Genomic DNA, 53,957 nt, shown 5'->3' on the forward strand with positions numbered 1-53,957 from the left:
ACAAGATGCAGGGCCTGCTCGACGCCGTGCTGGCGGTCGGCGCGGGCCTGGAGCTCGACTCGACCCTGCAACGCATCGTGCAGGCCGCCGTGGAGCTCGTCGGGGCCCGCTACGGCGCGTTGGGAGTCCTCGGCCAGCGGGACAACCTCTCGCAGTTCGTCTACGTCGGCATCGACCAGGAGACGCGCTCCCACATGGGCCACCTGCCGGAGGGCAAGGGGCTGCTCGGCCTGCTGATCGAGGACCCGAGGGCGATCAGGCTGCACGACATCGCCGAGCACTCCGCGTCGGTGGGCTTTCCTCCGAACCACCCGCCGATGCACAGCTTCCTGGGCGTTCCGGTGCGCGTGCGCGACGAGGTGTTCGGCAACCTCTACATGACCGAGAAGAAGGGTGACGTCGACTTCACCGCCGACGACGAGGTCGTGCTCGCCGCACTGGCCGCGGCGGCCGGTGTCGCGATCGAGAACGCCCGCCTGTTCGAACGGTCCCGGCTGCGCGAACGGTGGCTGGAGGCGACCGCCGAGATCAACTCGCAGCTCCTCGGGGGAGCGTCGGCCGACTACGCCCTGCAGCTCATCGCCCAGCGGTCGCTGGAACTCGCGGCCGCGAACAGCACGATGGTCCTGCTCGCGGACGGACCGCAACGGCGGCTGCGCGCGGTCGCCACGGCCGGCGCGCACCTCGTCGGCGACGAGATCGACCCGGCGGGCACGGTGCTGGGCGAGGTGCTGGAGTCGGACGTGCCCGTGCTGGTCGAGGACCTGGAAGGGGTGTTCGGCGGCGACGGTGCCGAACCGGGCGCGTGCGTGGTCGTGCCGATGCGCGCGGGCACGACGGTCACCGGCCTGCTGGTCACGGTGCGGGACAAGGGCGCCGCCCCGTTCGGGCCGGACCTCATGCCGCTGCTCGCCTCGCTGGCCGACCAGGCGGTGGTCGCGCTGGAGTTCGCCGAGAACCAGAAGGCCCGCCGGCAGGTCGACGTGCTGGAGGACCGCGACCGCATCGCCCGTGACCTGCACGACCACGTCATCCAGCGGCTGTTCGCGACGGGCATGAGCCTGCAGGGCGCCCTGATGTGGGTGAACCACCCGGAAGCGAAGAAGCGCGTGCAGAAGGCGGTCACCAGCCTGGACGAGACCGTGCTGGAGATCCGCACGTCGATCTTCGACCTCCAGGCCGCCGACGACGACACCGGGCTGCGGCGCCGCCTGCTGAACGTGGTCGCCGGACTCACCGAGGAGACGCCGGTCTCACCCGCGGTCCGGATGAGCGGCACGATCGACAACCTGGTGCCCGACCACATCGGAGACCACGCCGAGGCGGTGGTCCGGGAGCTCGTCAGCAACGCGCTGAGACACGCGCACGCCACGGAGATGACGCTGACCGTGGAGGCGGGTGACGCCCTGGTGATCAGCATGGTGGACAACGGAGTGGGCATGCCCCCGCACGTCGCGCGCAGCGGACTGCGCAACCTGGAGCAGCGCGCGGCCGGCTACGGCGGCACGTGCGCGGTCGCGGACGAACCGGGCGGGGGCACCCGCGTCACGTGGCAGGTGCCGCTCGACTGAGCCCCTGCCTGCCGCACCGCACCGTCACGAGCGCTTCACGTCGCCGGACCGCACGGGCTGCCGCAGCGCACGGTCGCGAGCGCACTTCACGTCGCCGGACCGCACGCGGGGCGCTTTCGTGCGCTACGACTGCACGAAAGCGCCCCGCGTGCGCCAAGGGAACGTGAAGCGGGTTCGGGCGGGGGCGGCTTCCGGTCGCCTGCCCGGGCACCGCCTCCGCGGCCGTCACCGAACGAACCCGCGGAACCGGGCCTAGCCGTCCTCGCGGGGCACGGGCTTGGTCGCGAGCTTCGACGCGAGCACCGCCGCCTGCGTCCTGCGCTCCAGGCCGAGCTTCGCGAGCAGGTGCGAGACGTAGTTCTTCACCGTCTTCTCGGCGAGGAACATCTTGTCCGCGATCTGCTTGTTCGTCAGGCCCTCGCCGATCAGGTCGAGCACGGTGCGCTCCTGCTCGGTGAGCATGCGCACCGGGTCGCCGTTCTCGCGTTCGCGGCGGATCCGGTTCAGCAGGGCGGCCGTGGACCGCGCGTCCAGCAGCGAACCGCCGGCCGCCACGGTCTTCACGGCGGTGGTGAGGTCGCTGCCGACGATCCGCTTGAGCACGAAGCCCGAGGCGCCCGCCATGATCGCGTCGAACAACGCCTCGTCGTCGGTGAACGACGTGAGCATGAGGCACTTGAGGTCGGGCAGCCGGGACATGAGCTCGCGGCACAGCTCGATGCCGTTGCCGTCGGGCAGCCGCACGTCGAGCACCGCCACGTCCGGTGCCACGGCGGGCACCCGCGTGAGGGCCTCGGTGACCGAGGAGGCCTCGCCGACGACCTCCAGGTCGTCCTGAGCGCTCAGCAGCTCCCTGATCCCGACGCGGACCACCTCGTGGTCGTCCACCAGGAACACTCGTGCGGCCACCTGGACCACCTCTCGTTCGACGACGCCTGTCTGCACGATCTCCCACCCGGACGGCCGCACACAGGGACCAAAGACTCTGATCAGCGCGAGCGCAACGTCCTGCGGACGCGCTCGAACTCCTCGGTGTCGATCTCGCCCCTGGCCAGCCGCTCCTGGAGCAGCCGCACGGCCGTCCCGTCGTGCCGGCGCAGCACCACCACGACGATCAGGAGCAGGCCGCCCCAGAACACGATCATGCCGAGGGTCATCAGGGCGACGCCACCCCAGCCCATCGGGCCGCCGCCGTAGTACGGGTACATCATCGGGCGCTCCTCACCAGTCCGGCCGCCCGGGTGACGCCCTCGATGTCGTCCGTGACCGCGTCCAGGAGCTTGTGCGCGAGATCGGTCAGCGCGCGCGACGTGGCCAGTTCGTCACCGATCTCCGGGACGTTGCCGTCGGCCGGGTTGAGCCGCGCGGTGCCGATGCCGACCAGGTGCGTGTCGTCCGCGGTGTGCAGGCGCGCCTCGGCCCTCGTGCGGGACTCGTGCTCGTCGATGCGGATCTCGACCGCCCACTTCTTGACGGTGCCCATGGAACTCTCCTCGTCTCGGGCCTCCAGCGTGGGCCGGGGCGCCGCACCCGTCGCAGAGTCGAACGGCCCGCGCGGGGTGAGACCCTCCGCCCTGTCGCCGTGGCCGTCGCCCGCCGGATCGTCGAGGCATGCGCTGGAGTCCCGCCGAGGCGGCGGAAATCGTGGAAGCGGCCAGGAAGGCACCCGTGCACTGCGAGAGCAAGCCGTGGGTGCTGGAGCTACACGGGCGGTCGGTGTACCTGTACGAGGTCGCGCGCAGATCGGCGCACGACCCGCTGGGCCTCGACCGCCTGCTGACGTGCGGTGCCGCGCTGGAACACGTCGTGCTGGCCGTCCGTGCGAACGGGTGGCACGCGAAGGTCGTGTTCCCGCACGACCACGCGAACCCGGACCTCGTCGCCGTCGTGAAGGCGGACCGCCGGGAGCCGCCGTCCCCGCAGGAGCTGAGCCACCTGCGGGCCATGACGCTCGGCGACGGCACCGCGGACGGTGCGGCGCGGGACCTCGTCACGGCGAACCACTGGGCCGGCACCGAACTGCACCCCGTCGACGACGGCACGCTCGTCGTGGTGACCGTCGGCGACGGACGCGCGGACCACGTGCGCGGCGGTGGCGCGTTGCAGGCCGCGGTGCTCGCGGCCAGGGCCGCCGGGGTGCGGGTCAGGCCGGTCGTGCACCTGCTGCACCGCCAGGAGTGGCGCGCGGGTCTCGTCGAACGGCACGAGCTGGCGGGCTACCCCCAGGCGGTGCTGGTCGTCGGTGCCAAGGACCCGGACGGGGCGGGACCAACGACCGCGTCCTCCGGCCTGACGCGCTCCTAGCTTCGAGAACGGAGGAAGGAGGAGCGCCATGCGTGCTCGCGACATCATGACCAGTCCGGCCATCACGGTGACACCGGAGGTGCCCGTGCGCGGCGCCGCGGCGTTGCTCGTGTCGCACGGCTTCACCGCACTGCCCGTCGTCGACGACGACAAGAACCTCATCGGCATCGTCACCGAGGCCGACCTGCTGCGCAACGGCTACGTCGACGAGACCCGCGGCAGCACCGTGGGCGACGTGATGACCACGCCCGCGGTCGCGATGGACGCCGCGGCCAAGGCCGAGGTCGTGGCCCGCTCGATGGTCGACGACCACGTCCGCTGCGTCCCGATCGTGGACGGCGCGAAGGTGCTCGGCGTGGTCACGCGCCGGGACCTGGTGCGCGCGATCGCGAGGACGGACACGACCGTGGCCGCCGAGGTCCAGCACGTGCTCGACATCTACGGCGGAGGTCGCAAGTGGACGGTCGTGGTCCAGGACGGTGAGGCCACCGTGGACGCGGGTGTTCCCGACGAGGAGACCGAGCGCGTGCTGACCGCGCTCGCCGGTTCCGTGCACGGCGTTCTGCGCGTGAAGGTCCTGACAGGAGGAGAGCGATGAAGGCACCCTCGGCACCGGTCGTCGTCGGCGTGGACGGCTCGGCGTCCGCACTGGCCGCGGTCAGGTGGGCCGCCGACGACTGCGCCCGGCACCACACGCCCCTGCGCCTCGTGCACGGGTACCCGTTGCCCGTCAGGGGCTATCCCGAGATCATCCTGACAGCCGCCGAGATCCGGAAGGCGATCGAGGACCAGGCCAGGGGCTGGCTCGAGGAGGCTGTCGCGGCGGCGCGCGCCGTGGCACCCGAGGTCGAGGTGACGACCGAGGTCGTCAACGCGGGCGCGGTCCCGCTGCTGATCGAGGAGTCGCGCGCGGCGCGGCTGATGGTGCTCGGCTCGCAGGGGCTCGGCAACGTGACGGGCCTGCTGATCGGCTCCACCGCCCTCGCGCTGGCCTCGCACGGCAAGTGCCCGCTGGTCGTCGCCCGCGGCACCGAGGTGCCCGGCGGACCGGTCGTGGTCGGCGTCGACGGCTCTCCGACGAGCGAGGCCGCGCTGGCGTTCGCCTTCGAGGCCGCGTCGATGCGGGACGCACCGCTGACGGCGATCATGTGCTGGCAGGACTTCATGGTGGAGAGCGCGTACAGCGCGTCGCGGTTCACCGTGGACTGGGGCCAGGTCGAGGCGGAGGAGCAGCGGCTCCTCGCGCAACGGCTGGCCGGGTGGGAGGAGAAGTACCCGGACGTCGCGGTGCACCGGGTGGTGGTGCGCGACCGTCCCGTGCGTGCGCTGATGCGCTACGGCGCGGAGGCGCGGCTCGTGGTCGTGGGCAGCCACGGGCACGGCGGGTTCGCCGGCATGCTGCTCGGGTCGACGAGCCAGGCGCTCGTCTACAACGCGCCGTGTCCGCTGGCGATCGTGCGGCCTGCCTGAGGTCGTTCCGCCGCGGGTCGTGGGGTCCTTGCGCCGCAGGGACCCCACGACCGCGTCGCGGTCACTTCACCGCGTGCGGAGGGATGACCACCACGGGGCATTGCGCGTGCCGCAGGCACTTCGCCGCCACCCCGCCCAGCACGGCCTGCGCCAGCGCGCCCCGCCCGTGCGTCCCGATCACGAGCAGCTCGGCGTGCCGCGACGCCTCGGCGAGGTGCTCGGCCGCGTCACCGGCGACCACGGTCTCGGCGACGTCCGGCGCACCGGGCACGTCCGCGCGCGCCTGCTCGACGGCGGCGTGCAGCTCCCGTGCGGGATGCTGCTGTGGTCGTTCGCCGTACGGGTGCAGGCCCATCGAGGTGGCAGGTGCGAATGCCTGTTCCCGGTGGTACGCGAGCACCGCCTCGACCCGTGCGCCGAAGCGCGCCGACTCCCGCAACGCCCACCGCAGTGCGGCTTCCGATCCCGCGGAACCGTCCACGCCCACCAGGATCACAGGTGTCCTCATCGTCTTCTCCCATCGTTCACAACGAGGGTCGCGGCCGTGTGGATCCGTCGGCAGGGACCAACGTCATGAGGCGGCTGAGCCGATGCGCACTGCTCCGCCAGGGCGCGAGGGCGAACGCTCTGACGAGGTACCGAGCGGAGGTCGTGACATGAACGCGAAGACGGGTGACTGGCTGGTCGTCAAAGGACCGGTGCTCGACCACGGCGGCCGGCGGGGGCTGATCGTCGAGGTGCGCCACGAGGACGGCACGCCGCCGTACGTCGTGCGCTGGCTCGACAACGGGCACGAGGCGCTGGTGTTCCCCGGACCGGACGCGCACGTCGTCACGGCGGAGGACGAGGCCGCACGTCTGCGCGTGGGCTGAGCGGTGGGTCTCACCGCGGCGCTGGTCCACCTGGCGACGGCGCTCGCCATCGGGTTGTTGCTGGGGCTGGAGCGCGAGCACGACAACGCGCGCGACTCCAGCAGGCCGGCGGGATCCCGGACGTTCCCCCTGATCGCGCTGGCCGGTGCGGTGAGCGCGGCGCTCGGGCCGGTCGCGCTCGGTGTCGCTCTGGGCGCGGTGGCGGTGCTCGTGATCGCCTGGTACCTGCGGTCCGGTGAACCGGGTGCCACCACGGAGATCGCGGCGATCACGGCGTTCCTGCTGGGTGCGCTCGCGTGGCAACGGCCCGAGCTCGCGGTGCCCGTGGGCGTCGTGGTCGCGGTGTTGCTGGCCGCCAAGCGGCCGCTGCACCGCTTCGCCCGCAAGGTGGTGAGCGACCAGGACGTGCGGGACGCGATGATCCTGTTCGTCGTCGCCTTCGTGGTGCTGCCACTGCTGCCCAACCGGCCGCTCGGGCCGTACGGCGTGCTGAACCCCGCGCGGGTGTGGTGGCTCGTCGTCGCGGTCACGGTGCTCGGGTGGGCCGGCTACGTCGCGGCGCGGGCCTTCGGGCAGCGCTGGGGACTGCTGGTGACCGGGTTCGCGGGCGGGTTCGTGTCCGGGTCCGCCACCACGGCGGTGCTGGGGCACCGGTACCGCGAGGCGGGGGCCGCGGCCATGCCGGGCGCGGTGGCGGTCAACCTCGCCACGCTCGTGCAGATGGTGGCGGTGACGGCGGTGGCGAGCCCTCCGGTCGCCTTGCGGCTGCTGCCCGCGGCCGGTGCCGGGGCCGTCGTGCTGCTCGCCGAGGTGGCCTGGCTGGTCTGGCACCACGGACCCGCTCAGGACGAGGACGCGGTCACCGGCAGGCCGATGTCGGTCAAGGCCGCGTTGTCGCTCGCCGCCGTTCTGGTGCTGTTCCTCGTGCTGACCCGGGCGGCGGCCGAGTGGCTGGGCGGCGGGGGAGTGGTCGCCGCCGGTGCCGTGGGCGGGCTGGCCGACGCGCACGCCGCCGCCATCGCGGCCGCTTCCCTGGCACCGCAGTCGATTTCCGTGCACACGGCGGTGGTGGCGTGCGGGGCGGCGCTGGCGACCAACACCGTGGTGAAGCTGGTGCTCGCCACGGCCACCGGTGGACCGGGGTTCGCGTGGCGGCTCGCTGCCTGGCTCGCTCCCGCCGTGGCGGCGGTGGCGTTGGGCATGACCTGGTAGGACGAAGGTCCCGCGCCGCGCGGGACCGCGGCCACTCACCGGCGGCGGCCTCCGCGACGAGGCTGAAGTGCATGAGCGAGAACGAATCCCGGCCCGTGGTGGTCGGCGTGGACGGATCCGCCGCCGCCCGCACGGCCCTGAGCTGGGCCGTGGAGGACGCGAAGCGGCGGGGGTGCCGGGTGGACGCGGTGTCCGCGTGGCGCCCGGACACGGGCATGGTCATCGGGACGTTGCCCGCCGAGCTCGGCATGCGGATGACCCCGGAGAGCGCCGAAGCGGCCCAGCGGGCCGTGCTCGACGAGGCCGTGCAGGGGTTCGAGGGCGTCGAGATCCGCCGGGTCCTCGTCGAGGGCGACCCGAAGACGGTGCTGACCGACGCCTCCAGGGACGCGGAGCTGCTCGTCGTCGGCAGCCGCGGCGCGGGTGCCCTGGCCGAGGTGGTGCTCGGCTCGGTCAGCTCCTACTGCGTGCACCACGCCGCGTGCCCGGTGGTCGTGCTCCGCGAGCCGAAGCCCGAACGTGAGCACGAGCTGTCGCGCACCGCCGCTCCGCTGACCCCCGGTCCTCTGCTGTGAGACGAGCCCGCCCAGTTCCGCTGTGAGAGGACCGACATGGATCTGCAACTGGCACCGGCGCAGGCACTCCTGCCCGACGGCACGGTCGTCGAGGTGCGCGAGCTGGGACCGGGCGACGTCGTGGCGTTGCTGGACCTGCACCGCTCGCTGCCGACCGAGGACCGGTACCTGAGGTTCTTCAGCACCTCGCCGCGGCAGCTCGAGGACTTCGTGCAGCGGATGGTGTCCCCGGACGAACCGCACCACGTCGTGGTGGGGGCGCTGCGCGGCGGCAGGCTTCTCGGTGCCGCCAGCTACGTCGTCACCGGGGAGTCCGACCGTGCGGAGGTCGCGCTGGTCGTCTCGCACGCCGAACAGGCCCACGGGGTCGGCACGCTCCTGCTCGAACACCTCGTCTCGCTGGCACGCCGGCGCGGCCTGAGCCGGTTCACGGCGGAGGTGCTCGCCATCAACTTCCGGATGCTGCGCGTCTTCACCGACATGGGTCTGGTGTGGACGGTCGTGTCCGACGGCGACGTGGTCCACGTGGACCTGGGGCTCGCACCCGGCGAGCGCTACCTCGACGCGGTGGCGAAACGGGAACAGGTCGGCGAGGTCGCCAGCCTCGCGCACGTGCTGCGGCCCGGTTCGATCGCCGTGGTGGGCGCCGGCCGGTCGCCGGACTCGGTGGGACACGCCGTGCTGCGCAACCTGGTCGAGGGCGGCTTCACCGGTGACCTGTACGCGGTCAACCCGCACGCCCGCTCCGTCGCGAAGGTCGACTGCCACCCGTCGGTCGCGCAACTGCCTGAGGCACCGGAACTCGCCGTGCTGTGCGTCCCGGCGAAGGCGGTGCCCGCGGTCGCCGATGAGTGCGGGCGCCGCGGGGTGCGTGCTCTGGTCGTCATCTCGTCCGATGTGGACGCCGATGAACTGATGAAACCCGTTCGTGCACATGGGATGCGGCTCGTCGGGCCGAACTGCCTCGGCGTCGCGACCACCTCTCCCGGCGTGCGGATGAACGCGACGTTCACCGCCGAGGCCGCGCTCCCGGGCCACGTCGGCCTGGTCACCCAGTCCGGCGGCGTCGCGATCGCCGTGCAGGAGGAGCTGCGGCGCCTGGGCCTCGGCCTGTCGAACCTCGTCTCCACCGGCGACAAGCTCGACATCAGCAGCAACGACCTGCTGATGTGGTGGGGGCAGGACGCGGAGACCCGGATCATCGCGCTGTACCTCGAGTCGTTCGGCAACCCGCGCAAGTTCGCCCGGCTGGCGCGCGAGATCGCCGGCCGCAAGCCGGTGCTCGCGATCCGGTCCGCGAGCAGCGAGGCGGGGCAACGCGCCGCGGCCTCGCACACCGCCGCGACCGCGACGCCTTCGGTGACCAGGGACGCGTTGTTCCGGCAGGCGGGCGTGATCGCCGTCGACGGCGTGCCCGGTCTCGTGGACGCGGTGATGGCGCTGAGCCTGCAACCCGTTCCCGGAGGCCGGTCGGTGGCCGTGCTGAGCAACGCGGGCGGCCTGGGCGTGCTGGCGGCGGACGCCTGCGTGCGCGAGGGCCTGCGCGTGGCCGAGCTGTCCGACGCGACCGTGAAGGCGTTGCGCGAACTCCTGCCGGCCGCGGCCAGCGTGCGCAACCCCGTCGACACGACGGCGGTGCTCGGCGAGGAGGCGTTCGCCCGGTGCCTGGACCTGATCGGTGCGGACCCGGCGGTCGACGCCGTCATCACCGTGACCGTGCCGACCGCGCTCGGCGACCCCACCGGCGGAGTGCACGGCGTCCTGGGCAAACCCGTGCTCGCCGTGCGCACCGGGCAGACCGAGCGCCTGCCGGACGGCGTGCCCTGCTACGCGGAACCGGCCAGGGCGGCGGCGGTGCTGGCGAGGCTGGCCGAACGCGCCGAGTGGCTCGCGCGGCCGAGGGAGTTCGCCGATCTCGGCGGGGTCGACCTGGAGACGGCCGAGGGCGTGGTGGCGCGCAACGCCGAGGGCTGGCTGCCGCCGGACGAGGTGGTGCGCCTGCTCAAGGCGTTCGGCCTGCCCGTCCTCGGCGGAACCCTCGTCACCACCGCAGAGCACGCCGTCGCCGCCCAACAGGCCCACGGGGCACCCGTCGCCCTGAAGGCGCTGGCCGACGACCTGCTGCACAAGAGCAGGGGAGGTGGTGTCGTGCTCGGCGTCGCGGACGGGGGCGCGGTGGCCGAGGCGTTCCGCGGGTTCCAGGAGCGCTTCGGTGACCGGTTGCGCGGGGTGTTCGTGCAGCCGATGGCGTCCGGTGGCAGGGAATTGCTGGTCGGCGTCGCGTCCGACGAGAAGTTCGGCCCGCTGCTCGTGACCGGTCTCGGCGGGGTGGACACCGACGTGGTCGACGACCGCGCCGCCGCCCTCGCGCCACTGTCCACAGCGGACGCCGACGCCCTGGTCCACGGGTTCCGCGCGGCGGGCAAGGTGCTCGCCGAGACCGACGCGGCCGCGGTGCGCGACGTGCTGGCGCGCGTCGCCGAACTGGCCGCGGCGTTGCCCGAGGTCGTGGAGCTCGACATCAACCCGCTCGTCGTGACCGATGAGGGCTGCCTCGTCGTCGACGCGAGGGTGCGGGTCGCTCAGGCCAGGCGACCGGACCCGTTCCTGCGCCAGCTCACCACACCCTGACCCCTGAACACGGAGGGAAGATCCATGAGCACGACCTCGGTGCCGGCCGTTCCGGAGACCGCTCCCGTGACGGACCGGGAACTCGCGGAGGTGACCCGGTGAAGGCGGGCGACGTGGTGACGCGCACAGCGGTGACCGTCGGCCCGCTCGACTACGCGCGGTACGCGGAGGGCCTGATGGACGACCACGGCCTCACGGTGTTGCCGGTCGTCGACGGATCCGGCTTCCGCGGCGTGGTGACAAAGCCCGCCTGCGCCGAGGCCGCCGCACGGTACGTGAGTCCCCGGGTCCAGCAGGCCGTGTCGCAGCCCCGGCTGACCGCGGGGCCCGGGATGGACGCCGACACGCTCTTCACCGCGATGGACCTCTACGAGGTGACCTCCGTGCCGGTGCTCGACGACGGCCGCCTGCTCGGCGTGGTCACCAGGGAGGACGTGCTGCACGCCCTCAGCCACGACGACCCCCACCTGCGAGTCGGTCGTGCCGGTCACCGCGGCTGAGCGCGCCGGGGTCGCGCACCACGGCCTGCCGGTGCCCGAGGTCCTGGTGCTCGCCGAGACGGATCAGCATGCCGGTCTGACGACGGAGCAGTGGCGCCACCGCCTCGCCGAGGTCGGGCCGAACGAGCTGCCCCCGAGGCCGGGGCGGAGCTGGGCGGTGCGGTTGCTCCTGCAGCTGCACCACCCGCTCATCTACGTCCTGCTCGTCGCGGCCACGATCACCGCGGCGCTCGGCGAGGTCGTGGACGCCTCCGTGGTGTTCGGCGTGGTCGTGATCAACGCGGTCGTCGGCTTCGTCCAGGAGGCCCGCGCGGAGAAGGCGTTGGACGCGCTGGTGGCGATGGTGCGGACCGAGGTGACCGTGGTCCGCGACGGCGTGTCGGCGCGGGTGCCGTCGGGAGACCTCGTGCCCGGCGATGTCGTGCTGCTGGAGGCGGGCGACCAGGTGGGCGCGGACCTGCGCCTCGTCGGCGCCCGCGAGCTGCGCGTCGACGAGTCGGCGCTGACCGGCGAGTCGGTGCCGTCGGACAAGAATCCGCTCGTGCTGCCACCGGAGACGGCGCTGGCGGACCGCGCGAACATGGCCTACTCCGGCACGCTGGTGACGTCCGGCAGCGGGCGCGGGGTCGTGGTGGGCACGGCCGGCGAGACCGAGATCGGCCGGGTGCACCGGCTGGTCGGGTCGACCCGGACCGTGCAGACGCCGTTGACCCGCAAGCTCGCGCACTTCAGCCAGGTGCTGACGGTCGTCATCCTCGGCCTCGCCGTGTTCAGCGTCGTGGTCGGCGTCCTGCGCGGCGAGCCGTTCGCGGACATGGTCACCGCCGCCGTGGCGCTCGCGGTCGGCGCGATCCCCGAAGGACTTCCCGCCGCCGTCACGGTCACGCTCGCGATCGGAGTCGCGCGGATGGCCCGCCGCAACGCCATCATCCGGCGGCTGCCCGCCGTCGAGACGCTCGGCAGCACCACGGTGATCTGCACCGACAAGACCGGCACGCTGACCGCGAACGCGATGACGGTCAACGTGGTGCTGGCGGCGGGCACGCGGTACGAGGTGTCCGGGATCGGGTACGCGCCGGAGGGTTCGTTCAGCCCCGGTGTGAGTCCCGCTCTGCGCGAGTGCCTGCTCGCCGCGCTGGCGTGCAACGACGCGCGGGTCGTCGAGCAGGACGGGACGTGGGTGCCCGTCGGGGATCCGACCGAGGCCGCGCTGGTGGTCGCCGCGCGCAAGGCCGGCCTCGGCGAACAGGACGTGTCCTCGCGCACCGACGTCCTGCCGTTCAGCTCGGAGCGGATGTTCATGGCCACCCGGCACGCGAACGGCGTGATCTACGTGAAGGGTGCCGCCGAACGCCTGGACGACCTCGCCGGGCTGGCACACGGACACCTGGCGGAGGACCTCGCCGCCGCCGGGCTGAGGGTGCTCGCGATCGGCCGTGCGACCGGCGGAGAACTCACCGAGGAGGGACTGCGCGGCAGGGTGGAGCTGCTCGGCCTCGTGGCGATGCACGACCCCGCCCGGCCCGAGGCGATCGAGGCGGTGCGGGCCTGCCAGGCGGCGGGCGTCGAGGTCAAGATGATCACTGGCGACCACCCGTCCACCGCACGGGCGATCGCCGCCGAGTTCGGCATCTCCGACGTGCACGCCCGCGTGGCCCCGGAGGAGAAGCTGAGGCTCGTCACGAGGTACCAGGAGGCCGGCGAGGTCGTCGCCATGACCGGCGACGGGGTGAACGACGCCCCGGCACTGCGCCGTGCCGACATCGGTGTGGCGATGGGCCGCGGCGGCACCGAGGTCGCGAAGCAGGCGGCCGACATGGTGCTGACCGACGACAACTTCGCCTCGATCCGCGCCGCGGTCGAGGAAGGGCGCGCGGTCTTCGACAACCTGCGCAAGTTCATCATCTGGACGTTGCCCACCAACATGGCCGAGGGCCTGGTGATCCTCACGGCGGTCCTGCTCGGCGCGGCACTGCCGATCCTGCCGGTGCAGATCCTGTGGATCAACATGACCACGGCGGTCGCGTTGGGACTGACGCTGGCGTTCGAACCGCGCGAACCCGGTGTGATGGAGCGGCCACCGCTGCCGCCTTCGCTGCCGTTGCTCACCCGCAGCCTGGTCGGCCGGATCCTGTTCGTGTCGGCGGTGCTGCTGGCGTGCTCGTTCGGCGCGTTCCGCTGGCAGCTCGCGGACGGCGCGACGCTGGAGGTGGCGCGCACGGTCGCGGTCAACGTGTTCGTCGGCGCCCAGATCGCCTACCTCGCCAACTGCCGGTCGCTGGAACGGCTCCGGCCGCGCACCGGACCGAACAGGTGGCTGCTCGTGGGCGTGGCGCTGACCGTGGGCCTGCAACTGCTGCTGACCTACGCGCCCGTGATGAACTCGCTGTTCCACACCGCCCCGCTCGGCTGGCGGCCGTGGCTCGTGGTGGTCGTGCTGAGCGCGGCCTCCTACGTCCTGGTGGAGCTGGACAAGTGGCGGCACCGCAGGATGAGGGGCAACCCGTGAAGCGGGAGCTGTACGAACGCGAGCTGCTCCGGCTGCAGACCGAACTCGTGAAACTGCAGGAGTGGGTGCGCGAGTCCGGTGCCCGGCTGGTGGTGGTGTTCGAGGGCCGCGACGCCGCGGGCAAGGGCTCGGCGATCAAGCGGATCACCGAGCACCTCAACCCGCGCGTGGCCCGGATCGTGGCCCTGCCGGCGCCGAGCCCGCGCGAGCGGACCCAGTGGTACTTCCAGCGCTACGTGGAGCACCTGCCGTCGGCGGGGGAGATCGTGCTGCTGGACCGCAGCTGGTACAACCGCGCCGGCGTCGAGCACGTGATGGGCTACTGCACGCCGGAGGAGCACCGGGTGTTCCTCCGGCAGTGCCCCGTGTTCGAGCGGATGCTCGTCGAGGACGGCGTCCTGCTGCGCAAGTACTGGTTCTCGGTCAGCGACGACGAGCAGGAGCGACGCTTCCGCAAGCGGCTCACGGACCCGTTGAAACGCTGGAAGCTCTCGCCGATGGACCTCGAGTCCCTGACCCGCTGGGAGGACTACTCCCGCGCCAAGGACGAGATGATGGTCCACACCGACATCGCCGAATCCCCCTGGTACAGCGTCGAAGGCGATGACAAGCGGCGGGCCAGGATCAACATGATCGCGCACCTGCTCGGCACGATCGACCACCACGAGGTGTCCGCACCGGAGATCACGCTCCCCGAACGCCCGCGGTCGACGGGCTACCGGCGCACCGACCGCGCGCTCCAGCACGAGGTGCCGGACCACGCCGCAGGACTCCGCGCCTGACCTGTGCGGTCAGCGGCGTGGTCATGGGTTCTTCCCGGCTTCGGAGTTCTTCTCGGACTCCTGCCGGCCGTCGTCGGCGAACACCGCACGGAGACCTCGATCCGGGCGAGCCCACGGGCTCATCCGCGTCGAGACGTTGGTCCCTGGGGACCGTCGCCGGGAGACGGAAACCTTGGTGGCGGAGGTGGGAACCATGCCCGCGAAACCGCTGATCAGACTCGCTCGTCAGGCCTTTCCGCACCGCAACGAGCTCGCCACGGCGGGCGACCGGGTCGAGGGCGCGGTGCTGGCCTTCGGCCTCGCCGTGTCGCTGCTCGCCGTGCCCGTCGCGGGCGCGGTGGGGTCCGAGGTGTACGCGACGGACCGGACCAGGGTGGCCGTCGAGCAGGCCGGCAGGCATCAGGTGGACGCCTTCCTGGTCGAGGACGCACCGCCCGTGATCGGCCCCGGAGAGCGCGGGGGTGTGGTGGAGACGACGTGGGCCCGCGCCCGGTGGCGGCTGCCGGACGGGAGCGCCCGCGAGGGCGCGGTGCAGGCGCGCTTCGACGCACCCGCGGGCTCGAAGGTGCCGATCTGGGTCGACGAGAACGGTGGTGTGTCCACCGCTCCGCTCACCGCCGAGGGCGCGGGTATCAACGCCGTGATCCTCGGACTGCTGCTGTGGGCCGCGGTGACCGGTGCGATGGCCCTGCTGCACCTGGTGACGAGCTGGACGCACAGGCGGGTTCGTGCTCGGCGATGGGCGGCCGAATGGCGCCGCGTCGCCCCGGAGTGGACGGGAAGGTGACGGAGATGTCCGTGCCGATCGGGCATTCGAACGTGGTCGTGGTCGGACTGGACGGGTCCGACTCCGCGCTGCGGGCCGTGACCTGGGCAGCCGCGGAAGCCGCGCGGAGGGGCGCCGTGCTGCGCCTCGTGCACGCCGAGATGCCGTTGCCCGCCGGCGCGCTCGACCTGACGGGCATGGTGCGTGCCGCGCTGCACGACGAGGCGATGACGTGGGTGCGCAAGGCCGTCACGGAGGCGAACGGGATCGCGCCGGACGTCGAGGTCGAGGTGCGGGTCGAGGTGGGCACGGCGGCGTGGCTGCTGGAGCAGGAGTCGGCGTCCGCCGCCCTCGTCGTCGTGGGTTCACGAGGGCTCGGCGGGTTCACCGGGCTGCTGCTGGGTTCGGTCGCGGTGGCGTTGTCGTGCCACGCGATGTGCCCTGTCGTGGTCGTGCGTGGAACCGATCCCGTTCCCGACGGGCCGGTCGTCGTCGGCGTCAACGGATCGCCGCAGAACTGGCACGTGGTCGACAGGGCGTTCGCGGAGGCCGAGGTGCGGGGCACCTCGCTCGTCGCCGTGCACGCCTGGCACCTGCCGCTGCGCCACGCCCGCCTCGCCGAGGCCGTGGGCGTGGGGTGGCGGTCACTCGACGTGACCAGGGACGCCGTCGTGCGGCAGCGCCTGGAGTCGTGCGCGGACCGGCACCCCTCGGTGCTCGTCGAACGCCACGTCGTGCACGGATCGGCGGCGGGCCGGCTGCTGGACTTCGCCAGGGGCGCGGCGCTGCTCGTGGTCGGCTCGCGCGGTACCGGTGGCCTGCGGGCGACGCTGCTGGGGTCGACCAGCCAGGCCGTCCTGCACCACGCGCCGTGCCCGGTGCTGCTGGTGCGGCCCACGCTGGCCGAGCAGGTGGAGGGAGCCCGGCACGACGGGTGAGCTGGTCCGGACGTGCGAAGAGGGCGCCGCGATCGCGGCGCCCTCTGTCGTGGCCGTCACCGCAGCCAGGGGTTCGACTGCACCAGCGGCAGGGCGGCCCACCAGCGGGCGAGGCCCCAGACGGCGCCGGAGGCGGTCGCCGCCAGCACGACCAGGACCACCGCGTAGACGACGTGGTAGTCGATGACCGGGTTGGTCGACATGGTGGCCTCACCGGCCGAGTCGTGCTGCGCGGGCGGCCATTCGGCGGCCCACATCAGCAGCATCATGACCGCGCCGGACGCGGCGGCGATCCGCAGGCCGATGCCGAGGAGCAGCGCCAGCCCGACCGCGAGCAGTCCGATCATGAACAGCGTGTCGGCCCACCAGGCGCCCGCCCAGGCCTGGAACGTGTCCTGGAACGGTCCGACGTCGACACGGCCGAGGAAGCCCTTGGTGGGTGAGCCACCCGAGAACCAGGCGTTCTTGGCCTGCGTGGCGTAGCCCAGGCCGAAGGCCTTGTCGAAGAAGGCCCAGAGGAACAGCAGACCCGTGACGATGCGCAGCACCGCGAGGGACGTGGCACCCACCTCCGTGCGGGTGCGGGCAGGGGCGTGAACAGCGGACATGATTACCTCCCGAAGGTTTTCTGCTTGCGAGCAGCGGCGCGCCACAGTTCGTCGGCGCCCCACACGATCAAGGGGAAGGCCGCGAGCACGGCCAGGTGCGCGGCGGGCGGCACGGCGGTGCCGAAGACCTCCTGCAACGGCGGCAGGGTCACGACCGCGGCCGCGAAGACGACCTCGAAGACGATGCCCCACAACAACAACCGGTTGCTGAACACGCCGATCGACCGCAGCGACGCGTACTGGGTGCGGGACGCGAAGGCCGTCCCGATCTGGCAGGCCACGATGCCGAGGAACGACATGGTGGTCGCCTGCACCCACACGGGGTGCAGGGGTGTTCCCGCGCCGACCGGGTCGCCGGGGTGCCACCCACCGGCCAGCAGGGTCAGGAAGAACCCGCCGAGGACCAGCACGGCGGACACCCCGCCCAGCAGTCCCCACGCCCGCCACAGCACGCGGCGGTCGATGACGCCGTCACCCCGCCGGCGCGGCGGCCGGTCCATGATCCCGGGCTCCGCGGGCTCGCGTCCGAGCGCGAGCGCCGGCAGCGTCTCGGTACCGAGGTCGATCGCGAGGATCTGCAACACCGTGAGCGGCAACGGGATCGCGCCACCGGACAGCGCGAACAGCAGGAACGGCACGACTTCCGGCGTGGCGTGGGCGAAGATGTAGAGGATGAACTTGCGGACGTTGTCGTAGACCCGCCGGCCTGCCTGCACCGCGGTCACCACGGTCGCGAAGTTGTCGTCGGTGAGCACCATCGTCGAGGCCTCGCGTGCGACGTCGGTGCCGGCGAGTCCCATGGCGACGCCGATGTCGGCCCTGCGCAACGCGGGTGCGTCGTTCACGCCGTCGCCGGTCATCGCCACGACGTTGCCCTGGGCGCGCAGCGCGTCGGCCACCCGCAGCTTCACCTCGGGCGAGCTGCGCGCGAAGATCAGTTCTTCGTCGCCGCGCAGCAGGTCGTCCAGCTGGGCCTCGGTCATCTCCTCCAGCTCGGCGCCGGTGATCACCCTGGTGTCGTCGCGGGCGATGCCCACCTGGCGGGCGATCTCCCGCGCGGTGAGGCCGTGGTCGCCGGTGACGACGATCAGCCGGATGCCCGCGGTGTGGCACCGGGCGACGGCGTCCGCGACCTCGGGCCGCGGCGGGTCGAACATCGCCACCACGCCCAGCAGTTCGAGGTCGCGTTCGGCGTCCTCGCGTCGTTCGGGAACGGTGTCGCACACCCGGCGGGCGACGGCGAGCAGCCGCAGCCCCCGCCGGGCGAAGCCGGAGACGACCCGGTCGATCTCCTCCCGGTCGGCCCCGATCGTCCTGGCGAGCACCTCCTCGGGTGCTCCCTTCACGTTGACCACGATCCGGTCGCCCTCGCGGTCCACTGTGGACATCATTCGGAGGGCGGGGTCGAAGTGGAACTGGCGGAGCCTCGCACCGTCGCGTCGCCCCGCGTCCACGTCGGCACCTGCTGCGCGAGCCGCGTGCAGCAACGCGAGTTCGGTGGGGTCGCCGGTGCCGGCGTCGAGGTCGGCGTTCGTGCACGCGGCCGTCGAGCGCGCCAGGGCGAGGGGGTCGCCCACCGGCCAGACGTCGGTGACGCGCATGCGGTTCTGGGTCAGCGTGCCGGTCTTGTCGGTGCAGATCACGGTGGTGGAGCCGAGCGTCTCGACGGCGGAGAGCCGTTTCACCACCGCTCCGCCGCGGGCCAGTGCCCGCACGCCGACTGCCAGTGCGAGGGTGATCGTGGGCAGCAGGCCTTCCGGCACGTTCGCGACGAGCAGGCCGATCGCGAAGTTGAACGAGTCGGCGAGCGGTAGCCCGGCGACGAAGACCCCGATCGGCAGGAACGCCGCACCCGCTCCGACAGCGACGGCCGCGATCAGCCACGCGACCCGTTTCACCTGACGTTCCAGGGGACTTTCGTCCCGGCCGACCCGCTGCGACAGCGCGGCGATCCGGCCCAGTTCGGTGCGCATGCCGGTCGCGAAGACGACCGCGCGTCCCTCGCCGCCGGTGCAGCTCGTGCCGCTGAACAGCAGGTCCCGTGCGTCGAGCAACGGACCGTCCACGTCGGTGAGGTCCGCGGACCGGAAGGCGGGCAACGACTCCCCGTTCAACGTGGAGAGATCGACCTCGACCCCACCCTCGATCAGCCGCGCGTCCGCCGGGACCCGGTCGCCCTCCTCGACGACCAGGACGTCGCCGGGCACGAGTTCCCGCACGGGCACCGAGGTCCGCACTCCGTCGCGCACCACCGACGCGTGGGCGGGCAGGTACGCGGCCAGCGCCTCGACGGCCTTCTCCGCCTGCTGTTCCTGGACGAACGCGAGTGCCGCGTTGAGCACGACCACCGCGACGATCGCGAGGCCGAGCACCGCGGTCCCCGCGAGGAACGCGAACCCGGCCGCGAGCCACAGCAGCAGGGCCAGCGGATGGGTGAACTGCCGCAGCAACTGCCTCGGCCAGTCACGATGCCGCTGCCGGTTGAGCTCGTTGGGGCCGTTCGCCACGAGCCGTCGCGCGGCCTCGCGTCCGGAAAGCCCCGCCGGTCTCGTCCGGAGGTCCCGGTACAGCCGCTCGAGCGGCTCGCGCGGATCGCTCTCCTGCGCGGTGACGGTCGATGTCGTCATGCTTCGAGCCTCACGTGTCGGTGGTGGCGGCCCCAGGGCCCTTCGGACCTCCGCCGGCGAGCCGGAAGTCGCTGTGCCGCGCCGCACAACGGCGATCTGTCCTCGTGCGACGGCCGGTCAGCGCGCGGCGACCAGCTGCTGGGCGATCTCGTACGCCCAGAGGTCGATCGCCTCCCAGTCGCGGTGGTCGCCCGCCATCGGGCCCTGGGCCATCCGCTTCGCGAGGAAGCCGACCGCCGTCTGCGGTGAGATCCGGCCCCCGAACGTCTTCGGTTCGTCGGCGCCGATGCGGGCGGCCAGCTCGCGGACCTTCTTCGGTGCGTTCTGCGGAGCGACCTCGTGGCCGAGCGGCCCGCTGTGGAAGAGCCACACCGGGCGCTTCGCGAGCAGGTCGGCGTTGCGCTTCAACAGCTTCACCGCCTCCGGGCGCCAGCGGCCCGCGTAGAGGGCGCTGCCGAGCACGACGGCCTTGTAGGGCGCGACGGTCTGGACTTCGGCGGCGTCGAGCACCGTCACCTCGTGCGAGGCCGTGCGGATCCTGGCCCCGATCGCCTCGGCGATCTCCTTGGTCCCTGTCATCTTGGTCGCGTACGCGACGAGGATTTCGGCCATGCCACCACGATCTGCCTCCACCGGGGCGGCGGACAGAGACCTTGTGCTTGTCGCGGAAGGGACACCGGTCACTGGCGATGATCTCCGCACGGGCGGATCGTGATCGTGGCGGAGGAGGTTGCCATGAGGGTTCTGGTGGCGTACGCGAGCGCCGCGGGATCGACCGCGGGGATCGCCGAGTGGATCGCGGGCGCGCTGCAGGCGCACGGGCACGAGGTCACGCTGCGCTCGGTGGAGGACGTGGTGGACGTCGAGGACTTCGACGCGTTCGTCGTCGGCAGCGCGGTGCACCGGCAGGCGTGGCTGCCCGCGGCCGCGGGTTTCCTGCGGCGGCACCGGAAGGCGCTGCGCGGCAAGCCGATCTGGCTGTTCAGCGTCGGGTTGCCGGGCGCGTTGCGCGGTCCGCTGCGCCGGTGGGCGATGCTGGAGGAGAACGACGTCCTGGCCGAGTTGCTCGACGACGTGACCCCGGTGGAGCACCGGCTGTTCACGGGCGTCGTGAGCGCCGCCGGCTTCGGGAAGACGGGTGCGCTGGTGTTCCGCCTGTTCGGCGGCAGGTTCGGCGACTTCCGCGACTGGGCGGAGATCGAGAGCTGGAGCGCGTCCATCGCGGGAGTGCTGGCCGCGCAGAAGTCGTGAGCGGGACGGGCGCCCGCTCACGACCGGCGTTCACGGCAGCGTGCGGGCCACCAGGTCGGCGAGGTCGACCGTGCGGTTGGCGTAACCCCATTCGTTGTCGTACCAGCCCATCACCTTCACCACGTGGCCCTGTGCCTTGGTGAGCGAGGCGTCGAAGACGCACGACGCCGGGTCGGCGATGATGTCGCGGGACACGACCGGATCCGTGGTGTAACGCAGGACCCCCTTGAGCCGGCGCGCGGCCGCCTCGGCGAAGGCCCTGTTGACCTGGCCCACCGTGGCGGGCTCGGCGAGCCGGACGGTGAGGTCGGTCAGCGAGCCGTCCTCGACCGGCACCCGCACCGCGAGACCGTCGAGCTTCCCGTTCAGCGACGGGATCACCTGCCCGATCGCACGGGCGGCACCGGTGGACGTCGGGATGATGTTCACCGCCGCCGACCGCGCACGGCGCAGGTCCTTGTGGGGGCGGTCGAGCAGCGCCTGGTCACCGGTGTAGCTGTGGATCGTGGTCATCAGGCCCTCGACGATCCCGAACGCCTCGTCCAGCACCGAGGCCATCGGCGCCGCGCAGTTCGTGGTGCAGGAGGCGTTCGAGATGACGTGGTGCGAGGCCGGGACGTAGGTGTCCTCGTTGACGCCCAGCACGATCGTGGCGTCGACGTCCTTGCCCGGCGCGGTGATGAGCACCTTGCGCGCACCGCGTCCGATGTGGACTCCCGCCTCCTCGCGGGTGCGGAACCGGCCCGTGGCCTCGATGACGATGTCCACGCCGAGCAGACCCCAGTTGAGGTCCTTCGGGTCGCTGTGGCTCGTCACGAGGATGCTGTGCTCGTCGACGGTGATCTTGTCGTGGTCGGCGGTGACGTGCCTGCGCCACGGCCCGTAGGTCGAGTCGAACGCGAGGAGGTGGGCGAGCGTCTCCGGGGTGGTGACGTCGTTGACGGCGACGACCTGGATCGCCGTGTCGTGGCGGTCGACGGCGGCACGCAGCACGTCCCGCCCGATGCGGCCGAACCCGTTGATGGCAACGCGAACCGGCATGGTGGCCTCCTGTGCTGTCGGAAGTGGTCAGTGGCGGGAACGCAGCAGGAGCCGGCGTTCGGCCGAGCCGATCGCGGCCCTGGCCGCCGGGACGGCGTCCGGGTTGACCGAGATCGAGGTGATCCCGAGGTCGACGAGCTTCTCGGCGAACTCCGGCTTGTTGGACGGTGCCTGCCCGCACAGCGACGAGGTGATGCCGGCGTCGCCGGCGGCCGTGACGATGCGCCCGATCATGTCGAGCACGGCCGGGTCGGCCTCGTCGAAGAGGTCGGCGCACAGTTCGGAGTCGCGGTCGACGCCGAGCATCAGCTGGGTGAGGTCGTTGCTGCCGATGGAGACCCCGTCGATCCCGGACCGCGCGTACTCGGGGATCCAGTAGGCCACCGACGGCACCTCCGCCATCACCCAGCGGTGCAGGCCGCGCTGACGGCCGAGCGGGCTGCGGTCGATCTGCTCGAGGCAGGCGTCGAGCTCCCACTTGGTGCGGACGAACGGGATCATCAGGTGCAGGTTCGGCGTCTGCTCCCGCACTCTCGCGAGTGCTTGCAGTTCCAGGCCGAACAGCATCGGGTCGTCGACGTACCGGTAGCAGCCGCGGTAGCCGATCATCGGGTTGTGCTCGTGCTTCTCGAACTCGTCGCCGCCCTTGAGCTCGCGGAACTCGTTGGTGCGGAAGTCCATCGTGCGGTAGACGACCGGACGCGGCGCGAACGCGTGGGTGATCTGGAGCAGGGCGGCCGTCATCGCGTTCAGGAACTCGTCGGGGCCGCGGCGCGCGAGGAACCGGCGCGGGTGTTCGGCGCCGAGCGCCTCGGTGAGCATGAACTCCGCGCGCAGCAGGCCCACGCCGTCGACGGGCATGGCGGCCACCTCGGACGCGTGCTCGGGTAGCGCCAGGTTCACGTACACCCGCGTACCGAGCGCCTCGGTGGACGGCATGACGGGCGCGACGATGCGGGGGGCGGTCGTGATCGGCGCGGCTCCGGCACGCACCTCGCCCGCGCTGCCGTCGACGGTGATCTGCTGGCCCTCCTTCAGCACGGAGGTCGCGGCGCCCGTGCCGACGACGCACGGCACACGGAGCTCGCGGGCGACAATCGCGGCGTGGCAGGTGATGCCGCCGCCGTCGGTGACCACGGCCGACGCGCGACGCATGGTCGGGACCCAGTCGGGGTTGGTCATCTCGGCGACCAGGACCTCGCCGTCGCGCAGCCGGGACCCCTCGTCGGGTGAGCTCAGCACCCGCACCCGCCCGGAGGCGATGCCGGGGGAGGCGCCGAGACCGCTGACCAGGGGCCCGCCGAGCGGTACCTCCTCGTCCGGCAGCGTGGTGATCGGCCGCGACTGCACCAGCCACGTCCTGCCGTCCGCGATCGCCCACTCGGTGTCCTGGGGTTCGCCGTAGTGCCGTTGCACCCGCACGCCGAGTTGCCCGATGGCGACGGCCTCGGCCTCGGTGAGCACCTGGGCGTGCGACTCCTCGGACGTGAGCTGGATCCGCTCGTCGTTGCCGTTGGTGCCGCGCACGATCTTGTGCGTCTTGCGGCCCACCCTGGTGTCCACGAGGGACACGGCGTCCCCGTCGCGGCGCAGCACGTACGTGTCCGGTTCGACCTGCCCGCTGACCACGACCTCACCGAGCCCGAACGACGCCTCGACCAGCAGCTTGTCCCGGTCGCCCGAGGACGGGTCGGCGGTGAACATCACGCCGGAGCGTTCGGAGTCGACCATCTTCTGCACGACGACCGCGATCGCGGGTTCATCGGTGATGCCCTGCTCCGCCCGGTAGGCGACGGACCGCGTGCCGAACAACGACACCCAGCAGTCCAGCAGCCGGTCGAGCACCGCGCGTGCCCCGCGGGTGTTGGTGAACGTGCTGTTCATGCCCGCGAACGACGAACCCGCAGTGTCCTCGGAGGTCGCCGAGGAGCGCACGGCCACCGACTCGTCCTGGCCGAGACCCCGGTACGCCTCCAGCACCGCGTGCCGCACGTCGTCCGCGACGCCCGCCTTGCGCACGAGTTCGCGCATGCGTTCCGCGGACTCCTCGAGCCGCTGCGGGGAGGTGTCGCGGTCGAGCGCGACCGCGAGCTCCGCGGCGAGGTCGTCGCGGACCTGGCCCATCGAGGCGAGGAACGCCTGCGCGGTGACGACGAAACCGGGCGGCACCGGCAGGCCCGCGCTGGTCAGCTCACCGAGGTTGGCGCCCTTGCCGCCGGCGATCCCGGTGTCGTCCTTGCGGAGTGTGGTGAAGTCACGGATGTAGGTGGTCACGGCTGCTCCTGACGGGTGAGGACGTCCACGAGGGGACGCCGGGGCGTGGCGGGCAGCGGGTCGGCGTTGAACGCGCCCCAGCCGACCCGCAGGACGAGCTGGGGGCACGTGGAGCCACCGAGCACCTGGTCGCGCACCAGGTCCCTGGTCTCCACGACCTCGAGCGGCTGGCTGAGCGGGCAGGACGCGAGTCCCGCGGCGGTGGCCTCCAGCAGGACGGCACTCGTCGCCTCACCGGCCCGCAGCCGGGACAGGGTGTCGTCGGACGACGTGCTGAGCAGCAGCAGCGAACCCGCGTCCTCGGCGATCAGCGCGCGGTCGGTCTGCGCGAGCTCACCGGGCGCGAACTCGCGCAGCCGCAGGTCGCCGTACTGCCGGGACCCCACCGGGATGTTCGCGGCCGGAACGCCGGCGGACGCGCCGGGGTAGACGCCGCTCCACTCGCGCAGCTCGGCCCGGTAGGCCGGGTCGGCCTCCTGCACGGCGGCGGCCTTCCCGATCGCCACGAGCAGTTCGGACCGCGCCCGCCCGGTGACCTCGTGGGCTTCGACGCCTTGCTCCTGGGCACGCTTCACGAGCTGCCCGACGATCTCGTCGGGAACCCTCCACGAGGAGAAGACGCGACGGTCCGTGCGCCGGCGCGGAATCGCCGCGGCGAGCGCCACGTGCGGTTCCCCCGGTTCGCGCGCCACGAACTCGACGGCGGCGAGGTGGTCCGGTTCACCGGGATTGGGCAGCCGGTGCACGACCGCCCGCCAGCCCAGCGCCGCCAGCCCGACCCGCAGGTGGTGCAACGCGGCACCGCAGCTCACGACGAGGTCGGCGCCGAGCGGGTCGACCCCGGGCAACGCGCGCGTGCGGTCGGCGTACAGGTGCAGGCTGCGCGCGCCGAGTTCCCAGCGCCACGGCTGGGAGTTGTGCACCGACGGTGCGCGGCAGGCGAGTGCCAGAGCCGCCCGCACCGTGTTCTCGTCCGGCTGACCGCGGTCCATACCGGCTCACCTCCAGGTCGAAGTCCCGTGCTCCAAGCTCGCAGCGCGACCGGCCCGGGGTGAGGGGCCCAGGTCCCCGGCGCGACGGGACCGGGGTCCCGCCCGCCGGGGCCTTTGGCACGTGGGCACGGCTTCGCGCGCTGGAGAGGCTGGAGTCGACCAGGACCACGGATCGCCGGAGGGTGTCATGCGTGAACCGACCGTCTCCTCGCTGATGACGCGCGAGGTGATCACCGCGGACGTCGGCAGCTCGTTCAAGGAGCTCGTAGCACTGTTGGAGGACAACGGGATCAGCGCCGTCCCGGTGCTGGACGGCGGCTACCCGGTCGGCGTGGTGTCCGAGGCGGACCTCGTGCCCAAGGAGGAGTTCCGCGGCGGCACCAGCGAGCCCCCGGGCCTCTTCGCCGGCAAGGCGGAGAAGCACCGCTGGGAGCAGGCGGGCGGCGTCACGGCTCGCGACGTGATGACCAGTCCCGTGAAGAGCATCTCGCCGGACACCGCGGCGAGCGTCGCGGCCCGCGAGCTCGCGGCCGCCGGGGTGCGCCGGCTGTTCGTGATCGACTCCGACGGCGCGCTCGTCGGCGTGCTGTCCCGGCGCGACCTGCTCAAGCTCTTCACCCGCGAGGACGAGGAGCTGAAGACCGTGATCCGGGACGAGATCTTCGGCCGGATGCTGTGGGTGGACCCGTTCAGCGTCGACGTCGAGGTGTTCGACGGCGTCGTGACCATGGACGGGCAGCTCGAACGGCAGAGCGAGGTCGAGATCGCCGAACACCTCGTGCGGTCGCTGCCGGGTGTTGTGGACGTGCACAGCAGGTTGCGTCCTGAATGGAACGACACCACGCACACCCGCCAGACCACGATCTTCGGCTGAGGGGACGCGCCGTGAGGACCCGAGACGTGATGACGACCGAGGTTCTGGTCGTCGGACCGGAAACGGCGGCGCGCGACGCCGCCCGGTTGCTCGCCGAGCACGGCTACACCGCGCTGCCGGTGGTCGACGCCACCGGTGTGCTCGTCGGTGTCGTGGGCGAGACGGAGCTGCTGCGCGACCGGCTGCCCGAAGACCCGCGCTCCCTGGTGCACGGCGAACCGCCGCAACCCAGGCGCGCCCCGGCGGACCTGGTGGAGCAGGTGATGACGAAGCCGTGGACGGTCACGCCGAACACCGATCTGGCGGAGGTCTCGGACCTGATGCTGGAGCACGGCGTCCGCAGCGTCCCGGTGGTGCGGGAGGACCGGCTGGTCGGCATCGTGACGCGGCGCGACCTGCTCAGGTCGATCAGCCGCGCGGACTGGATCGTCGAGGCCGAGATCCGGCACCGGCTGAACGTCGTCGGGAACGCGCACCGGTGGTCCGTCGAGGTCACCGGTGGCAGCGTGTCCATTGTGGACAAGATGGACAACGACGTCGACCGCCACGTCGCCGAGGTGCTGGCGCGGTCGGTCGCGGGCGTGACCGATGTGCACGTCGCCGCACCGGAAGGGACCTGACGGTGGCGAGGCGCTGGAGCGACCTGCCGGAGGGCAGGCGCCGCACGCTCGTCGTGCTGGCGGTCGTGCAGATGCTGATGGCCGGGGCCGCGTGGACCGACCTGGCCCTGCGGCCGGAGGAGTACGTCCGCGGCCGCAAGCTGTGGTGGAGCCTCGCGATCCTGGTGAACTTCGCCGGGCCGATCGCCTACTTCCGCTGGGGGAGGAGGACGTAGTCACGCGTGCAGGAGGAGAACGTGGTCATGCGGAGGGCGCCGGGATCCACCCGGCGCCCTCAGGTCGTTCTCAGGCCTGCAGGACCACCTTCAGGGCCCCGCTGTCGCCCGCGTTCTCGAACACCTCGTAGGCCTCCTCCATCTGCCAGAGCGCGAACCGGTGCGTGATGAACCGCTCGCCGTCGATCCGCCCGGACTCGACCATGCGCAGCAACGTCGGTGTCGACACCGTGTCGACGAGCCCGGTGGTGATGGTGACGTTGCGGATCCACAGGTTCTCCAGGTGCAACGTCGCGGGCCTGCCGTGCACGCCGACGTTCGCGAGGTGCCCGCCCGGCCGTACCAGCTCGGCGCACAACTCGAACGTCTCCGGCACGCCGACGGCCTCGATCGCCACGTCCGCGCCGAGCCCTCCGGTGAGTTCCCGCACCACGCGTTCGGCCTCCTCCGCGGTCGACACCGTGACATCGGCCCCGAACTGCTTGGCGGCGTCGAGCCGGCCGGGGGAGAGGTCGACCGCCACGACGTGGCTCGGGCTGTAGAGCTGCGCGGTCTGGATCGCCGCCAGCCCGATCGGGCCGGCACCCACGACCACGACGGTGTCCGCGGGCTTCACCGTCCCGTTGAGCACCCCGACCTCGTAGGCCGTGGGCAGGATGTCCGCGAGCACGACCGCCGCCTCGTCGGAGACGTCGTCCGGCAGCTTGTGGGTCGACACGTCGGCGAACGGCACGCGCACGTACTCCGCCTGCACCCCGTCGACCGTGTGACCGAGGATCCAGCCACCACCACCGAGGCACTGACCGTAGCTGCCGGTGCGGCAGTAGGAGCACCGCCCGCAGGTCGTGATGCACGAGATCAGCACGCGATCGCCGGGCCGGAGACCCGTGACGGACGTGCCGACCTCCTCGACCACGCCGACGGCCTCGTGCCCGAGGATCCGGCCGGGCTCCACCTCGGGCACGTCGCCCTTGAGGATGTGCAGGTCGGTGCCGCAGATCGTGACCGCGGTGACCCTGACCACCGCGTCTGCCGGGTCCTCGATCGCCGGTTTGGGCACCTCCTTCCACTCCCGCTTGCCGGGACCGCCGTAGACCAGCGCCTTCATCGGAACCTCCTCCTGAGTCGCTTGCCCTCCAAGGCTTGTCGCGGGCGAGCGGCGAGTGCAGAGACGTGGGTCCTTCGCGCGCGGTGACCAAGTGCCCGCCGCCGTCGAGCCCTGGGGAGGTGGGATCGGCGCCCCGCCCGGCGCACGCTGCTCACCGCGAGACAGTCCACATCGGAGTGAGGAGTGCGCCGTGAGCACGGAGATCGAGGAACCGCCCGTGTCGACTCCGCGGGCTGCCGGCGGCGCCGGCACGGTCGTCGTGTGCGCGGGCGGGGGAGGTGCCCCGGTCGTCGACGAAGGGAAGCTCACCGGAGTGGAAGCCGTGGTGGGACGAGGACCTACCTGGGCGTGACCGGCCAGGAGGGCCGCTTCGTCACCGGGCGGCGCAGAGCGGAACGGACTCCGGCGCACCGCCGTCCTGTGCGGTGATCCGGAACTCGCAGAGGTCGTAGCCGTTGCGCAGCAATGCCTTCGTCATGCCCGCGACGTCCTTGCGGGACGGTGCGGGGCTGCGCGAGATCACGAATCCGGTCCTGCGGCCGGGCGCGCCGATCACCGCCCAGCGGTAGTCGCGGTCCAGCCCGATCACCCAGTAGGTCCCCGGCTTGTCGAAGCTCCACCCGTCCGCCGTCCTGGCGAACGACACCTGGAGCTTCGCCGGGGAGGCGGGATCGGTCCGGCGCGCCCTGCCCTCCAGCGAGGACGGCACGCCGCCCGCGCGAGTGCAGGAGTTGACCACCTTGACCTGCCCGTCCGGCAGCGGCGTGTAGACCGCGTTGTCGTTGCGGACGCAGTGCGCCTGGAACGGCTGGGGGATCGCCGCCACCTGCACCCAGCGGCCCTGGTACCGGCCGAGGTCGACCGAACTGACCGGCCGCACCTCGGCCGGGGTCTCCGCCGCGGAGGCCGGGGCGGGAACCAGGCACACGCCGAGGGCCACGGTCGCCGCTACCGCGGTGAAGCGCATGAGATCACCTTTCGCCGTTGATCACTCCGCCCAGCACGCTAGGGCCGCGGGGGAGTGCCTGCACGACGGCGAGGCGACAAGATCGAGTCGGGAGCCGGCTCACGCCCGGCCGGGCGGTCCTTCGAGCAGCGCGGCGACCTCTCCGGGGTGCGCGCCGGGGCTCGTGGTCTGAATGCCGTTGCTCCAGCCGAGGTCCTCGCGCCAGCGCAGCACCGGGCCGCGCCCGGTGACCACCTGGCCGCGCATCGGACGCGCCGGCGTGAGCTCGAGGACGACCTGGGCGACGTCGACGCCTTCACGGGCCAGCGCGTCCACGACGTTGTCGAAGTACTGGGCGATCGCGATGGCCGTGCGTCTCTCTCGGGTGTTCTGCACCGCATTCCTCCTGTGGTCCGAGCGAACCCACACACCTTGCGTCTCGCGGACCAGCCGACCCAGGGCAAAAGGTCCCGTCGTGACAGGGACCGCCCGCCCCGCCTCCCGCGGACCTCCGGCCGAACGCGCTTGCACAGGCGAGGTCACCGCCCGACGGCGGCACCGTCAAGGGTCTCCCGCTCGGTGAGCAGGGCGGCGAGGCGGTCGAGCGCCTCGCGGTGTTCGATCAGCGGACCGGTCGCGCGGCACTCCGCCTTCCGCAGGAGCCTCGCGATCTCCTGGTCCCCGAGCCACTGGGGCCGCTCGGAGGACAGCTGGGCGAGCCCGTGGGCCAGTCGAGCGCGGCGCTGACGTACCGGTCTGCGACCCGTCGGCGATCGTCGACGGACGACGTCCGGTGGAGAACGTTGGTGGACCGGGGACGCGCGCCGCCGTGTCCGCTGCCTTTTGCGTGCGGTTTCGGGGACGATCGGGCGGATGTAGGGCCACGGACTCGACGCCGCACCGCACCTTCCGCGGCCGGCCCGCCGCAGACCACTGCCGAACCTGGCGCGCGCGTGATGACTGAGCGAGACTGCCTCGATGGCTTCCGAATACGCCCAGAGCGACCAATTCCGCGGCGCTCGTATCCACCTGAGCAACCTCGATGGTCTTGAGATCCGCGATTGCGAGGTGAGTGGCCTGAAGATCGTCGACTGCTACGGCAGCGACGTCTACCTCGGTGGCTTCTTCGAGCGCCTCGTCGTCAACGACGTCGACGTGACCGCCTACGTCGAAGCCGAGCTCGACAACCGGCACCCCGCCCGGGTGCTGGCGCGGGAGGCGGTTTCCCCCGAGGACCACCGGGCTGCTTGGGACGCCATCGAGATGCTGTGGGACGCGACGCTCGACCGGGCGGGGCAGTTGCCCGAGGCCACTCTGCACGAGCAGGTCGGCGGTGAGTGGTCGTTCGTAGAGACGCAACGGCATCTGCTGTTCGCCTGCGATGCCTGGCTCGGCAACGCCGTGCTCGAAGAGGAAACGCCCTACCACCCGTTGGGCTTGCCAGCCGGAGGGACGCCGGCGGAGGAGGCGGGCAAACTCGGCCTCACCCTCGACGCCACCCCGGCGCTCGAGGAGGTGCTGGCGCCGCGGCGCGCCCGGATGGCCACGATGCGGCGCGTCGTCGACGGGCTCACCGCGGACGAACTCGACCGGGTGTGCGGTCGCAAGCCGGCGGACATGTATCCCCAGCAGGAGTACGTCGTCCGCCGCTGCCTCAAAGTCGTGCTGAAGGAAGAAGCCGAGCACCACCGGTACGCGGTGCGTGACCTGGCGGCACTTGAGGCAGGTGTGCCTGAACGGCAGTAGTTCCCGCCGATCTCGGCGGAGGTGCCGGTCTCGATCTGCGGCGGAGAGCCGGAGCCCGCAGCCCGCGCCGGGTAGTCGCGGCGATCCGTTGCTCCATCCTCGGACGATCATCGTCGGCTTGGCCCGCTGCATCGCGATGGTGATCATCTGGAACGACCTGGCGTGCGGTGACCAAGAGGCCGCCGCGGTGCTCGTGGCGCTGAGCTCCGCGCTCCAGGTGATCATGTTCGGCGTGCCCGGCTGGTTCTACCTCGAGCTGCTGCCCGGCCGGCTCGGCCTCGACACCGCCTCGGTGGACTTCTCCGCCTGGGAGATCGCGTTGCCGCTGCTGGTCTACTTCGCGATCATGCTCGCCATCGCCATCGGCGTGACCTCGGGCCAGGCTCGGCTCCGCGCGGCCTCACCGATCAGCCGGTCACGACCACGCGACGGGCTGATCGATCGCCGAGCACGTTCGGCCAGGACCCGGTCCCGGTCGTGAACCACTTCACCCAGGTCGGCACCGAGAGGTGCTCACCTACGAGCGGTGGGTCAGCTTTCGCGCCAGCGTGACCGTGATCGCGACGGCCAGCACCCACGGTCCGGCCACGATGACCGGGTCCAGGACCTGGTGCTTGACGTCGGACCGCTTCTGGCCGATGCGGGAGGAGAAGCCGTGCCGGGAGAACTCGCTCAGCACCCCCGTCTCGGTGATCGGATTGTCCGGCCGGGCGGTCAGGAACGACCTCAGGTGGCTCTCCCACGCGTCCACCCGGTCTGCGGCCAGCAGCAGGAGCCAGTGCGCGGCCCGTCCCTCGCTGTACTTCCGGTAGGCGAACCGGCGGATCACTCCGGACACCCCTTTGGGCGGGCACGAGGTGCCGAAGACGGGAGGGAGGAACTTGTGCTCGATCGAGCGTTCCCGCGGCCACTTCTCCGGTTGGCGGTCCGGGAAGTCCCAGTGCGCGCCGGTCCGGTCTTCCTGCCACCGCAGCTTCGGCACCGACGGGCGGTCCTTCGGATCCAGGTCCGCGCCCCAGCCCGGGATGCGGGCCCGCAGCTGGTCGGTGGACTCGGCCAGTGGCGGCTTGTCCGACGTGTAGGTCATGGCGGTCGTCTCCTTCAGGCGGCGTTGGGCACGATCAACGGCTTGATGCAGCCGTCCAGCTTGGCCGAGAACATGTGGTAGCCCTCGGCGATGTGTTCCAGCGGGATGTGGTGGGTGACGATGTCGCTGGGCTTGAGGTAGCCGTTGCGGATGTGCTCGAACAGCCGCGGCCACTGCCGCTTCACGTGGCACTGGTTCATCCGCAGCGTCAGGCCCTTGTTCATGGCGTCACCGAACTTCACCGCGCTGAACATCGGGCCGTAGGCGCCCACCACCGAAATCGTGCCGCCCTTGCGGACTGAGTCGATGGCCCAGTTGAGCGCCACCGGGGAACCGCCCTGGAGCTTCAGCTTGGCCGCGGTGACGTGCTGGGTGAAGTTGCCGTCCGCCTCCGCGCCCACGGCGTCGATCGCGACGTCCGCGCCGAGGAAATCGGTGGTCTTCTTCATGTGCACCACGACGTCGTCGCACTCGGTGAAGTTCACGGTCTCGGCGTGGGCGAACGCGCGGGCCTTGACGAGGCGGTATTCGAGGTGGTCCACGACGATGACGCGGCCGGCGCCCATCAGCCAGGCCGCCTTCGCCGCGAAAAGGCCGACGGGCCCGGCGCCGAAGACCACCACCACGTCACCCTCGACGATGTCGCCGAGCTGCGCCCCGAAATAACCGGTGGACAGCGCGTCCGTGAGCAAAACGGCGTCCTCGTCGTCCATCCACTCCGGAATGACCGTCGGCCCCACGTCGGCGAACGGCACCCGGACGTACTCGGCCTGAGCGCCGTCGTAGCCACCGCAGGTGTGGGAGTAGCCGTAGATGCCGCCAACGGCCGTGGCGTTGGGATTGACGTTGTGGCAGTTGGCGTACAGACCACGCGCGCAGAACCAGCACGTGCCGCAGAAGATGTTGAACGGCACCATCACGCGGTCGCCGGGCACGAGGTTGCGCACCGAGGACCCGACCTCCTCGACCACGCCGATGAACTCGTGCCCGAACGTCATGCCCACACGCGTGTCGGGCATCATGCCGTGGTAGAGATGCAAGTCAGAGCCACAGATCGCCGCCATCGTGACCCGCACGATCGCGTCGTTCGGGTGCTCGACGACCGGCTGGGCTTTCTCCTCCACGCGGACCTTGTAAGGACCTCGATAGACCATCGCGCGCATGGCATCTCCTTGAGAGCGTCACTTCGGTGGTCACCGACCGACGCAACGGCGGGCCACTCGCGAAACCGGCAGGTACCCGTTGTGCCGGTGGATAACCTGCCGCGCGCAGGCGAACACCGGTCGTGGTTGGTGGTGGAGACCCTCCGGCGTGATCCACTGGGCGGCGACCGATGACCGCAGGCGTCACGGTTGCCACCAGTCGCGGGCCTCGCCGTCGATCCCGAGTTCCGGACCGGCCTCTCTCGCGCGGGCCGAGCGCCTGGACGAGCCGGGCCGTCTGCGCCTTGCTCAGGCGCTGGTCGGCGTTGTCCCAGAACGGTTCCGACAGCCCCGGTCGCGCAGGAACCCCGGGCGGGTGGTGCCCGGTGATGATGATGCCGCACGCGCTCACGGCGTTGAGCAAGTCGTCCACACGCACCGAGTCGACCAGGTCGACCCCGGCCGGCAGGGCGTAGTCGTCGGCCATCTTCTTGAACGACGCGCTGGGCGTGTACGGCCGGCCACCTCGTGGCCGTTCTTGATCAGATCGAAGACCACCCTCTCCCGGCGCAGGTCCTTGAAGCTCGTCATGGCCCGCCGTCGGGCGAGCACCCGGCGACTTGATCAACGAGTCCGAACCCGCCGCGGCCTGAACCGTCCCCGGTCTCGTGCCGTCGGCTGTTGCTCGGGATGCGACGGGCTCAGCCGGCGTCGTGGAACGTCACGATCGTCGTGGTGCCGTCCTGCTCGACGATCCGCAACGCAGGCTGGGGGAGGTCGGTGGACACGGTGATCTCCACTGGCCGCCACACCATGTGCCGCAACACCACGGGATACCGCGCGTCGTCGCCGCCGAGCCGTTGCGGAACTCCAGCGCGCCGTCCTTCGTGTCGTAGGCGGCGTAGTCGAACGGCAGCCGCTCGGCCTCGGGCTGGTCCCCGATCGCCCGGTCGAGCACCTCGATCGTCACCACCTTGCCCTTGACCTGCGTGGTGAGCTCCTCCAAAACGTCCTTCCACTCAGCTGCCGCCATGATCACCCACTCCACTTCGTTTCGGCTGATTCCGCAGCCTCACATCTCCCGGCACCCGTTGTCTTCGACCTCGGAGGTCAGGCCGGCGGCCACGAGTTCACCCCACCACGGCTGGTCCGACTCGACACGGGGTCGCATCGACACCCGGATCACCCGTCCACCTCGTGTTCCGCGAGGTGGGTGTGGTGCTTGCGCGCCTCACGCGCCTGGACCGCGCGTTCGGATTCGGGCCGGCCCTCAGCGGGGTCGATCCGCACGGACCGGACGACCTCGTTCTCGTTCTCGTAGTCAGCCGGTGGCAGACCGCGCAACGCACGCAGCACGTCCTCGCCGGCCTCCTTGTTCTCGGCGTGCTCGACCAACTGCTCCTTGCCTGCCGGGAAGTCCACGTCGTTCAGCGCGTCGACGATTTTCTCCTTCACTCCCATGCGTCCTGCGTATCCCGTCGCTGCGCGGGTAAACCCGCGGGACCTGTCGAGAGGAGAGAACCGTGACCTGTGAGGAGCTCAACGCCACCGTGGCCGAGCACGCCGGAGCGGACCGCGATGAGGCGGAGGCCGTGACCCGAGCTGTGCTCACCACTCTGACCGAGGATTGAACGCCTCGCAGTACTCCGATGGGACCGTCTCGGTGGAGTCCTCCACGACTATCGGCATGCCGCTGTTCGACCGCGTGCTGATCAGGAATCAGGCCCATCTGTGCCCGGCGCTGTGTGAGTGTGGGCGGCGGCGGTAGAGCAATCGCCGAGCTCGCCGATCGTTCGCTGGCGCGCCCCCTGCGGGACCGGCCCCAACTGGGCGAACCCGCTCAGGTCGGACGCCTCGTCATAGACCGACATGATCCTCTCGGATGAGGCATCCGCGAGTAGCAGGATGCGCCTTGAGCTTCATGGACGTAGTTTCCGGCGCGTACAGGGCAGTTGCTCGTCGTGGACCTGTCCGGCCGCTCTTCTGTGATTCCAGCGGGATCGCGGCGTTCATCGCCGCCCGGAGCCACGCGAGTGCCGCGCATGCGGACGTCGTCCTGGCCGCTGTACCGCGCCAGATCTTCCAGGTGTGGGCATGATCGGCCTTGACGTCCTCTTCACGACGCGCCCCAGCGTGCAGGACGCGTTCTCGGACCGGCGGGCCGCCGGCAGCCGAGGCCGGTCAGGACACCGCCGGGCACGCGACGATGGCCCACACGTACTTGCCCATCAGGCGCTGGACCACACCCCACCGTGCGGACAGCTGTTCGACGATCACGAGTCCGCGACTGCGCGCCGAGTCGGGGTTGGACGGCTGCAACCGGGGCAGTGCGGGGGAGGAGTCCTCGGCGACGATGCCGACGACGCCCAGATCCGTCGAGCGGCACAACTTGAGGCGCGCGGGAAACCGGGCGTGGTCGAACACGTTCGACGCGAGTTCGGAGAGGACGAGGAGCACGTCGACGAGGTCGTCTTCGAGGAGGTCGGACAGCACCGACCGGGCCCATCGGCGCACCTTCGCGATGTCGGGAACACCGCTGACGAGTTCGAAGGTGCTCCACCCCTCGCCGGCGTCCGTCGCGGCAGGGCCTCGTTCCACAGGTGTCACACCCCGTAAGGTACCTCGCCTGAATCGGGCAAAACCCCTGTGGTGAAAGTGTTCGTCGTCGGGAGCCCCGGATGGCGGTAGCACGTCGAGGCGCGTGCGCCGACGGCGTGCTCGGCCGACCGGCGTGGACGGCAAAGGAACTTCCGTGTCATGCCGCTGGCCGTTCTGTCCACAGTGAACAAGATGCGAGGGATCACGCGAGCTGCCCGCACCCGGGCGGCGATCCCGACGACCGGGACGTGACGTCTGCGACGAACCTCTCCGCCAGCTTGCGCAGCTTGACGTTCTCGCGTTGCGACTGCGTGACCAGCAGCTGGAAAGCCTGTTCCGACAGTAGCGCGGATCCGCCGTCCAGCGGACGTGTGACACGAATGGACGCAGGACCGGTGTCTCAGCGGTTCGAGGAAGGGAACTGGCCGCCGACGCTACCCAGGGCGAGCAGGTCGGTGTACTGGTCCTGCCACGACCTCTCGGTGGCGAGCAGGTCCGCGAGCCGCTGGACCCACTGCCCGTCGACCGGAGAGCCTGCCGCCGCCAGGTGCCGTTCGGTCTCTTCGCGGGCGCTGATCCACTCGGACAACGTGGGACCGAGGGTGGGGCCGCCTTGCGCATCAGTCATGAGGCGACAGTACTGCCGCGCGCCACCCGCGTTCGCCGATGCAGGGCGCCCGTTGGTGTTGTGCGGTGGAGCAGGAGGTAGCGTCCGCGTAGTGCGCCGGAAGTTCGGCACATCCTCAGCCAAAGGGGGTGGCGTCTTGACCACCACCGAGACTGACACCGGGACAGCCCCGCGTGCGGCCCCGTTCGTGCATCCAGCTTTTCTCTACACCTCCGACGACGACTACCTCGCGACGCTGGTGCGGTTCGTCGCCGACGGTCTGGCCGGAGATGAACCGGTCGCCGTCGCGGTGCCCTCTGCTCGCCTGCGATTGCTGCGCGAGGCCGTGGGCGCAAACGGAAGCGGGGTGACGTGGCTCGACATGACCGAGGTGGGCCGCAACCCCGGACGCATCATCGCCTCGGTGTTGCGCGCGTTCTCCGACTCCCGTCCTGACCGGCGCGTGCGCATCGTCGGCGAGCCGATCTGGTCGGGTCGGACCGAAGCCGAGTACCCGGCGTGCGTGGAGCACGAGGCGTTGATCAACCAGGCGTTCGCCGGGCGCGAGGTCACAATCGTGTGCCCGTACGACGTCGTCGGCCTCGGTGGGAACGTCATCGCCGACGCGCGCGCTACCCACCCGGAGGTCTGGGAGCAAGCTCGGCGGTATCAGAGTGACGAGTATGCGCCAGAAATGGCTCTGGCCCGGTACAACAAGCCTCTACTGGATCTGTCCGAAGTGGAGGAGTTCTGCGTGAGCGAACCGGCGCAGTTGCGCGCGGCGCGCCAGTGGGCGGCGAGTGAGGGCCGCCGCCACGGGCTCGGCGAGGACCGCGCGGCAGACCTCGAGTACATCGCCACCGAACTGGTCACCAACAGTCTGGTGCACACGCCGGAGGGCCGATGTGGACTGAGGATCTGGCGTCACCAGGACCACGTCGCCTGCGCGGTCAGCGACACCGGCCGGCTGACCGACCCTCTAGCCGGACGCACCCCGAGGTCGCCCGAACTTCCAGGCGGGCAGGGACTGCTCCTGGTCCACCGGTTCGCCGACCTCGTCCGAGTGCACACGACTGGGCACGGCACCACGATCTACGCCCTGCTCCGGATCGGAGAGGACTGACCTCGTCCGGTCTCCCGCACGGGGCGAAGCGGGCCGCTCAGCAGCGGCCCGCTTCGTGATCCCGGGTCTTGTCAGAGAATCCGGACCGACTTGGCCTGCGGCCCCCGGTCGCCCTGCTGGATCTCGAACTCCACCGCCTGGTTCTCCGGTATGCCTTGGTAGGCGTACTCGTGCACCTCGGAGTGGTGCACGAAGACGTCCGGCCCGCCGCCTTCGGGGGCGATGAAGCCGAATCCCTTGGTGCCGTTGAACCACTTCACGGTTCCTTGAGTCATCGACGTACTCCTTCGGTCGTCCGGGACACGCCGAGCGCCTCCGGGAAAGCCACGATGATCGGTGCGTCCTGAACGGAACGCGCGGCACGCGGTCGCAGGCCGGACAGACCCAGCATCTCGAGGAGATCGCGGCAGTCCTGCGCGTCGTGGCAGTGCTCCGCGACGCGGTGCGCCGCTTGCCGTTGCTGAACGACCTCGGCTTCGCTTGCAGCGAGCCGTGCCTCGGCGAAGTCGGCTGCGGCGCCGCGCGGTCGGTCGTGCAGCCTGATTCGGGTCATGCGAACACCCGCTCACTTCGCGTGGTGCGACCGAGTGGGAAGGGCGAGGGGAAGAGCTGGCGATCCGGCGACAAGCCGGTGCTCCGATCTCCGGCCGGGCGAGACAGCGCCGGACCGAGTTGGATCGGGGTCCGCGGCGGCTGGATGCCGGCAACTGGAACCCCAACTGCCGTGGACAGTACTCGGTGCGGGACCGGCCTGCTGCGCGCCGCCTCCGCAAACGTCGGCAGGGGGTCAGCGCTCCGAGGGAACGCGAGGTGCCGGCACCGGCTCCAGGAACAGGTTCGTCCAGGCAGGCTGGTCGCAGTCGGCAGGGCCTGACTGCGCGTGCGGCTGATGGGTCTCGGGATGGCTGAACAGATCGTTCGCCGAAGAGCGGATCACTTGGTACTTCCCGTTCGATGATGGAGGAGATCTGATCTCCGAAGGGAGAATTCAGGGCGCGGAACGCGGCCACCTCCCAGCCAACGGTACACGCTCGGTGCCGCGAGAGCGGCTGTCTGCCAGCACCGTGCTCGAAGGACTTGGTTCCGCGCCAACCTTCGTGATCGCTTCACGCTGGCGTCCGTCGACGAACTGGTTGGCGGACGTGCGTAGACTGGTGATCACCGAGAGCATGTCGTGCAGCAGCGGTCGAGCTGGTGCCGCCTCGGGCGCGTCACGAGACCCGGCCTTGCGGCTGGAGGTGGCAGCGCCGGGCCGACCTCGGACTCTTTCCGCGGCCTTGGTCTTCGCCGCCCGCGTTCTCTTTCCGCACCACCGTTCATCGGAGTTCCCGCATGACCACGTCCGAACCGCTGACCACCGCCACCGAAGTCGGGCGTGCGTGCGCCGTGTGCCCCCACCCGTGGGCGGAGCACGACCTCTTCGGTGTGCGGTACTGCACCGCCACCGCGGCCGCCGCGTTGGCCCGAGGATGTATCTGCTCATGACGACCACCACCGTGCTCACCACCGAGCGGCTGACTCTGCGCCCGTGGCGGCTCGAGGACGCGCCGGCGGCGCTGGAGGTGTACGGGCACGCGGACGTGACACGCTGGTTGAGCCCCGAGATGGACCAGGTACCGGATCAGGCGGCCATGAGGTTGCTGGTGCAGCAGTGGATCGCGGAAAGCGCGAGGCTGCCCGCGCCGGCGGGCCGGTGGGTGATCCAGCGCGACAGCGACCGCCAGGTGATCGGCGGCGCCGTGCTGCTCCCGTTGCCGCCCGGCGAGGAGGACCTGGAGATCGGCTGGCAGCTGCGGCCCGACACCTGGGGCAACGGCTACGCCACCGAGACCACGCACGCCTTGGCCGCCTGGGCGTTCAGCCAGGACGTGAACGAGGTGTTCGCCGTCATCAGGCCGGGCAACGCCCGAGCGGCCTCCACCGTGCGCAACAACGGAATGCATTGGGTCGGCGAGACCACGAAGTACTTCGGCATCGAACTGCAGGTGTTCCGCCTCCGCGCGGCGGACCTGGATGCCCGCGCACCGGCCTCGCTCGAACCGCCGAACCGCGACTGACCACGTCGGCACCGAACGCACTTCGTGCCGGCGCACCTGGCCAAGCCGGGCGTGCGAGTCGTCGGACTCGGCTGCGGAGGGGAAGCCCAGGAGGCTCGCATGACCGCGTGCGCGGAGCAGGACAACCGCTTGACGGAGCTGGGGTGCGGACCAACTTCGCGAAAGTCGTCGAGGAGTGGGTGAACGCCGCGGCGGCTCTGCTGCGCGGGCGTGCGACGAAGGCGGAGCTGATTCCTCGTCAGCCCAGCTACCTGCGGCTACCGTTCGATGACCTGTCTCGCGACTCCACGGCGGCTGGCCCGTGTTGTGCACGAGGGACAGGGCGTCGACCACGCCGATCTCCAGTCGCCCGGCGACCCGTCGCCGCGAGCTCGCGGTGACCCGGAACAGTGTCGGGTGACCTCCGCTGCGGAACCGAGAAGCGGCCGGCGTTCCGGTACCGCTCGCAGATCCGGACATCCCACCGTCTGTCCACGAGCGTGTCGGCCGGCTCCGCGGACGCTCGTGCCACCCGTTGATCGGACGCTCCGGTCACCTCTCGGTCGCCTTCGACGCGCTCGCGTGGTCGCAGACCGTGTCCGCTGTCGCGACGGAACACCGCATTTGCGGCCGAGGAAGTCTTGACGGTTCCCAGTGCAACGTCCGGCGGCCACGTCCGGACACTTTTTCCAGTGGTTTCCAACTGTCGCTGCCGACGCCCGGTGCAGGTCGGGATCAGGATCGGGCGGCCGAACGATCGAGCGGTGATCGGCCAGGTCATGCGCGCAGTCAGCAGTCCTGACGCACGACCTCGAGGTGCGGCGGAAATAAGGTGCTGTAAAAAGGCGGAAAATGAGAAAAGGGTGTAGTGTCATTTTCGTCGAGAACACATCGTGCCTGTGCGGTCAAGCCCAGGTCGTGCTCGGCGAAACCTGAACCGGCCTTTTTCCGGCCGGAGACGGGAGTCCCGGCATGACGTCGGCTCCGTACCAGTCCACCACCCCATCGGCCGGCGAGCAGCCTCGGTACCCGCTGCGGTTGCGGTTGAGCCCGAAGGCGCTCGCCACGGGGTGTGTCGACGGCGCCTGGTGGCCGCGTTCCCGGGACCTCGCCGCCGAACTGCCGGCGCTGCTCGCGGTGCTGGCAGTTCGGCTGGGTGAGATCCCGCGGGTGAGCTACAACCTGACGGAGTGGGACACCGCGCCGCGCCAGATCGCCGCGGCCGGCGTCCGCGTGCGGCTCAGCGGGTTCTGGTCCCGGCCCGCGCACACCGTCGACCTCGTCGCGGGGGACCGGCGCCGCATCACGCTGCTCGTCCTGCCGCCGGGCGCGGACCCGTCCGCCGCTCACCGCACGATGATGCGGGCCGCCCGGCGCGGCAACGCCGACACCGTCGAGGATGTGCTCCGTGAGCCCGTTCCGGCCACCGAGACGTCCACTGTGGACCGCTGGAACGACGAGGGCGGCCACGTACCCGAACAGAAGACGAGGGAAGCCCTGTGAAAGAAGCGAACTTCACGTCCGCCTACGACCGCCGTCTCACGATGGTGCAGGACGTGTTGACCAGCCGAGCCGAGCTCGGCAGTGAGGCCGCGCGGGAACTGGCCGTGCACGTGTTGCGCGCGCTCGACCACATCCCGGAGCGGGTGCGGTGAACTCGCGCCACAACGGTCGCGAGGCACAACCGGCGCGGGGCACTCGGCTGCTCCGCGTCGGCTGTGCGTTCACCTACCGGGCGGAGGTGCCCACGCCGGCGGTGTTCATGGTGAGACCGGACCGGCGGGACCAGGTGCGGTTGAGCGGTGAGAACCTGTTCACCGAGCCCGACGTGCTCGTGCGGGACCACGTCGACGTGTACGGCAACTGGTCGTCCCGCCTGGTGCTGCCACCGGGACTGTCCACGGTGAACTACGCCGCGTGGGTGGATGTGCCCGACCGCGTCGAGGACGTCGACGAGACCGCGCCCGAGAGGTGGCCCGACGACCTCCCCGGCGAGGTGCTGCTGTACACGTTGCCCAGCCGGTACTGCGTGTCCGACGTGCTGGCGGACGAGGCCTGGTCGAGGTTCGGCGCGCACCCGCCCGGCTACCGCCGGGTGCAGGCGATCTGCCGGCACGTCCACGAGTCGCTGGAGTTCGGTTACGGCACCTCGACGGCGTTGTCCACCGCCGCCGACGTCAACGCTTCCGGGCTCGGGGTCTGCCGCGACTTCACGCACCTGGCGATCTCGTTCTGCCGAGCCCTCAACATCCCCGCTCGCTACGTCTTCGGCTACCTGCCCGACCTGGACGTGTCGCCGGACGGGGCGCCGATGGACTTCGCGGCGTGGATGGAGGTCTGGCTGGGAGACCGCTGGTGGACCTTCGACCCGCGCAACAGCGTGCAGCGCAAGGGCAGGGTGGTGGTCGGTCGTGGCAGGGACGCCGCGGACGTCGCCATGGTCACCACGTTCGGAGGCCCTGTGCTGGAGTCGATGGTCGTGCAGGCCGAGGAGGACATGGCGCCCGCGTGGCGTTGAGCACGCTCAGGGCCTCTCCGGCGCGGGTGCGACGGTTCTCGCCTCGACGAGGCCGAGAACCCCGGCGTGGTCCACCGACGTCCACTGCCAGTGCGAGTGGGCGTGAGAAGTGGTTGTGAGGACAGCAACTCATCGCGGTGTGGGAAAGGGAACCGTCACCGATCAGTCTGGGCCGGAGGACTGCGGTGTCCGGTCGGGAGGGTCGTCGCGCCTCGAGAACGAGAGCGGAGTCCACTTCGGACTGCCATGTCGGGCGACCGGACGCACCGTGTCATCGGCGCGCGAACCAGCTCGGCGGGTTCAGCGCGGGCACGGTGGTGGCGGGATCGGTCGCCAACGGCCTCCAGCCGCCGGGGAACTGGCTGTCGGACAGCGCGTTCGGCCGCCTGGTCATCCGCAGGCCGAGTGGTGTCGTGAGTTCGATGCCGGTGCTGATCGGGCCCGAGATCATCTCGGTGCTCCCGCCTCCGTCCGGACATGCCGGTCGGGGTCTCTGGTGCTCCGGAGGGGGCACCTGGCTCGGTCGCCGATGCACGAGGTCCCCTCGGACCACCAACTCTACGCCCAGGACGGCCGTTCGGACAGGGGCGATCCCGCCGGCTGCGCCTGCGCTCGAACGTGCTCATCGGCGAGATCGAGTTGCCGCTCGCCGCTCTCGAACCTGTTGTTCCCGCTGCGGTGCCGGGGCGCGCCTACCTGGGCGGCCTGCTCGACGCGATCGCGACGCGCAGCGCGTTCAGGGCGTGGTGTTGCTCCAGCAGCACGGCGGGCACCGTGGAATCCAGCACTGCTGCCGTTTGCTCGGCGGACAGGCCGTGCACCACCCGGAGCTCGAGTATCAAGCGTTGCTCCTCGGTGAGCGCGGCCAGGTGCGTCATGTCGGCTCGGAACGGATCGCTCACTGAGGCACGTCGAGCAACAGGGGCAGCGCCACGGTGGCCAGGTGCACCACGGTGACGATCTCGTCGGGCGTCAGCCCCTCACCGGTGTCGCGGTGGATCTCCAGGGCACCGAGCGGTTCGGCGCCGACCGCCAGGGGGAACACGAACACCGCCTCGACCCCGGCCGTGACCGCCGCAGCCGCGAAGAGCGGCCAGCGCTGCGAGGTCGCACGGTCCACCAGGTTCGGCACGAACACCGGCCAGTTCTGCCGAACCGCCTCGAACGCGGGCCCTTCTCCGAGGGCGGACTGCAGCTCCGCGATCTCCTCACCGCAGAACCCCGAGCTCGCGGACAGGCAGATGGGACCGTGCCCCGTCCGCAGGTAGATCGCCGTTCCGGCCGCGTTCGTCGTCACCCCGCAGACGGTGCAGACGGAACGGATCGCGGTCTTGCGGTGTTCGAGCCAGGTCGAGACGTCGTGCGGTGCGGTGGCCGGAGCCCCGGTGAGACCGAACATGGCCGGCAGCACTCCAGACCAGCGTTGGTGAAGTGGTGCCGCCGTGGACCGGGACGGCTTGGCGGTTCTCGCCTGGCCGGACCAAGCGCGGTCGGCCACAACGCGATGTGGACGCGATGCCCGCCGCCGTTCGTGCATCCCGGTGAACCTGTTCGGCAGGGGCTTCCGCGGCGCCTCAACGGTTGTACATGGCTTCGAGTGCGGAGCGGCGGGTGGTGACGTCGCCTGGGTCGTCCCCGAAGACGATCAGGTGCAGCGTGGACTGCTTGACCGGGTTGTCGGTGCGGCGCGTGTCGTGGCCGCCGGTGACCAGCAGTCCTCCCCGCTGCAGGGCGGGTCGCAGCGCGGCCAGCAGCGCGGCGATCGGCGCTGTGGTGGTGAGCTTCGTGGACTCCGAGGGGCGGTCGAGGGCGTCCGGGCGGATGGTGTGCAGTGCCAGCAGCGGGATGGAGCCGCTGGTGATGCGGAAGTTGAGGTCGAGCATGACGAGTCTGCCGTCGTGCGTCTGGGCGCAGTCGAGGCTGCACATGCCGCGGTACCCGACGTCGGCGGCGCGCTGGGCGATCGCGAGGCACTCTGTGAGCAGGTCGGCGGGGAGGGGGACGACGAGCCCGAAGCGACCCCCTGCGTAGACGCCGTGGGCGTCGATGCGCTGGTCTGTGACCGCGAGCAGGCGGGCCCTCCCGTCGGCGGCGACGTAGAGCTGGACACCCCAGTTGCGGTGGATGTCCAGGTACTCCTCGACGACGACCTCGCTGAGGATGCCGGTGAACGCGGGCAGCGTCACGAGATCTCCCGCGCGGTGCAGGTAGACGTCGAGGCTGGCGCCGTGGGCGGCGTTGGTGGCGGCTTTGAGGACCCAGGACTTCTCGGCGGGCGTGGCCTCGGCGAGTGCGCCGATGGCCACGATCTGGCGACGTGCCTGGAACCGCGGCTCCACGAAGGTGCTGATGCTGGCCTTGTTGTTCAGGTAGCCGACGAGCTCGGCGCTCTTCACCGAACGTTCGTCGGGGCTCACGCCGGCGGGCTGCGGGTACTCCATGGACAGGCGCAGACCGTCGCTGAGGGCTTCACTGACGCGGGTGGCGAACTCGGCTTCGGTGCGGAACTCCCGCGCGTCGGTGCTCACGGGCAGGCCGCCGTCGAGAAGCGTGGCGATCAGGTTGGGCTCGGTGCCACCCGCACTGGTGATGACGGGAGTGCCGGCGGCGACGGCGAGGGGACGGGCGGACAGGACGTCGCGGGTGTTCCGGTGCGTGCTCGACGGCACCGCCGGCTCCTGGGCGGGCCGGGCGCAGACGGCGACGTCGGGGCCGTAGATGTCGGTGAGGGTGCGGGGAGCGGCCGTGGCGGGGGTGAGTGCCGGAGCGGTGATGGGAGGTCTCCCTTGTGGGGGTGGTGCTGAGCCCGGTGAAGGGCGTGGAGTGGGACGAACCTTCCGCGAGCGGTGAGACGCCGCCTGGACCAGGCGTCCGCTCTGAGATGAAAAGCGCCTTCCGGCATGAACCCGAGGCGACGTGAACCTCAACTGTCTCACGTCTCGTGGGTTTTGGGTGTCCACGACCGTCCCGGCGGAGTGGCGGGAGGTCCGGCGGGCCTGCGCCGTGGCCGTGCCCTCGTCGCCGGACGTGGTTGTGCCCTCGTCCTGCGGAGGGATAGCGCGGGTGGGGCAGCGGCTCGTGTCGGCGCTTTTCGCGGTTGGCTGATGGGAGTTCGGAGTGGAACACGAGTTCAACGAGGCCGCGGACCAACCGGTTCTGCGCGCCACTGACCACGACGGCATCGCGGTGGTCGAGATTGCCGGCGAGCTCGACATGAAGACGGCGAAGACCGCGCTCGCGGAAGTGCTCCTCGTGCTCGACCAAAGCCCCAACGGCATCGTCGTCGACCTTCACGCGGTGACCTTCTTCGGTTCCGCCGGCGTCAGTCTGCTCGTCTCCGTCCAGCAGGAGGCAGGGCGGCAAGGCGTCCCTTTCGGCATCGTCGCGGTGCACAAGGCGGTGACGAGGTCCTTGACCGTGAGCGGCATGGAATCGCGACTACCGTTGTTCCCCACCGTGGCCGATGCCGTCATCGCCCTTCGTGCCGCGTCCCCACCACCGCGGCGCTGACAGGTCCGGTGGGACGTTCGTCGCGGTGCAGGGCTTGTGGGTGGCGACGCCTGCCAAGGACGGCGCCGGGCTCGTGGTGTGCGGGCTGTGTGGCCGTCGGATGGATGGGCACTGGGGGCATGGGCGAGCGGGCCATCGGTGCAGGCATGGCTTCAGCAGCGCCAAGCGACGCCCCCAGGAGCGCACCGCGGAACCTCTACGTCCGAGAAGACCACTCGCTTGAGGCACTGCCACATCTACTCGCGCGGACCGCTGGGCCCGTGCAGGAAGGTGTGGGTGAGGAGCTGGTCGATCAAGTCCGCGAGCAACGCCTGCAGATTCACTACGGCGGCGAGCATCTTGAAATTCGACCCGCATCACTAACGCTGAAACCGCGGAACCTTTCCGCTGCGAGTTGAGGAAGGCGTCGATTGGGCGGTGTCGCGGTCTGCACGCCCGAGCCTCGGCAGCGTCTACGAAGATCCTCTTGCGCCTGCCTACAGGCATAGCAGCGGTCATTCCACGAGTTTGGGCAGGAGGTGGCCCGCGGACTCCTGGAGCTGTCCTCGCAGGTCGTCGAGGTCGATGTCGACGAGTTCGTGCTGTCGTTTGCGCCAGCTTCCGGCGATCATGACCGCCTCGATGTCGCCGGAACTCGCGTAGAGCGCCGTCGCGACCGGATCGCTGATCGGCCACAACCTCGGCGCGGAGCCGTCGATGACGACGAGGTCGGCCTGCATGCCCGTTTCGAGCCTGCCGACGCGGTCGTCGAGGCCGAGCGCTCTGGCGCCTTCGACCGTTGCCCAGGCCAGCGCCTGTTTGGCGGTGATCGTGGCGGTGAGGGAGAACGCGCCGGTGGTCTGCCGATGGTGGTCGTGGTCGCGGCCGCGCTGGTGGGCCAGCGCGATCCGGGCAGCGGAGAGGACGTCAGCGGGGGTGACCGCGTCGGTGTCGGTGCCCAGCGACGGTGCGGCGCCCAGTCGGAGCAGGCGTCCGGTGACGGGGGAGCCGTGGCCCTGGCCGAGCTCGTTCTCCGGCGTGCACGTGACGCTCGCTCCCGCGTCGACCAGGATCTTGATCCACTCGTCGGTGAGCCCGGCGCCGTGCACGACGTTGGTCGAAGGGCTCAGCAGTCCGGCCGCCCGCACCGCCTCCCACCCCGGCCCTGGCACTCCGCCGCTCTGGTGCATCGACACGACGATCCCGCGCTCGGAGGCCGCGCGGAAGTCGGTGACCGCGACCTCTGGAGTGGACAGTTGCGGGCCGCGGACGGCCAAACCGAAGGTCAGCAACGCGTGGGTGCCGGCCGGACCGTCGAGCAGCCGGTCGATCTCACTCACGGGGTGGGCGGCGTTGGCAACGGCATACGGGGTGCCGTGCAGGAAGACCCCGCGGATGCCGGACGACAGCAGGCCATCGATCGCCGCGTCGGTGTGTTCGGGTGTGGGCGTGTTGTGGCACCAGTCGCCCAGGGTCGTGGTGCCGCGGTCGAGCTGGCTCAGCGCGCCGGCGAGCGTCCCGGTGCGCATGTCTTCCGGGCGGTAGTGCTCGGCCACGGCGCCGTGCATGCGACCGAGGTAGTCCGCGAGCGTCCAGTCGATGCCTGCACCACGCAGCGCGGTCTGCCAGGTGTGCAGGTGGGCGTTGACCAGACCGGGCATGACGATGCGGTCCGTGACGTCGACGATCTCCGCACCGGTGTCGTCGAGATCGGTGCCGATCCCGACGATGCTGTCACCGTCGATGAGGACGTCGCAGCGTTCGGCGTCGGGCCGGTGCGGCGCCATGGTGATCACCTGCGCGCCGCGCAGCAGGATGCGGGTCATCGTGCGGTCTCCTGCTGGGCCACGGGCGTCAGCGCGCGGGCGGCGGTCTGGATCGAGGTGAGGAAGTTCCGGGTGGCGATGTGCCCGATGTAGCCGTCGGGCCGGATGAGCAGCAGGGTGTCACCCTTGATCCCGTAGATGCGGCGGAAGTCCTCCCCGGCATCGACGGCGACACGCCGCAGCGGCGCCCCCGCGTTTGGCCACTTGAGCTCCTCGCTCGCGATGGTGGCATCCCGGCCGTAGGCGATGACGGTGAAGTGCGGACCCCGGAAGGCGTCGAACAGGCGCACCGATGCGCCGTTCGTGTCGAGCAGTTCGGCGTCCGGCGCACGATCACCGACCTGCAGCGTCGTTGTGCGGTCGCAGTTGGTTGGCGCGAGCGGGCCGCCGTAGTAGGTCAGCGACAACTGCTGTTCGTCCTTGCCACGGCGCAGGCTCGACGGATCGAGCTTCGCGATGCCTTCGTACTTCTTCGTGGACAGGCCGAGCACACCTGCGGCGATCGGTAGGCGTTCGGCTTCGTAGGTGTCCAGCAACTGCGGGTCGGCCCCTGCGAAGACCTGGGCGAGCTTCCAACCGAGGTTGTAGGCGTCCTGGATACCGGTGTTGAGTCCCTGTGCGCCGGCGGGGGTGTGCACGTGCGCGGCATCGCCGGCGAGGAAAACGCGACCGCGGCGGTAAGCCTCGGCCAGGCGGATGTTGGGCCGGAACACCGACCGCCAGCGGATGTCGCTCAGTTCGATGTTCCGGTTGCGGGTGTGGGCCTGGATCCGCCGGGTGATCGCCTCCACTCCCACCGGAGGTTCCTCGTCCGGGGCCAGACGGATCATCCACTGGAACAGGTCGCTGTGCGGCAGCGGGCATGCCCCTGCGAACCGGCCCTTCACGCCCGGCCAGGTGTGCCAGCGATCGCGGGTCAGACCGGTCGTGACGGCGTCGACGATCAGCATCCGGTCCTGTTCGTCGGTCGTGCCGAGGAAGCTCAGGCCGAGCTGGCCGCGCACGGCGCTCGAACCGCCTTCGGCTCCCACGAGATAGCGTGCCGTGATCTTCTCGGTGCCGCCGTCCCCGGTCGTCGTCGCGGTGACCGAGGTGCTGTCCTGAACGAACTCGACGAGCTCCCAGCCGTACTCGACCCTGCCGCCCAGCTGATCGAGCCGGTCGTGCAGCACGCTGTCGGTGCGGTACTGGGGAATCAGCCGGGTGTTCGGGTAGGGAACGTCGGCCGTGCGTTCGCGGTTGCGGAACATGCGCCACGGTGCGGCGACCGGTCCGAGGTGGATGCCCAGGCGCGGGTAGTCGCTGCTGGCCGCGAGAACCTCGTCGATCGTGCCGAGGTCGTCGAACACCTCGAGTGTCCGCGGCTGGATGCCCTTGGCGCGTGAGCCCTCGAACGAGTGCGGAGCCTTGTCGATGATGCGGACGTTCAAGCCGCGGCGCACGAGGTCGATCGCCAGCGTGGTGCCGGTCGGGCCGGCACCGGCGATCAGCACGTCGATGATTCGGGAGGTGTTGGGGTCGTTCATGGTCAGAGCCGATCTGGGTGGGGAACGGCGAACGAGGCGAGCAGATCGCTGACGTCGTCAGGCCGTTCGAAGGGGGCCATGTGCCCGCATTGGGCGAGGACGTGTGTCTGTCGTGGGCGCAGCAGCTCGGTGACGGTGTCGAGATGGGTGATCGGTGTGACCTGGTCGTCGTCGCCCCACACGAGCAGGGCAGGGATTCCCAGCTCGCCGGTCCGTCGGAAGAGTTCCTGCCGCTCGAACAACGGAAAGTCCTGCAGGGTCTGGAAGAACGAGTGGAGCGAGCCCTCGCACCGGTAGGCGTCGCGCACCATCGCGACCAGCTCGGCGGACAGCGCTGGGTCGCGGACGTTGTGCCCGAGGTGCCCCTCCAGCAACCGGCGGCCGAAGCGCCTGGCGACGAACCCGCTCACGAGATCGTTGCGCAGCAACCGTTGCAGCAGGGGACGAGGGCCCAGACCGGCCGGCCCGACGACGGTGAGCGTGGCCACGGCCTCGGGATACCGGTTCGTGTAGGCCATCGCGACGAGCGCACCCATCGACGTGCCGACCACGTGCCACGGTGACGTGAGGTCCAGGGCCGCGGTCAGTTCTGCCAGTTGCCGGACGAACAACGCCTCGTCATGGTCGGCGCGCACCCGGTCGGAACCGCCGCGCCCGTAGGCGCTGTAGGCCAGGGTGCGCAGTCCTCGGGCGTGCAACTGCTCGGCGGTTCTGTCCCAGTAGAACAGCGGGATCGTGATGCCGCCGACGAGCACGACGAGTGCGCCGTTCTCGGGACCGGCCAGCTCGTAGTGCGTCACACCGTCGGACAGCTCGACGTAACTGCCGCGCAGTGTGCGTCGTGTTGCCGCGTCGAGTCGAATGTCCTCATCGGACGCGACGAAGTACCTCATCGCTGCTCCTCTTCTGCGTGCAGGAAGTCGGCGATCGCCGCGGCCACCCAGTCCGGGTACTCCTCCGGTAGCAGGTGCCCGCCGTCGGGGTGCACGCGCTCCTGGGCGCCGGGGATGTCACGAACGAAGTACTGCCCGTCGACCTCGGCGCTGCGCAGCACCAGCGTCGGGACGGTGATCCGCTCGATCTCGCCGCTGCGGTCCGGCTGGTCGGTGCCCGCGAAGTCGACGAACGCCGACCGGTTCCCGGGACGGCTCGTCAACGCGTGCACCCGGTCCACCATGGCGTCGTCCACGATCGCCGACTTCGGGCCGACTGCTTCCCGCAGCCCGCGTTCGGTCGCGCTGCGCGGGAGCCATCGCCGCAACACGGGGCGCAGCAACGGGTTGCGTGCCAGCCGCAACCCGGCGGGCAGCGACTTCTCCGGATAGCCGGTGGCGTTGACGAGCACCAGCCCGTCGACCGCCTCCGGCGCGTCCAGCGCCAGGTTCCACGCGATGTTGCCGCCCAGCGAGTTGCCGGCCACCGCGAAGTGCGGCACCTGCAACGCGGTCATGAAGCGGGCGATCGTCGTCGCGTACGTCCGGACGCGGTAGTCGCGGTCCGGGCGTGGTCCGGTGCGTCCGAAGCCCGGCAGGTCCGGGCGGATCACGTCGTAGGACGACGACAACAACGCCGCGACCTTTTCGAAGCCCTCCAGTGACGACCCGCTGCCGTGGAGCAGCAGCACCGTCGGTCCCTGACCTGCGCGTTCGTAATGAACGCGCAGGCCGTCCACTGAGACGACCTGGGGTGCGGAGGCGGGGTTCCGGCTGCTCTTCATAATGGCTACAGTGTTGCCGTTATTGTGAGGGCTGTCAACCGGAGGTGATACTGATGGGTGTGACCAGTTCTTCTCTGCCTGCCGCTGAGGGCACTGCGCCCGCTCGGCGCTCACCTGGCCGTCCTGCCGTCCCGCTCGACCGGATCCTCGCGGCGGCGTTGCAGCTCGTCGACGAGGAGGGCGCCGACGCCCTGTCCATGAGGACCCTCGCCCAGCGGCTCGAATCCGGCACGGCCACGCTGTACCGCCACTTCACCAACCGGGCCGTGCTGATCGGTTACGTGGTCGACCGCGTCTTCGGCGAGGTCGAGCTGGATTCCGCCGCACTCTCGGAGATGAGCTGGGACGAGGCCTGCCGGACCGTCGCCCAGGCGATGTTCGACGCACTGGGCGAACACCGCCAGGTCGCACCCCTGCTGATCGAGCAGACGCCGATCGGTCCGAACGCGATGATGCTGCGGGAACGCTGCCTGGCCGTCCTGCTCGACGGCGGGCTGTCTCCTGGTCTCGCGGCACGCGCGTACGCCACGCTCGCGCGCTACGTCCTGGGCTTCGCCATCCAGCTCGCCGGATCGGGGAACGGGTCCGAGCAGAAGCAGGTGTCGGAGTACTTCCACACTCTGTCGCCCGCGGAGTATCCGGCCACCCTTGCGGTCGCGGACTTGTTGCCGGTGCCGCTGGAGGACGAGTTCGCCTTCGGGCTGGAGCTGATCATCAACGGTTTGCGCCAACTGCACACCCGGTGACTTCTTCGGGCTAACGCACGCGCAGGACGCCTGCTTTGCGGCATGGGCTCGAAAAGGTCGGGTCGCCGTCGCTTGCGGCCGGTGCGTAGCCGGGTGAGCGCGAGTTCGAGGATCTACCGGCACCGCCGTTCCGGTCGCGATGGAGGTTTTCGACTTGGTCGAGCGGAGGTGACGGCTTCCTCGGCCGCCACCTCCGCGCCGAAGCCGGACGCCGAGGTGCTGGCGTAGCCCTCGGCACGTACACAGCTGATCCGGCGGGGCGTGGAATCAGGCCTTCCAGGTGCGTTTCTGGCTCTCGACGTAGCGGCGGAACTCCTCGGCCATGTCGAAGCCCGCGCTCGTGGCGAGCCACTGCTGCTGCAGGCCCTCCATCGTGGCGATGGTGAGGCGGACCAGGGTGTCGACCGGTGTGTCGGAGCGGCATCCTCCCCGTTCGCGACCGTCGACGAGGCAGCCGACGTCGCGGCCGAGGTTCGTTCCCGCGGACTCGCCGCCGGGATCATGGTCGAGACACCCGCCGCCGCGCTGCTGGCCGACCGGATCCTCGAGGTCGTCGACTTCGTCTCGATCGGCACCAACGACCTCGCCCAGTGCACGATGGCCGCGGACCGCCTGGCCACGGACCTCGCACACCTCACCGATCCCTGGCAACCGGTGGTCCTGCGCTGGTGGCGATGACCGCGGACGCCGGCCGGCGTCCGCGGCAAACCCGTCGGGGTGTGCGGCGAGGCGGCCGCCGATCCGCTGCTCGCCGCCGTCCTCATCGGACTCGGCGTCACGTCGCGGGCTGGTCCTGCCGGGCTGACACGGGCATGGCCGGATGCGCCGGTGGCCGATGGCCGATCCTTCGCGGTCACCGGGCGGGCACCGGCGTCAACGGCTCCTAGGCCGGCGTCTCGCCGCGCAGCAGCAGCAAGGAGGCCAGGCCCAGCGCGGCCACGACGGCGAATAACCAGAAACCCCACGGGTAGGCGATGCCGGTTGTCACCAGCGCCCCGGTGACGAACCAGAGCCGGGCGATCGGGCGGATGCCGAACCGGTCGGCGATGCACAGCCTGACATTCCTCTCGCAGCATCGTCACGATCGCAACTTCCGCGAGCACTTCTCCGGCCACAGGTGGACTCCCTTGCTTGAGTACCACGGCGGAAGCCAGATCCGCTGAGGTGAACAACCGGTCCAGTTGGCCAACCACGGCGCCTACCTGCTGCTCAGATGCCAGGCCGCGCAGGTCTTTGCCTTGTTGCGGCAACTCACGGCCCTCGTCGTGGTCCTCGAAGGAGGAACGGCACGATGGTGATTCGCCCCTCGGCGGCAGGCTGAGAGGATCATTGCGGCGGACTTCTTCCACGCCGACACCGTGCTCGGAGCACGCCTGCACGTCACCGGCGTCACCGCGCATCCGACGCGGGAGTGGACGGTGCAGCAGGCAAGGAACCTGTCCAACGAGCTCGGAGTGCGGATGGAGTCTCTCCGCTTCCTGCCGCGTGACCGTGACGGTGAGCATGGCGACGACGCGTTCGAGGCCGTAGTTGAGGCGGATGAACTGCGTGTGATTGCGAGTGCGCCTCGAGCTTTCCGGATGAACGCGCATTGCGCACGTCGGCCGACGTGGACGCCGCGGGGCGCCCGCGTCTGCCGTGACTTCGCGCACTTGGTGATCTCGTACTGCCGGGCCCTCAACATTCCCGCGCGCTGTGTCTCCGGCTACCTGACGGACCTCGACGCGCCACCCGACGGGGCGCCGGTGGATCTCGCGGCGTGGATGGAAGTCTGGCTGGACGACCGCTCGTGAATCTGCGACCCGCGCACCAACGAGGCCCGGAGAACGGCGCGTCGTCATCGGTCGCGGCAGGGCCGCCACTGGTGTCGCCATGGCCGCCACCATCTTCGATGGCCCGTTGCCGGAGTCGATGGTCGTCCACGCCGAAGTGGACTTCGCGCCCGCCTGGCGATGAGGCGGTGGACCCACCGCCGAGCAGCCGGTGTAGCGTGGTGCCATCAGTCATGGTTCCGAAGTACCGGTCGCCCGTGATCACGTGTCACGGGCGTTTTGCTGTTCAGCATCTCCGAGGGCCATGGCGGATCACCTCCGGCTCCGCATCGTGCGGGTGCCGAATCATGCTTGGAGCGCACATGGCCACCGGAACCGTCAAATGGTTCAACGCTGAAAAGGGCTTCGGCTTCATCGAGCAGGACGGCGGTGGCGCCGACGTCTTCGTGCACTACTCGAACATCGCCGCTCAGGGTTACCGCGAGCTCCAGGAAGGCCAGAAGGTCTCCTTCGACGTCACGCAGGGCCAGAAGGGCCCGCAGGCGGACAACGTCGTGCCCGCCTAGTTCTTGTTCAGCCGCGTAACAGCGGCGTGCGCGAACGAACACCGAAGCCCGCCGGTTGGGTCCAACCGGCGGGCTTTGCTCGTGGAGCTGCGGGCGTCACCGGGCTGGGTGGCGGAGGGGTGAGCCGGCGTCGTGCAGGTGGCGCAGTACCTGGGCGTAGGAGTGGCGCAGGGTGGTTTTGCTGTAGGCGATGCCGTGTCGGAGGCAGAAGTTCTCGACGAGGGGTTGTGCGTGCCGCAGGTTGGGGCGGGGCATGTGCGGGTAGAGGTGGTGCTCGATCTGGTGGTTGAGGCCGCCGAGCAGGGCGTCGACCCAGCGGCCGCCGGTGACGTTGCGGGAGGTGAGCACCTGCTTGTGGAGGTGGTCGAGGCGCTGGCCATCGGTGATGATCGGCATGCCCTTGTGGTTGGGTGCGAAGGAGCAGCCGAGGTAGACGCCCATGAGGCCTTGGTGCACGGCGATGAACACGACCGCCTTCGCGGGTGACAGCACGAGGAACAGCGCCGCCAGGTAGGCGATCATCGGCAGGATCTGGAGTGCGGCTTCGCGCCACGGGTTGCGCAGTTCGTTGCGGCACAACGCGATGAGGCCGGAGATGCGCAGCACGGCGGCCTCCGCCAGCAGGAGCGGGAAGAACAGGAACGCCTGGTGCTTGGTGATCCAGCTGTACAGGCCGCGTTTGTGGGCGGCCTGGGCGCGGCTGAAGGCGAGGGCGTGGATCTCGATGTCGGGGTCGTGGTCCTCGTGGTTGGGGTTGGCGTGGTGGCGGTTG

General features: G+C 70.8%; 61 protein-coding genes and 1 pseudogene (2 of these 62 cut by a window edge). 31 read left to right on the top strand and 31 right to left on the bottom strand.

Features of this window, described 5'->3' with window-relative positions; genetic code table 11:
• Positions 1-1,571, top strand: the 3' portion of a protein-coding gene (locus tag QSK25_RS17525; protein WP_285639542.1) for a GAF domain-containing sensor histidine kinase. The gene continues 109 nt to the left of window position 1, outside the view; 1,571 of the gene's 1,680 nt are visible here — the last part of the coding sequence; its start codon lies beyond the left edge, outside the window; it ends in the stop codon at positions 1,569-1,571.
• Between the two features lie 252 nt (positions 1,572-1,823).
• Here the strand turns inward: QSK25_RS17525 and QSK25_RS17530 are convergent, their stop codons facing one another.
• The 3 genes from QSK25_RS17530 to QSK25_RS17540 all read right to left on the bottom strand — a co-directional run bounded on the left by QSK25_RS17530 (position 1,824) and on the right by QSK25_RS17540 (position 3,054).
• Positions 1,824-2,480 (bottom strand): response regulator, encoded by a 657-nt coding sequence (locus tag QSK25_RS17530; RefSeq protein WP_285639544.1) that lies wholly within the window; start codon positions 2,478-2,480, stop codon positions 1,824-1,826.
• 80 nt (positions 2,481-2,560) lie between these two features.
• Positions 2,561-2,782 (bottom strand): SHOCT domain-containing protein, encoded by a 222-nt coding sequence (locus QSK25_RS17535; protein ID WP_285639546.1) that lies wholly within the window; start codon positions 2,780-2,782, stop codon positions 2,561-2,563.
• The gene (locus tag QSK25_RS17540; RefSeq protein ID WP_285639547.1) at positions 2,779-3,054 is read right to left on the bottom strand and encodes a DUF1876 domain-containing protein; all 276 of its coding nucleotides are present in this window, start codon (positions 3,052-3,054) and stop codon (positions 2,779-2,781) included. The genes QSK25_RS17535 and QSK25_RS17540 overlap by 4 nt, the downstream gene beginning before the upstream one ends.
• A gap of 128 nt (positions 3,055-3,182) precedes the next feature.
• On the opposite strand from QSK25_RS17540, the gene QSK25_RS17545 reads away from it, so the two are divergent.
• The 3 genes from QSK25_RS17545 to QSK25_RS17555 are packed head-to-tail and all read left to right on the top strand — an operon-like array spanning position 3,183 to position 5,345.
• Positions 3,183-3,875 (top strand): hypothetical protein, encoded by a 693-nt coding sequence (locus QSK25_RS17545; protein WP_285639548.1) that lies wholly within the window; start codon positions 3,183-3,185, stop codon positions 3,873-3,875.
• Between the two features lie 28 nt (positions 3,876-3,903).
• The gene (locus QSK25_RS17550) at positions 3,904-4,473 is read left to right on the top strand and encodes a CBS domain-containing protein (RefSeq protein WP_285639549.1); all 570 of its coding nucleotides are present in this window, start codon (positions 3,904-3,906) and stop codon (positions 4,471-4,473) included.
• The gene (locus QSK25_RS17555; RefSeq protein WP_285639550.1) at positions 4,470-5,345 is read left to right on the top strand and encodes a universal stress protein; all 876 of its coding nucleotides are present in this window, start codon (positions 4,470-4,472) and stop codon (positions 5,343-5,345) included. The genes QSK25_RS17550 and QSK25_RS17555 overlap by 4 nt, the downstream gene beginning before the upstream one ends.
• Positions 5,346-5,406: 61 nt before the next feature.
• On the opposite strand, the gene QSK25_RS17560 is transcribed toward QSK25_RS17555, so the two are convergent.
• A complete protein-coding gene (locus tag QSK25_RS17560) occupies positions 5,407-5,853 on the bottom strand; it encodes a universal stress protein (RefSeq protein ID WP_285639551.1) in 447 nt (148 codons plus the stop codon).
• 148 nt (positions 5,854-6,001) lie between these two features.
• Between QSK25_RS17560 and QSK25_RS17565 the strand changes: the two genes are divergently transcribed.
• From QSK25_RS17565 to QSK25_RS17605, 9 genes are all read left to right on the top strand, one after another.
• Positions 6,002-6,217, top strand: a complete 216-nt coding sequence (locus QSK25_RS17565; protein WP_285639552.1) for a DUF1918 domain-containing protein — start codon at positions 6,002-6,004, stop codon at positions 6,215-6,217.
• A gap of 3 nt (positions 6,218-6,220) precedes the next feature.
• Positions 6,221-7,429, top strand: a complete 1,209-nt coding sequence (locus QSK25_RS17570; protein WP_285639553.1) for an MgtC/SapB family protein — start codon at positions 6,221-6,223, stop codon at positions 7,427-7,429.
• Between the two features lie 71 nt (positions 7,430-7,500).
• Positions 7,501-8,004 carry a universal stress protein gene (locus tag QSK25_RS17575; protein ID WP_285639555.1) on the top strand — a complete coding sequence of 168 codons (504 nt, stop codon included), beginning with the start codon at positions 7,501-7,503 and terminating at the stop codon, positions 8,002-8,004.
• Positions 8,005-8,040: 36 nt separating this feature from the next.
• Positions 8,041-10,635, top strand: a complete 2,595-nt coding sequence (locus QSK25_RS17580) for a bifunctional acetate--CoA ligase family protein/GNAT family N-acetyltransferase (RefSeq protein ID WP_285639557.1) — start codon at positions 8,041-8,043, stop codon at positions 10,633-10,635.
• 98 nt (positions 10,636-10,733) lie between these two features.
• Positions 10,734-11,135, top strand: coding sequence for a CBS domain-containing protein (locus tag QSK25_RS17585; protein WP_285639559.1), 402 nt, complete (start codon positions 10,734-10,736; stop codon positions 11,133-11,135).
• Positions 11,116-13,644, top strand: a complete 2,529-nt coding sequence (locus tag QSK25_RS17590; protein ID WP_285639561.1) for a cation-translocating P-type ATPase — start codon at positions 11,116-11,118, stop codon at positions 13,642-13,644. The genes QSK25_RS17585 and QSK25_RS17590 overlap by 20 nt, the downstream gene beginning before the upstream one ends.
• A complete protein-coding gene (gene ppk2, locus QSK25_RS17595; protein WP_285639562.1) occupies positions 13,641-14,426 on the top strand; it encodes a polyphosphate kinase 2 in 786 nt (261 codons plus the stop codon). The genes QSK25_RS17590 and ppk2 overlap by 4 nt, the downstream gene beginning before the upstream one ends.
• 193 nt (positions 14,427-14,619) lie before the next feature.
• Positions 14,620-15,213: an Rv1733c family protein gene (locus tag QSK25_RS17600; protein ID WP_285639563.1), complete on the top strand. Its 594-nt coding sequence runs from the start codon at positions 14,620-14,622 to the stop codon at positions 15,211-15,213.
• Positions 15,214-15,218: 5 nt separating this feature from the next.
• Positions 15,219-16,130 (top strand): universal stress protein, encoded by a 912-nt coding sequence (locus QSK25_RS17605; RefSeq protein ID WP_285639564.1) that lies wholly within the window; start codon positions 15,219-15,221, stop codon positions 16,128-16,130.
• Positions 16,131-16,186: 56 nt separating this feature from the next.
• On the opposite strand, the gene QSK25_RS17610 is transcribed toward QSK25_RS17605, so the two are convergent.
• The 3 genes from QSK25_RS17610 to QSK25_RS17620 form a co-directional block, all read right to left on the bottom strand.
• A complete protein-coding gene (locus QSK25_RS17610; protein WP_285639565.1) occupies positions 16,187-16,738 on the bottom strand; it encodes a DoxX family membrane protein in 552 nt (183 codons plus the stop codon).
• A gap of 2 nt (positions 16,739-16,740) precedes the next feature.
• A complete protein-coding gene (locus QSK25_RS17615) occupies positions 16,741-19,365 on the bottom strand; it encodes a cation-translocating P-type ATPase (protein WP_285639568.1) in 2,625 nt (874 codons plus the stop codon).
• 117 nt (positions 19,366-19,482) lie between these two features.
• Positions 19,483-19,977, bottom strand: coding sequence for a flavodoxin domain-containing protein (locus tag QSK25_RS17620; RefSeq protein ID WP_285639569.1), 495 nt, complete (start codon positions 19,975-19,977; stop codon positions 19,483-19,485).
• A 123-nt stretch (positions 19,978-20,100) separates the two neighbouring features.
• Between QSK25_RS17620 and QSK25_RS17625 the strand changes: the two genes are divergently transcribed.
• Positions 20,101-20,616 (top strand): flavodoxin domain-containing protein, encoded by a 516-nt coding sequence (locus QSK25_RS17625; RefSeq protein WP_285639570.1) that lies wholly within the window; start codon positions 20,101-20,103, stop codon positions 20,614-20,616.
• Positions 20,617-20,646: 30 nt separating this feature from the next.
• On the opposite strand, the gene gap is transcribed toward QSK25_RS17625, so the two are convergent.
• The 3 genes from gap to QSK25_RS17640 are packed head-to-tail and all read right to left on the bottom strand — an operon-like array spanning position 20,647 to position 24,923.
• Positions 20,647-21,657 (bottom strand): type I glyceraldehyde-3-phosphate dehydrogenase, encoded by a 1,011-nt coding sequence (gene gap, locus QSK25_RS17630; RefSeq protein WP_285639571.1) that lies wholly within the window; start codon positions 21,655-21,657, stop codon positions 20,647-20,649.
• 27 nt (positions 21,658-21,684) lie between these two features.
• A complete protein-coding gene (gene ppsA / locus QSK25_RS17635) occupies positions 21,685-23,931 on the bottom strand; it encodes a phosphoenolpyruvate synthase (RefSeq protein WP_285639572.1) in 2,247 nt (748 codons plus the stop codon).
• Positions 23,928-24,923 carry an Acg family FMN-binding oxidoreductase gene (locus tag QSK25_RS17640; protein ID WP_285639573.1) on the bottom strand — a complete coding sequence of 332 codons (996 nt, stop codon included), beginning with the start codon at positions 24,921-24,923 and terminating at the stop codon, positions 23,928-23,930. Before QSK25_RS17640 ends, ppsA begins: the two co-directional genes overlap by 4 nt.
• Before the next feature lie 187 nt (positions 24,924-25,110).
• On the opposite strand from QSK25_RS17640, the gene QSK25_RS17645 reads away from it, so the two are divergent.
• The 3 genes from QSK25_RS17645 to QSK25_RS17655 are packed head-to-tail and all read left to right on the top strand — an operon-like array spanning position 25,111 to position 26,632.
• Complete coding sequence (locus tag QSK25_RS17645) at positions 25,111-25,797, top strand: CBS domain-containing protein (protein ID WP_285639575.1); 687 nt, start codon at positions 25,111-25,113, stop codon at positions 25,795-25,797.
• 29 nt (positions 25,798-25,826) lie between these two features.
• On the top strand, positions 25,827-26,417 hold the full coding sequence (locus QSK25_RS17650) for a CBS domain-containing protein (RefSeq protein WP_285639576.1): 591 nt from the start codon (positions 25,827-25,829) through the stop codon (positions 26,415-26,417).
• Positions 26,418-26,419: 2 nt separating this feature from the next.
• A complete protein-coding gene (locus tag QSK25_RS17655) occupies positions 26,420-26,632 on the top strand; it encodes a PLDc N-terminal domain-containing protein (RefSeq protein WP_285639577.1) in 213 nt (70 codons plus the stop codon).
• A gap of 70 nt (positions 26,633-26,702) precedes the next feature.
• Here the strand turns inward: QSK25_RS17655 and QSK25_RS17660 are convergent, their stop codons facing one another.
• Complete coding sequence (locus QSK25_RS17660; protein ID WP_285639578.1) at positions 26,703-27,740, bottom strand: zinc-dependent alcohol dehydrogenase family protein; 1,038 nt, start codon at positions 27,738-27,740, stop codon at positions 26,703-26,705.
• A gap of 190 nt (positions 27,741-27,930) precedes the next feature.
• On the opposite strand from QSK25_RS17660, the gene QSK25_RS17665 reads away from it, so the two are divergent.
• Positions 27,931-28,092: a hypothetical protein gene (locus QSK25_RS17665; RefSeq protein WP_285639579.1), complete on the top strand. Its 162-nt coding sequence runs from the start codon at positions 27,931-27,933 to the stop codon at positions 28,090-28,092.
• Between the two features lie 21 nt (positions 28,093-28,113).
• Here QSK25_RS17665 and QSK25_RS17670 read toward each other — a convergent pair whose 3' ends face one another.
• Both QSK25_RS17670 and QSK25_RS17675 read right to left on the bottom strand, forming a co-directional pair.
• Positions 28,114-28,707 (bottom strand): lipocalin family protein, encoded by a 594-nt coding sequence (locus QSK25_RS17670; RefSeq protein WP_285639580.1) that lies wholly within the window; start codon positions 28,705-28,707, stop codon positions 28,114-28,116.
• Between the two features lie 99 nt (positions 28,708-28,806).
• Positions 28,807-29,082, bottom strand: coding sequence for a hypothetical protein (locus QSK25_RS17675; RefSeq protein ID WP_285639581.1), 276 nt, complete (start codon positions 29,080-29,082; stop codon positions 28,807-28,809).
• 672 nt (positions 29,083-29,754) lie between these two features.
• On the opposite strand from QSK25_RS17675, the gene QSK25_RS17680 reads away from it, so the two are divergent.
• Entirely contained in the window at positions 29,755-30,432 is a 678-nt protein-coding gene (locus tag QSK25_RS17680) for a DinB family protein (RefSeq protein WP_285639582.1), read from the top strand.
• Positions 30,433-30,538: 106 nt separating this feature from the next.
• A pseudogene (locus tag QSK25_RS17685) lies at positions 30,539-30,787 on the top strand (ACR3 family arsenite efflux transporter); the annotation flags it as partial.
• Between the two features lie 162 nt (positions 30,788-30,949).
• Here the strand turns inward: QSK25_RS17685 and QSK25_RS17690 are convergent.
• The 7 genes from QSK25_RS17690 to QSK25_RS17720 all read right to left on the bottom strand — a co-directional run bounded on the left by QSK25_RS17690 (position 30,950) and on the right by QSK25_RS17720 (position 35,887).
• The gene (locus tag QSK25_RS17690; RefSeq protein ID WP_285639584.1) at positions 30,950-31,519 is read right to left on the bottom strand and encodes a hypothetical protein; all 570 of its coding nucleotides are present in this window, start codon (positions 31,517-31,519) and stop codon (positions 30,950-30,952) included.
• A 14-nt stretch (positions 31,520-31,533) separates the two neighbouring features.
• A complete protein-coding gene (locus tag QSK25_RS17695) occupies positions 31,534-32,682 on the bottom strand; it encodes a zinc-dependent alcohol dehydrogenase (protein ID WP_285639586.1) in 1,149 nt (382 codons plus the stop codon).
• Between the two features lie 700 nt (positions 32,683-33,382).
• The gene (locus tag QSK25_RS17700; protein WP_285639587.1) at positions 33,383-33,694 is read right to left on the bottom strand and encodes a DUF5335 family protein; all 312 of its coding nucleotides are present in this window, start codon (positions 33,692-33,694) and stop codon (positions 33,383-33,385) included.
• Positions 33,695-33,843: 149 nt separating this feature from the next.
• On the bottom strand, positions 33,844-34,122 hold the full coding sequence (locus QSK25_RS17705) for a DUF2795 domain-containing protein (protein ID WP_285639589.1): 279 nt from the start codon (positions 34,120-34,122) through the stop codon (positions 33,844-33,846).
• Between the two features lie 720 nt (positions 34,123-34,842).
• Positions 34,843-35,268, bottom strand: a complete 426-nt coding sequence (locus QSK25_RS17710) for an ATP-binding protein (protein WP_285639590.1) — start codon at positions 35,266-35,268, stop codon at positions 34,843-34,845.
• 193 nt (positions 35,269-35,461) lie between these two features.
• Positions 35,462-35,641, bottom strand: coding sequence for an ANTAR domain-containing protein (locus tag QSK25_RS45595; RefSeq protein WP_502881871.1), 180 nt, complete (start codon positions 35,639-35,641; stop codon positions 35,462-35,464).
• Between the two features lie 18 nt (positions 35,642-35,659).
• Positions 35,660-35,887, bottom strand: coding sequence for a hypothetical protein (locus tag QSK25_RS17720; RefSeq protein ID WP_285639591.1), 228 nt, complete (start codon positions 35,885-35,887; stop codon positions 35,660-35,662).
• A 136-nt stretch (positions 35,888-36,023) separates the two neighbouring features.
• On the opposite strand from QSK25_RS17720, the gene QSK25_RS17725 reads away from it, so the two are divergent.
• A complete protein-coding gene (locus QSK25_RS17725) occupies positions 36,024-36,989 on the top strand; it encodes an anti-sigma factor RsbA family regulatory protein (RefSeq protein WP_285639592.1) in 966 nt (321 codons plus the stop codon).
• A gap of 71 nt (positions 36,990-37,060) precedes the next feature.
• On the opposite strand, the gene QSK25_RS17730 is transcribed toward QSK25_RS17725, so the two are convergent.
• Both QSK25_RS17730 and QSK25_RS17735 read right to left on the bottom strand, forming a co-directional pair.
• Complete coding sequence (locus QSK25_RS17730; protein WP_285639594.1) at positions 37,061-37,264, bottom strand: cold-shock protein; 204 nt, start codon at positions 37,262-37,264, stop codon at positions 37,061-37,063.
• On the bottom strand, positions 37,261-37,542 hold the full coding sequence (locus tag QSK25_RS17735; protein WP_285639595.1) for a hypothetical protein: 282 nt from the start codon (positions 37,540-37,542) through the stop codon (positions 37,261-37,263). The genes QSK25_RS17730 and QSK25_RS17735 overlap by 4 nt, the downstream gene beginning before the upstream one ends.
• A 779-nt stretch (positions 37,543-38,321) precedes the next feature.
• On the opposite strand from QSK25_RS17735, the gene QSK25_RS45380 reads away from it, so the two are divergent.
• From QSK25_RS45380 to QSK25_RS17755, 5 genes are all read left to right on the top strand, one after another.
• A complete protein-coding gene (locus tag QSK25_RS45380) occupies positions 38,322-38,474 on the top strand; it encodes an RGCVC family protein (protein ID WP_352236001.1) in 153 nt (50 codons plus the stop codon).
• Positions 38,471-39,046: a GNAT family N-acetyltransferase gene (locus tag QSK25_RS17740; RefSeq protein ID WP_285639596.1), complete on the top strand. Its 576-nt coding sequence runs from the start codon at positions 38,471-38,473 to the stop codon at positions 39,044-39,046. The genes QSK25_RS45380 and QSK25_RS17740 overlap by 4 nt, the downstream gene beginning before the upstream one ends.
• Positions 39,047-39,997: 951 nt before the next feature.
• Entirely contained in the window at positions 39,998-40,528 is a 531-nt protein-coding gene (locus tag QSK25_RS17745) for a DUF5994 family protein (protein ID WP_285639597.1), read from the top strand.
• Complete coding sequence (locus QSK25_RS17750) at positions 40,525-40,680, top strand: DUF6307 family protein (protein WP_285639598.1); 156 nt, start codon at positions 40,525-40,527, stop codon at positions 40,678-40,680. Before QSK25_RS17745 ends, QSK25_RS17750 begins: the two co-directional genes overlap by 4 nt.
• Entirely contained in the window at positions 40,677-41,543 is an 867-nt protein-coding gene (locus QSK25_RS17755) for a transglutaminase-like domain-containing protein (RefSeq protein ID WP_285639599.1), read from the top strand. The genes QSK25_RS17750 and QSK25_RS17755 overlap by 4 nt, the downstream gene beginning before the upstream one ends.
• Positions 41,544-41,814: 271 nt before the next feature.
• Here QSK25_RS17755 and QSK25_RS17760 read toward each other — a convergent pair whose 3' ends face one another.
• The 4 genes from QSK25_RS17760 to QSK25_RS17775 all read right to left on the bottom strand — a co-directional run bounded on the left by QSK25_RS17760 (position 41,815) and on the right by QSK25_RS17775 (position 44,758).
• Positions 41,815-41,994, bottom strand: a complete 180-nt coding sequence (locus QSK25_RS17760) for a hypothetical protein (protein ID WP_285639600.1) — start codon at positions 41,992-41,994, stop codon at positions 41,815-41,817.
• Positions 41,995-42,235: 241 nt separating this feature from the next.
• Complete coding sequence (locus QSK25_RS17765) at positions 42,236-42,445, bottom strand: sigma factor-like helix-turn-helix DNA-binding protein (protein WP_285639601.1); 210 nt, start codon at positions 42,443-42,445, stop codon at positions 42,236-42,238.
• Positions 42,442-42,942 carry a GAF domain-containing protein gene (locus QSK25_RS17770; RefSeq protein ID WP_285639602.1) on the bottom strand — a complete coding sequence of 167 codons (501 nt, stop codon included), beginning with the start codon at positions 42,940-42,942 and terminating at the stop codon, positions 42,442-42,444. The genes QSK25_RS17765 and QSK25_RS17770 overlap by 4 nt, the downstream gene beginning before the upstream one ends.
• A gap of 175 nt (positions 42,943-43,117) precedes the next feature.
• Positions 43,118-44,758: a hypothetical protein gene (locus QSK25_RS17775; RefSeq protein WP_502881866.1), complete on the bottom strand. Its 1,641-nt coding sequence runs from the start codon at positions 44,756-44,758 to the stop codon at positions 43,118-43,120.
• Here QSK25_RS17775 and QSK25_RS17780 point away from each other — a divergent pair.
• Positions 44,661-45,053 (top strand): STAS domain-containing protein, encoded by a 393-nt coding sequence (locus QSK25_RS17780; protein WP_285639605.1) that lies wholly within the window; start codon positions 44,661-44,663, stop codon positions 45,051-45,053. The two genes, QSK25_RS17775 and QSK25_RS17780, sit on opposite strands and share 98 nt — an antisense overlap.
• Before the next feature lie 494 nt (positions 45,054-45,547).
• On the opposite strand, the gene QSK25_RS17785 is transcribed toward QSK25_RS17780, so the two are convergent.
• Genes QSK25_RS17785 through QSK25_RS17800 form a run of 4 tightly spaced genes read right to left on the bottom strand, consistent with a single transcriptional unit; the run spans position 45,548 to position 50,101 of the window.
• The gene (locus QSK25_RS17785; RefSeq protein WP_285639606.1) at positions 45,548-46,858 is read right to left on the bottom strand and encodes an amidohydrolase family protein; all 1,311 of its coding nucleotides are present in this window, start codon (positions 46,856-46,858) and stop codon (positions 45,548-45,550) included.
• Positions 46,855-48,384 (bottom strand): FAD-dependent oxidoreductase, encoded by a 1,530-nt coding sequence (locus QSK25_RS17790; protein ID WP_285639608.1) that lies wholly within the window; start codon positions 48,382-48,384, stop codon positions 46,855-46,857. Before QSK25_RS17790 ends, QSK25_RS17785 begins: the two co-directional genes overlap by 4 nt.
• 2 nt (positions 48,385-48,386) lie before the next feature.
• Complete coding sequence (locus QSK25_RS17795) at positions 48,387-49,277, bottom strand: alpha/beta fold hydrolase (protein ID WP_285639609.1); 891 nt, start codon at positions 49,275-49,277, stop codon at positions 48,387-48,389.
• Positions 49,274-50,101 carry an alpha/beta fold hydrolase gene (locus tag QSK25_RS17800; protein ID WP_285639611.1) on the bottom strand — a complete coding sequence of 276 codons (828 nt, stop codon included), beginning with the start codon at positions 50,099-50,101 and terminating at the stop codon, positions 49,274-49,276. Before QSK25_RS17800 ends, QSK25_RS17795 begins: the two co-directional genes overlap by 4 nt.
• A 59-nt stretch (positions 50,102-50,160) precedes the next feature.
• Between QSK25_RS17800 and QSK25_RS17805 the strand changes: the two genes are divergently transcribed.
• The 4 genes from QSK25_RS17805 (at position 50,161) to QSK25_RS17820 (ending at position 53,185) form a co-directional block, all read left to right on the top strand.
• The gene (locus tag QSK25_RS17805) at positions 50,161-50,847 is read left to right on the top strand and encodes a TetR/AcrR family transcriptional regulator (protein ID WP_285639614.1); all 687 of its coding nucleotides are present in this window, start codon (positions 50,161-50,163) and stop codon (positions 50,845-50,847) included.
• A gap of 357 nt (positions 50,848-51,204) precedes the next feature.
• Complete coding sequence (locus QSK25_RS17810; RefSeq protein WP_352236093.1) at positions 51,205-51,525, top strand: putative PEP-binding protein; 321 nt, start codon at positions 51,205-51,207, stop codon at positions 51,523-51,525.
• Positions 51,526-52,205: 680 nt separating this feature from the next.
• Positions 52,206-52,640 (top strand): transglutaminase-like domain-containing protein, encoded by a 435-nt coding sequence (locus QSK25_RS17815; RefSeq protein ID WP_285639615.1) that lies wholly within the window; start codon positions 52,206-52,208, stop codon positions 52,638-52,640.
• A 341-nt stretch (positions 52,641-52,981) separates the two neighbouring features.
• Complete coding sequence (locus QSK25_RS17820; protein WP_285639616.1) at positions 52,982-53,185, top strand: cold-shock protein; 204 nt, start codon at positions 52,982-52,984, stop codon at positions 53,183-53,185.
• 96 nt (positions 53,186-53,281) lie between these two features.
• Here QSK25_RS17820 and QSK25_RS17825 read toward each other — a convergent pair whose 3' ends face one another.
• Positions 53,282-53,957, bottom strand: partial view of a fatty acid desaturase family protein gene (locus QSK25_RS17825; RefSeq protein WP_285639617.1) — the 3' portion only. Its footprint extends 365 nt past the window's final position; 676 of the gene's 1,041 nt are visible here — the last part of the coding sequence; its start codon lies beyond the right edge, outside the window — the gene reads right to left on this strand; the stop codon is at positions 53,282-53,284.

It is taken from the genome of Lentzea sp. NBRC 102530 (assembly GCF_030269365.1).
Lineage (GTDB): Bacteria > Actinomycetota > Actinomycetes > Mycobacteriales > Pseudonocardiaceae > Lentzea.

Bases quoted from the DNA above. Each gene is read 5' to 3' on its own strand.
- QSK25_RS17645 (WP_285639575.1), top strand. From the start codon at position 25,111: ATGCGTGAACCGACCGTCTCCTCGCTGATGACGCGCGAGGTGATCACC.
- QSK25_RS17575 (WP_285639555.1), top strand. From the start codon at position 7,501: ATGAGCGAGAACGAATCCCGGCCCGTGGTGGTCGGCGTGGACGGATCC.
- QSK25_RS17545 (WP_285639548.1), top strand. From the start codon at position 3,183: ATGCGCTGGAGTCCCGCCGAGGCGGCGGAAATCGTGGAAGCGGCCAGG.
- QSK25_RS17660 (WP_285639578.1), bottom strand. From the start codon at position 27,740: ATGAAGGCGCTGGTCTACGGCGGTCCCGGCAAGCGGGAGTGGAAGGAG.
- QSK25_RS17670 (WP_285639580.1), bottom strand. From the start codon at position 28,707: ATGCGCTTCACCGCGGTAGCGGCGACCGTGGCCCTCGGCGTGTGCCTG.
- QSK25_RS17785 (WP_285639606.1), bottom strand. From the start codon at position 46,858: ATGACCCGCATCCTGCTGCGCGGCGCGCAGGTGATCACCATGGCGCCG.
- QSK25_RS17735 (WP_285639595.1), bottom strand. From the start codon at position 37,542: ATGACCCGAATCAGGCTGCACGACCGACCGCGCGGCGCCGCAGCCGAC.
- QSK25_RS17795 (WP_285639609.1), bottom strand. From the start codon at position 49,277: ATGAGGTACTTCGTCGCGTCCGATGAGGACATTCGACTCGACGCGGCA.
- QSK25_RS45380 (WP_352236001.1), top strand. From the start codon at position 38,322: ATGACCACGTCCGAACCGCTGACCACCGCCACCGAAGTCGGGCGTGCG.
- QSK25_RS17565 (WP_285639552.1), top strand. From the start codon at position 6,002: ATGAACGCGAAGACGGGTGACTGGCTGGTCGTCAAAGGACCGGTGCTC.
- QSK25_RS17720 (WP_285639591.1), bottom strand. From the start codon at position 35,887: ATGACTGATGCGCAAGGCGGCCCCACCCTCGGTCCCACGTTGTCCGAG.
- QSK25_RS17700 (WP_285639587.1), bottom strand. From the start codon at position 33,694: ATGGCGGCAGCTGAGTGGAAGGACGTTTTGGAGGAGCTCACCACGCAG.
- QSK25_RS17745 (WP_285639597.1), top strand. From the start codon at position 39,998: ATGACGTCGGCTCCGTACCAGTCCACCACCCCATCGGCCGGCGAGCAG.
- QSK25_RS17820 (WP_285639616.1), top strand. From the start codon at position 52,982: ATGGCCACCGGAACCGTCAAATGGTTCAACGCTGAAAAGGGCTTCGGC.
- QSK25_RS17760 (WP_285639600.1), bottom strand. From the start codon at position 41,994: ATGATCTCGGGCCCGATCAGCACCGGCATCGAACTCACGACACCACTC.
- QSK25_RS17550 (WP_285639549.1), top strand. From the start codon at position 3,904: ATGCGTGCTCGCGACATCATGACCAGTCCGGCCATCACGGTGACACCG.
- gap (WP_285639571.1), bottom strand. From the start codon at position 21,657: ATGCCGGTTCGCGTTGCCATCAACGGGTTCGGCCGCATCGGGCGGGAC.
- QSK25_RS17535 (WP_285639546.1), bottom strand. From the start codon at position 2,782: ATGATGTACCCGTACTACGGCGGCGGCCCGATGGGCTGGGGTGGCGTC.
- QSK25_RS17705 (WP_285639589.1), bottom strand. From the start codon at position 34,122: ATGGGAGTGAAGGAGAAAATCGTCGACGCGCTGAACGACGTGGACTTC.
- QSK25_RS17600 (WP_285639563.1), top strand. From the start codon at position 14,620: ATGCCCGCGAAACCGCTGATCAGACTCGCTCGTCAGGCCTTTCCGCAC.
- QSK25_RS17690 (WP_285639584.1), bottom strand. From the start codon at position 31,519: ATGACCTACACGTCGGACAAGCCGCCACTGGCCGAGTCCACCGACCAG.
- QSK25_RS17695 (WP_285639586.1), bottom strand. From the start codon at position 32,682: ATGCGCGCGATGGTCTATCGAGGTCCTTACAAGGTCCGCGTGGAGGAG.
- QSK25_RS17770 (WP_285639602.1), bottom strand. From the start codon at position 42,942: ATGTTCGGTCTCACCGGGGCTCCGGCCACCGCACCGCACGACGTCTCG.
- QSK25_RS17610 (WP_285639565.1), bottom strand. From the start codon at position 16,738: ATGTCCGCTGTTCACGCCCCTGCCCGCACCCGCACGGAGGTGGGTGCC.
- QSK25_RS17730 (WP_285639594.1), bottom strand. From the start codon at position 37,264: ATGACTCAAGGAACCGTGAAGTGGTTCAACGGCACCAAGGGATTCGGC.
- QSK25_RS17640 (WP_285639573.1), bottom strand. From the start codon at position 24,923: ATGGACCGCGGTCAGCCGGACGAGAACACGGTGCGGGCGGCTCTGGCA.
- QSK25_RS17620 (WP_285639569.1), bottom strand. From the start codon at position 19,977: ATGGCCGAAATCCTCGTCGCGTACGCGACCAAGATGACAGGGACCAAG.
- QSK25_RS17555 (WP_285639550.1), top strand. From the start codon at position 4,470: ATGAAGGCACCCTCGGCACCGGTCGTCGTCGGCGTGGACGGCTCGGCG.
- QSK25_RS17540 (WP_285639547.1), bottom strand. From the start codon at position 3,054: ATGGGCACCGTCAAGAAGTGGGCGGTCGAGATCCGCATCGACGAGCAC.
- QSK25_RS17580 (WP_285639557.1), top strand. From the start codon at position 8,041: ATGGATCTGCAACTGGCACCGGCGCAGGCACTCCTGCCCGACGGCACG.
- QSK25_RS17650 (WP_285639576.1), top strand. From the start codon at position 25,827: ATGACGACCGAGGTTCTGGTCGTCGGACCGGAAACGGCGGCGCGCGAC.
- QSK25_RS17800 (WP_285639611.1), bottom strand. From the start codon at position 50,101: ATGAAGAGCAGCCGGAACCCCGCCTCCGCACCCCAGGTCGTCTCAGTG.
- QSK25_RS17740 (WP_285639596.1), top strand. From the start codon at position 38,471: ATGACGACCACCACCGTGCTCACCACCGAGCGGCTGACTCTGCGCCCG.
- QSK25_RS17775 (WP_502881866.1), bottom strand. From the start codon at position 44,758: ATGTCGAGCTCGCCGGCAATCTCGACCACCGCGATGCCGTCGTGGTCA.
- QSK25_RS17605 (WP_285639564.1), top strand. From the start codon at position 15,219: ATGTCCGTGCCGATCGGGCATTCGAACGTGGTCGTGGTCGGACTGGAC.
- QSK25_RS17790 (WP_285639608.1), bottom strand. From the start codon at position 48,384: ATGAACGACCCCAACACCTCCCGAATCATCGACGTGCTGATCGCCGGT.
- QSK25_RS17560 (WP_285639551.1), bottom strand. From the start codon at position 5,853: ATGAGGACACCTGTGATCCTGGTGGGCGTGGACGGTTCCGCGGGATCG.
- QSK25_RS17615 (WP_285639568.1), bottom strand. From the start codon at position 19,365: ATGACGACATCGACCGTCACCGCGCAGGAGAGCGATCCGCGCGAGCCG.
- QSK25_RS17625 (WP_285639570.1), top strand. From the start codon at position 20,101: ATGAGGGTTCTGGTGGCGTACGCGAGCGCCGCGGGATCGACCGCGGGG.